Origin of the sequence: Streptomyces sp. NPDC018947 (genome assembly GCF_044390505.1) — a bacterium.
GTDB lineage: Bacteria > Actinomycetota > Actinomycetes > Streptomycetales > Streptomycetaceae > Streptomyces.
Genome location: NZ_JBIRZD010000002.1, coordinates 422,502 through 472,498 on the forward strand (window position 1 = coordinate 422,502; position 49,997 = coordinate 472,498).

Annotated in this window: 49 protein-coding genes and 1 pseudogene; 17 read left to right on the forward strand and 33 right to left on the reverse strand. The window is 73.5% G+C overall.

Going from position 1 to position 49,997, the window contains the following annotated elements:
- Positions 1-135: 135 nt before the first annotated feature.
- The 5 genes and pseudogenes from ACH499_RS06550 to ACH499_RS06570 form a co-directional block, all read right to left on the reverse strand.
- Entirely contained in the window at positions 136-336 is a 201-nt protein-coding gene (locus tag ACH499_RS06550) for a DUF5302 domain-containing protein (RefSeq protein ID WP_356206420.1), read from the reverse strand.
- 80 nt (positions 337-416) lie between these two features.
- The gene (gene abc-f, locus ACH499_RS06555) at positions 417-2,039 is read right to left on the reverse strand and encodes a ribosomal protection-like ABC-F family protein (RefSeq protein ID WP_399014115.1); all 1,623 of its coding nucleotides are present in this window, start codon (positions 2,037-2,039) and stop codon (positions 417-419) included.
- A gap of 231 nt (positions 2,040-2,270) precedes the next feature.
- Positions 2,271-2,696: a nuclear transport factor 2 family protein gene (locus tag ACH499_RS06560; protein ID WP_356206416.1), complete on the reverse strand. Its 426-nt coding sequence runs from the start codon at positions 2,694-2,696 to the stop codon at positions 2,271-2,273.
- 119 nt (positions 2,697-2,815) lie between these two features.
- Positions 2,816-3,556 (reverse strand): Type 1 glutamine amidotransferase-like domain-containing protein, encoded by a 741-nt coding sequence (locus tag ACH499_RS06565; RefSeq protein ID WP_399014116.1) that lies wholly within the window; start codon positions 3,554-3,556, stop codon positions 2,816-2,818.
- 127 nt (positions 3,557-3,683) lie between these two features.
- Positions 3,684-4,076: pseudogene (locus tag ACH499_RS06570) on the reverse strand (hypothetical protein); the annotation flags it as partial.
- A 92-nt stretch (positions 4,077-4,168) separates the two neighbouring features.
- Here ACH499_RS06570 and ACH499_RS06575 point away from each other — a divergent pair.
- Positions 4,169-5,260: an ABC transporter substrate-binding protein gene (locus ACH499_RS06575; protein ID WP_399014117.1), complete on the forward strand. Its 1,092-nt coding sequence runs from the start codon at positions 4,169-4,171 to the stop codon at positions 5,258-5,260.
- A gap of 100 nt (positions 5,261-5,360) precedes the next feature.
- Here ACH499_RS06575 and ACH499_RS06580 read toward each other — a convergent pair whose 3' ends face one another.
- The 6 genes from ACH499_RS06580 to hsaA all read right to left on the reverse strand — a co-directional run bounded on the left by ACH499_RS06580 (position 5,361) and on the right by hsaA (position 11,732).
- The gene (locus ACH499_RS06580; protein WP_356206409.1) at positions 5,361-6,071 is read right to left on the reverse strand and encodes a VIT family protein; all 711 of its coding nucleotides are present in this window, start codon (positions 6,069-6,071) and stop codon (positions 5,361-5,363) included.
- 150 nt (positions 6,072-6,221) lie between these two features.
- Positions 6,222-6,674 (reverse strand): hypothetical protein, encoded by a 453-nt coding sequence (locus ACH499_RS06585; RefSeq protein WP_399014118.1) that lies wholly within the window; start codon positions 6,672-6,674, stop codon positions 6,222-6,224.
- A 201-nt stretch (positions 6,675-6,875) separates the two neighbouring features.
- On the reverse strand, positions 6,876-8,576 hold the full coding sequence (locus ACH499_RS06590; RefSeq protein WP_399014119.1) for an FAD-dependent oxidoreductase: 1,701 nt from the start codon (positions 8,574-8,576) through the stop codon (positions 6,876-6,878).
- Positions 8,566-9,501 carry a MaoC/PaaZ C-terminal domain-containing protein gene (locus ACH499_RS06595; protein ID WP_399014120.1) on the reverse strand — a complete coding sequence of 312 codons (936 nt, stop codon included), beginning with the start codon at positions 9,499-9,501 and terminating at the stop codon, positions 8,566-8,568. The genes ACH499_RS06590 and ACH499_RS06595 overlap by 11 nt, the downstream gene beginning before the upstream one ends.
- A gap of 96 nt (positions 9,502-9,597) precedes the next feature.
- A complete protein-coding gene (locus ACH499_RS06600; RefSeq protein WP_399014121.1) occupies positions 9,598-10,491 on the reverse strand; it encodes a VOC family protein in 894 nt (297 codons plus the stop codon).
- Between the two features lie 74 nt (positions 10,492-10,565).
- Entirely contained in the window at positions 10,566-11,732 is a 1,167-nt protein-coding gene (gene hsaA / locus ACH499_RS06605) for a 3-hydroxy-9,10-secoandrosta-1,3,5(10)-triene-9,17-dione monooxygenase oxygenase subunit (protein ID WP_399014122.1), read from the reverse strand.
- A gap of 282 nt (positions 11,733-12,014) precedes the next feature.
- On the opposite strand from hsaA, the gene ACH499_RS06610 reads away from it, so the two are divergent.
- Positions 12,015-13,469 carry an FAD-dependent oxidoreductase gene (locus tag ACH499_RS06610; RefSeq protein ID WP_356206395.1) on the forward strand — a complete coding sequence of 485 codons (1,455 nt, stop codon included), beginning with the start codon at positions 12,015-12,017 and terminating at the stop codon, positions 13,467-13,469.
- A 74-nt stretch (positions 13,470-13,543) separates the two neighbouring features.
- Here ACH499_RS06610 and ACH499_RS06615 read toward each other — a convergent pair whose 3' ends face one another.
- From ACH499_RS06615 to ACH499_RS06665, 11 genes are all read right to left on the reverse strand, one after another.
- Positions 13,544-15,106, reverse strand: a complete 1,563-nt coding sequence (locus tag ACH499_RS06615; RefSeq protein ID WP_399014123.1) for an FAD-binding protein — start codon at positions 15,104-15,106, stop codon at positions 13,544-13,546.
- A 48-nt stretch (positions 15,107-15,154) separates the two neighbouring features.
- A complete protein-coding gene (locus tag ACH499_RS06620; protein ID WP_399014124.1) occupies positions 15,155-15,604 on the reverse strand; it encodes an SRPBCC family protein in 450 nt (149 codons plus the stop codon).
- Between the two features lie 20 nt (positions 15,605-15,624).
- A complete protein-coding gene (locus ACH499_RS06625; protein ID WP_399014125.1) occupies positions 15,625-16,401 on the reverse strand; it encodes an SDR family oxidoreductase in 777 nt (258 codons plus the stop codon).
- A gap of 348 nt (positions 16,402-16,749) precedes the next feature.
- Entirely contained in the window at positions 16,750-17,817 is a 1,068-nt protein-coding gene (locus ACH499_RS06630; RefSeq protein ID WP_399014126.1) for a 2Fe-2S iron-sulfur cluster-binding protein, read from the reverse strand.
- Positions 17,810-18,037 carry a hypothetical protein gene (locus tag ACH499_RS06635; RefSeq protein WP_399014127.1) on the reverse strand — a complete coding sequence of 76 codons (228 nt, stop codon included), beginning with the start codon at positions 18,035-18,037 and terminating at the stop codon, positions 17,810-17,812. The genes ACH499_RS06630 and ACH499_RS06635 overlap by 8 nt, the downstream gene beginning before the upstream one ends.
- Position 18,038: 1 nt before the next feature.
- Entirely contained in the window at positions 18,039-19,199 is a 1,161-nt protein-coding gene (locus ACH499_RS06640; RefSeq protein ID WP_356206382.1) for a Rieske 2Fe-2S domain-containing protein, read from the reverse strand.
- 64 nt (positions 19,200-19,263) lie between these two features.
- On the reverse strand, positions 19,264-20,289 hold the full coding sequence (gene dmpG, locus ACH499_RS06645; protein ID WP_399014128.1) for a 4-hydroxy-2-oxovalerate aldolase: 1,026 nt from the start codon (positions 20,287-20,289) through the stop codon (positions 19,264-19,266).
- On the reverse strand, positions 20,286-21,191 hold the full coding sequence (locus ACH499_RS06650) for an acetaldehyde dehydrogenase (acetylating) (protein WP_399014129.1): 906 nt from the start codon (positions 21,189-21,191) through the stop codon (positions 20,286-20,288). Before ACH499_RS06650 ends, dmpG begins: the two co-directional genes overlap by 4 nt.
- Before the next feature lie 14 nt (positions 21,192-21,205).
- Positions 21,206-21,988: a 2-keto-4-pentenoate hydratase gene (locus tag ACH499_RS06655; RefSeq protein ID WP_399014130.1), complete on the reverse strand. Its 783-nt coding sequence runs from the start codon at positions 21,986-21,988 to the stop codon at positions 21,206-21,208.
- Between the two features lie 177 nt (positions 21,989-22,165).
- Positions 22,166-23,080 carry an SDR family oxidoreductase gene (locus tag ACH499_RS06660; RefSeq protein WP_399014131.1) on the reverse strand — a complete coding sequence of 305 codons (915 nt, stop codon included), beginning with the start codon at positions 23,078-23,080 and terminating at the stop codon, positions 22,166-22,168.
- An 85-nt stretch (positions 23,081-23,165) separates the two neighbouring features.
- The gene (locus tag ACH499_RS06665; protein WP_399014132.1) at positions 23,166-23,939 is read right to left on the reverse strand and encodes an SDR family oxidoreductase; all 774 of its coding nucleotides are present in this window, start codon (positions 23,937-23,939) and stop codon (positions 23,166-23,168) included.
- A gap of 77 nt (positions 23,940-24,016) precedes the next feature.
- Between ACH499_RS06665 and ACH499_RS06670 the strand changes: the two genes are divergently transcribed.
- From ACH499_RS06670 to ACH499_RS06690, 5 genes are read left to right on the forward strand one after another with little or no spacing between them, the layout of a single operon-like run.
- On the forward strand, positions 24,017-24,784 hold the full coding sequence (locus ACH499_RS06670; RefSeq protein WP_399014133.1) for an enoyl-CoA hydratase family protein: 768 nt from the start codon (positions 24,017-24,019) through the stop codon (positions 24,782-24,784).
- Entirely contained in the window at positions 24,781-25,644 is an 864-nt protein-coding gene (locus tag ACH499_RS06675; RefSeq protein ID WP_356206366.1) for a CoA-transferase, read from the forward strand. The genes ACH499_RS06670 and ACH499_RS06675 overlap by 4 nt, the downstream gene beginning before the upstream one ends.
- Positions 25,641-26,411: a CoA-transferase subunit beta gene (locus ACH499_RS06680; RefSeq protein WP_399014134.1), complete on the forward strand. Its 771-nt coding sequence runs from the start codon at positions 25,641-25,643 to the stop codon at positions 26,409-26,411. The genes ACH499_RS06675 and ACH499_RS06680 overlap by 4 nt, the downstream gene beginning before the upstream one ends.
- Positions 26,408-27,472 carry an NAD(P)H-dependent flavin oxidoreductase gene (locus ACH499_RS06685; RefSeq protein ID WP_399014135.1) on the forward strand — a complete coding sequence of 355 codons (1,065 nt, stop codon included), beginning with the start codon at positions 26,408-26,410 and terminating at the stop codon, positions 27,470-27,472. Before ACH499_RS06680 ends, ACH499_RS06685 begins: the two co-directional genes overlap by 4 nt.
- Before the next feature lie 33 nt (positions 27,473-27,505).
- Positions 27,506-28,441: a tyrosine-protein phosphatase gene (locus tag ACH499_RS06690; protein WP_399014136.1), complete on the forward strand. Its 936-nt coding sequence runs from the start codon at positions 27,506-27,508 to the stop codon at positions 28,439-28,441.
- A 129-nt stretch (positions 28,442-28,570) separates the two neighbouring features.
- On the opposite strand, the gene ACH499_RS06695 is transcribed toward ACH499_RS06690, so the two are convergent.
- The 4 genes from ACH499_RS06695 to ACH499_RS06710 are packed head-to-tail and all read right to left on the reverse strand — an operon-like array spanning position 28,571 to position 32,337.
- Positions 28,571-29,728: an acetyl-CoA C-acetyltransferase gene (locus ACH499_RS06695; protein WP_356206577.1), complete on the reverse strand. Its 1,158-nt coding sequence runs from the start codon at positions 29,726-29,728 to the stop codon at positions 28,571-28,573.
- Positions 29,729-29,755: 27 nt separating this feature from the next.
- Positions 29,756-30,343 carry a TetR/AcrR family transcriptional regulator gene (locus ACH499_RS06700; RefSeq protein ID WP_356206575.1) on the reverse strand — a complete coding sequence of 196 codons (588 nt, stop codon included), beginning with the start codon at positions 30,341-30,343 and terminating at the stop codon, positions 29,756-29,758.
- Positions 30,344-30,388: 45 nt separating this feature from the next.
- The gene (locus tag ACH499_RS06705) at positions 30,389-31,174 is read right to left on the reverse strand and encodes an SDR family oxidoreductase (protein ID WP_356206572.1); all 786 of its coding nucleotides are present in this window, start codon (positions 31,172-31,174) and stop codon (positions 30,389-30,391) included.
- The gene (locus tag ACH499_RS06710; protein ID WP_356206570.1) at positions 31,171-32,337 is read right to left on the reverse strand and encodes an acyl-CoA dehydrogenase family protein; all 1,167 of its coding nucleotides are present in this window, start codon (positions 32,335-32,337) and stop codon (positions 31,171-31,173) included. The genes ACH499_RS06705 and ACH499_RS06710 overlap by 4 nt, the downstream gene beginning before the upstream one ends.
- Before the next feature lie 101 nt (positions 32,338-32,438).
- Here ACH499_RS06710 and ACH499_RS06715 point away from each other — a divergent pair, with 101 nt between their 5' ends.
- The 5 genes from ACH499_RS06715 to ACH499_RS06735 are packed head-to-tail and all read left to right on the forward strand — an operon-like array spanning position 32,439 to position 37,964.
- Positions 32,439-33,296, forward strand: coding sequence for an enoyl-CoA hydratase (locus ACH499_RS06715; RefSeq protein ID WP_356206568.1), 858 nt, complete (start codon positions 32,439-32,441; stop codon positions 33,294-33,296).
- Positions 33,296-34,468: an acyl-CoA dehydrogenase family protein gene (locus tag ACH499_RS06720; protein WP_399014137.1), complete on the forward strand. Its 1,173-nt coding sequence runs from the start codon at positions 33,296-33,298 to the stop codon at positions 34,466-34,468. Before ACH499_RS06715 ends, ACH499_RS06720 begins: the two co-directional genes overlap by 1 nt.
- On the forward strand, positions 34,468-35,457 hold the full coding sequence (locus ACH499_RS06725; RefSeq protein WP_356206563.1) for an acyl-CoA dehydrogenase family protein: 990 nt from the start codon (positions 34,468-34,470) through the stop codon (positions 35,455-35,457). The genes ACH499_RS06720 and ACH499_RS06725 overlap by 1 nt, the downstream gene beginning before the upstream one ends.
- A gap of 30 nt (positions 35,458-35,487) precedes the next feature.
- On the forward strand, positions 35,488-36,894 hold the full coding sequence (locus ACH499_RS06730) for an MFS transporter (protein WP_399014138.1): 1,407 nt from the start codon (positions 35,488-35,490) through the stop codon (positions 36,892-36,894).
- Entirely contained in the window at positions 36,891-37,964 is a 1,074-nt protein-coding gene (locus ACH499_RS06735) for an acyl-CoA dehydrogenase family protein (RefSeq protein WP_399014139.1), read from the forward strand. The genes ACH499_RS06730 and ACH499_RS06735 overlap by 4 nt, the downstream gene beginning before the upstream one ends.
- A 72-nt stretch (positions 37,965-38,036) precedes the next feature.
- Here ACH499_RS06735 and ACH499_RS06740 read toward each other — a convergent pair whose 3' ends face one another.
- The 3 genes from ACH499_RS06740 to hsaD form a co-directional block, all read right to left on the reverse strand.
- Complete coding sequence (locus ACH499_RS06740; protein WP_392830086.1) at positions 38,037-38,645, reverse strand: PadR family transcriptional regulator; 609 nt, start codon at positions 38,643-38,645, stop codon at positions 38,037-38,039.
- 118 nt (positions 38,646-38,763) lie between these two features.
- A complete protein-coding gene (locus tag ACH499_RS06745) occupies positions 38,764-39,297 on the reverse strand; it encodes a flavin reductase family protein (protein ID WP_399014141.1) in 534 nt (177 codons plus the stop codon).
- Between the two features lie 12 nt (positions 39,298-39,309).
- A complete protein-coding gene (hsaD, locus tag ACH499_RS06750) occupies positions 39,310-40,182 on the reverse strand; it encodes a 4,5:9,10-diseco-3-hydroxy-5,9,17-trioxoandrosta-1(10),2-diene-4-oate hydrolase (protein ID WP_399014142.1) in 873 nt (290 codons plus the stop codon).
- Positions 40,183-40,581: 399 nt separating this feature from the next.
- Here hsaD and ACH499_RS06755 point away from each other — a divergent pair, with 399 nt between their 5' ends.
- The 3 genes from ACH499_RS06755 to ACH499_RS06765 all read left to right on the forward strand — a co-directional run bounded on the left by ACH499_RS06755 (position 40,582) and on the right by ACH499_RS06765 (position 45,001).
- A complete protein-coding gene (locus tag ACH499_RS06755) occupies positions 40,582-41,517 on the forward strand; it encodes an IclR family transcriptional regulator (RefSeq protein ID WP_399014143.1) in 936 nt (311 codons plus the stop codon).
- Between the two features lie 235 nt (positions 41,518-41,752).
- Entirely contained in the window at positions 41,753-43,297 is a 1,545-nt protein-coding gene (locus ACH499_RS06760) for a FadD3 family acyl-CoA ligase (RefSeq protein WP_399014144.1), read from the forward strand.
- 84 nt (positions 43,298-43,381) lie between these two features.
- Positions 43,382-45,001, forward strand: coding sequence for a flavin-containing monooxygenase (locus tag ACH499_RS06765; RefSeq protein WP_399014145.1), 1,620 nt, complete (start codon positions 43,382-43,384; stop codon positions 44,999-45,001).
- 60 nt (positions 45,002-45,061) lie between these two features.
- Here ACH499_RS06765 and ACH499_RS06770 read toward each other — a convergent pair whose 3' ends face one another.
- The gene (locus ACH499_RS06770; protein ID WP_399014146.1) at positions 45,062-45,976 is read right to left on the reverse strand and encodes an alpha/beta hydrolase; all 915 of its coding nucleotides are present in this window, start codon (positions 45,974-45,976) and stop codon (positions 45,062-45,064) included.
- Positions 45,973-46,737 carry a glucose 1-dehydrogenase gene (locus tag ACH499_RS06775; RefSeq protein ID WP_399014147.1) on the reverse strand — a complete coding sequence of 255 codons (765 nt, stop codon included), beginning with the start codon at positions 46,735-46,737 and terminating at the stop codon, positions 45,973-45,975. Before ACH499_RS06775 ends, ACH499_RS06770 begins: the two co-directional genes overlap by 4 nt.
- 199 nt (positions 46,738-46,936) lie before the next feature.
- Between ACH499_RS06775 and ACH499_RS06780 the strand changes: the two genes are divergently transcribed.
- On the forward strand, positions 46,937-47,674 hold the full coding sequence (locus ACH499_RS06780; RefSeq protein ID WP_399014148.1) for a glucose 1-dehydrogenase: 738 nt from the start codon (positions 46,937-46,939) through the stop codon (positions 47,672-47,674).
- Between the two features lie 76 nt (positions 47,675-47,750).
- On the opposite strand, the gene ACH499_RS06785 is transcribed toward ACH499_RS06780, so the two are convergent.
- Positions 47,751-48,326, reverse strand: coding sequence for a hypothetical protein (locus ACH499_RS06785; protein ID WP_399014149.1), 576 nt, complete (start codon positions 48,324-48,326; stop codon positions 47,751-47,753).
- 64 nt (positions 48,327-48,390) lie between these two features.
- The gene (locus ACH499_RS06790; protein ID WP_399014150.1) at positions 48,391-48,690 is read right to left on the reverse strand and encodes a hypothetical protein; all 300 of its coding nucleotides are present in this window, start codon (positions 48,688-48,690) and stop codon (positions 48,391-48,393) included.
- Between the two features lie 349 nt (positions 48,691-49,039).
- Between ACH499_RS06790 and modA the strand changes: the two genes are divergently transcribed.
- Complete coding sequence (gene modA / locus ACH499_RS06795; protein WP_399014151.1) at positions 49,040-49,876, forward strand: molybdate ABC transporter substrate-binding protein; 837 nt, start codon at positions 49,040-49,042, stop codon at positions 49,874-49,876.
- Positions 49,877-49,997: the final 121 nt, after the last annotated feature.

A 49,997-nucleotide genomic window follows, 5' to 3' on the forward strand; every position in this document is an offset into this window, starting at 1 on the left:
GCCCCCCGCCGCGCCGGCCCGCGGCGGGGGGGGGGCCCCCGGCCCCGCCCCGGGGGGGGGGGCCCCCGGGGGGGGGCCGGGGGGGGGCGGGGGGGGGGGGGGGCGCCCCCCGCGGCCGGGTGTGGAGCGGGGCGGTCAGCCGGACTTGCGGCGGAAATTGCGGCTCTGGCCCTTGGGTCCGTTGAGCCCCTTGATCTTCGATCGCCCGTCCTGGTGGGCCTGCTGGGCCCGGCCCATGCGGGCCTTGCGCGCCAGCGCTTCCTGGAACTTGCGCTTGGCCTCGGACTCGGGGACCTCGGGGGTCTCGGGAGTGTTGTCCTGCGGGGTGTCGGTCATCGGGTTCCTCCGGTGCGGTCGGGGGCGGACAAGGACAACTGCATCAGCGTGACATCGGGGTGATCACGCCGCGAGTGCTTTCACCGGGCCGGGGGCCGGTTCGCGCCACGGCCCGTCAGGACGAGGCGGTCGCCCTCCCAGCGTCGGCGGAGGCGGCGGTCGTGGGAGACGAGGAGCAGGGTCCCGGAGTAGGCGGCCAGGGCCTCTTCCAGGTCTTCGATCACGGCCGGCGAGAGGTGGTTGGTCGGTTCGTCGAGGAGCAGGACGTCGCACGGGCGACTGAGCAGCCGGGCCAGGGACAGACGCTGCCGCTGGCCGGTGGAGAGTTCCGTGACGCGGGCCGTGAGGCGGTCCTCGGTGAACAGGCCGAGGGACAGCAGCCGCGCGATGTGGTCCTCGACGGTACCGGGGAAGCCGCGGGCGTAGGCCTGGAGGAGGGTTTCACCGGGGCGGCCGGGGCCGGGCTCCTGGGGAAGGTGGCCGATACGGCCGCGTCGGGTGACCTGCCCGCCGTCGGGGGCGAGGCGGCCGGCCAGGACGCGCAGCAGGGTGCTCTTCCCGGTGCCGTTGTCCCCGGTGATCAGGAGGCGGTCGCCGGCCTTGACGGTGAGGTCGGTGGGGGCCAGGCGGCCGGTGACACGGACGCCGGCGGCGTCCAGGACCGTGCCGCCGAGACGGCCGGAGCGCAGGACCGGCGTGAAACGCAGCGGTTCGGGCGGGACGGGGACGGGAGCGGCGAGGAGACGGCGCAGCCGCTCCTCGGCGTTGCGTACCCGGCCGGCCAGGGACTGCTGGACCCGGCCGGCGGCCCGGCCGTAGGCCATCTTGTTGCGGTCGGTCATGGCACGGCCGGGTGCCACGCGGCGCGCGGTGGTGGCGACCGCCTCGCGCTGCGCGGCCACCTCGGCCTCCCAGCGGGCGTGTTCCTGCACCCAGCGCTGCCGGGCCGCGGCCTTCTCGGCGAGGTAGCCGGAGTAGCCGTTGCCGTAGCGGGTCACGGTGTGGCGGTCGGCGTCGACCTCCAGGAGGGTGGTGGTGACGCGTTCGAGGAAGGTGCGGTCGTGGGAGACCGCGACGGTGGTGCCGCGCCGGGTGCGCAGGTGGTCCTCGAGCCAGGTCAGGGCGCTCGTGTCGAGGTGGTTGGTGGGCTCGTCGAGGAGCAGGACCTCGGGGGACGCGGCGAGGAGGCCGGCGAGGCGCAGCCGTACCTGTTCGCCGCCGGACAGGTCGCCGACGGGGCGGTCGCGCGGGAGGTGGTCCAGGCCGAGGCCGTGCAGGGCGCGTTCCACGCGGGCGTCGGCCTCGTAGCCGCCGCGCAGTTCGAAGGCGGTCGTCAGTTCGCCGTACTCGGTGAGTCCGGTGTGGTCGCCGTCGGACATGGCGCTTTCGAGTGCGCGCATACGGCGCTCGATGGCGCGCAGGTCGCTCAGCGCGTGGTCGACGGCCTGCTGGACGGTGTGGTGCGGCGGGAGCCGGCCGTCCTGCGGGAGGTGGCCGACGCCGCCGTCCGCCTGGACGACGACGTCACCGCTGTCGGGCCGCTCGACCTGGGCGAGCAGACGCAGGAGGGTGGTCTTGCCGGATCCGTTCTCCCCGATGATGCCGGTGCGTTCACCCGTGGTGAGGGTGCAGGTGACGGAGTCGAGGACGAGTCGGCCGTTGTACGACTTGGTGACGGCGCGGGCGCTGATCTGCGTGGGCAAGGAGGCTCTCCGGGGCGTTCGGGATCGGGGCGGCCGTGAGTGACCGCTGGGTCGGGTGAGCGTCCCGGATGAGCATGATCAGGTCCTCGGTGCGACGACTGTTCCGCCGCAGAGGCTTGCACGGCGGTGACGGCGGGGGCAAGCGAATTTGGAGGCCCGTACCGGGGTCGGCCCCGGAGCGGCGGGCCGGGACCGCGGGCGGGGGTGTGGCTCCCGCGGTCCCGGGGGGGGTCAGAGGTTGTCGCCCCAACCGCTCTGGATCATCGTCTGGAAGGCCCAGGTGCCGTCCCTGCGGACGAGGATGTCGGCGTAGTCCGTGTCGTACGTCCGGTCCCCGGCGGTGACGGTCGAGCGGGTGAACACCACGGCCATGGACGCGGACAGGAAGACCGGCGTGCGGGTGTTGTCGTACGTGACCTTCTGGCCGCCGTCCCCCATGACGCGGGTCATGGTGTCGACGAACTGCTCGCGGTTCCACTGCGCCGTCCTGCCGTTGCCGGCGGAGTCGTCGCTGATCAGGTTGAGCGGGAAGACGGCCATGGCGGCCATCCGGTCGATCTCGTTGTCGACGCAGAGCGCGTCGTACTCCTCGAACCAGGCGTCGAGACTCGCGCGGTCCTCGGCGGTCGGGGTGTAGCCGGTCTGGGGCAGGGTCACGCTGGCTCCTGTCGATCGACGAGACTCATCAAATTTGACTACCTGTTCTTGAGTATAAACAGATCCCGACGAGGTGCGGGCTCAGGGACGCACCGCGGCCCGGCCGACGGCCGGCGCGGTCACCGTCCGGGCGAGGTGAGCCTGCGCGGCTCGATGCGCTCCTCCACGGCCCCGTCCCCTTCCCTGACGACCATGTAGGCGCCCTTGCCCGGTACTTCCGTCACCGCCTCCGCCAGCTCCGTTCCGCGGTAGACCAGGCCGACCCCGTCGTCCGTGCAGTGAGCGGCGGGAAGGGTGCCGTCCGCCACGAGCCGGTGGATCAGCGGACGCCGGCCCTCGTCCGAGTCGTAGTGCACGCCGTTGCCGTACGGCAGGAAGCCGAGCCCGTTCGTGACCGGGCGCAGTTGGGGGCCGAACGAGTCGGTCGCGCCGCCCCGGAACCAGCACAGGGAGCCCGCGCTGACCCCGCTGAGCACGACGCCGGCCTGCCAGGCGCGGTGCATGACGCGGTCGAGGCCGTGCGCCCTCCACACCGCCAGCAGGTTGACCACGGAGCCGCCCATGACCCAGACCACGTCGTGGTCGAGGACGGCACCCTCGACGTCCTCGACGTTGGGCATGGGGAACAGGTGCAGCGGCGTCAGGTCGAATCCCGCCACCCGCGCGGCCTCGGTCATACGGGTCGTGAAGTGCTCGGCGTCCCCGATGGCGGTGCCGACGTACATGACGCGGGGACGCCGCCCGTGCACTCCGGAGAGGTCGACGGCGTGGTGCACCAGGGCGTCGAACATCACCCGGGTCCGCGCCCCGACCCGATGCCCGCCGGAGGTCGCGAGGATGGTGGGTTCCGATGCCGTCATGGGCATGATCGTACCGGTGGTGCGCGGGACGGCTCCGGCCGCCTCAGCGCCTCCGGGGCGTCCGTCGACTCGCCGCCTCCGGAGGGACCATGGGCTCCTCCACCGGCTGGTCCCGGCTCTCCCGGGCGGGGTCCGGAAGCGGGCCGAGGTGCTGGGTGACGCGCTCGCGCAGAAGGAGGTACTCCTCCTGGCGCCGCGGTGCCGGGCCGGGCGGCCGCTCGACGACACGCACGGCGGTGACGGTCTGCCCGCGCTGGAACTGCTCGCGCGTCAGGTCGAGTTCCACGCCGCTGGGCAGGCGGTTCCACCAGTGGAAGCCATGCTGCGCCCCGTCGAGGTGCACCTCCCCCAGGACGAGGTCGCCGCCGAAGAGGTCGTTGACGATCAGGGCCGTGATGTCGCAGTGGCCCCAGGCCGGATTGCCGGCCTGCCACTCGGCCCGGTCGTCGGGCGAGCAGGTGTCGGCGGCCCAGCTCGCGCGCAGGGCCCCGTCGAGGTCGAGCAGGTTCCATGTGGTCATCGCGCCAGCGTCGCAGCCGCCACTGACACCGGGTCCACCGCCGGGGCATATTCGGTTGCCCGCCGGCATCGGCCGTGTATGCAATGTCGCGCATGACCCCTCGGACACACCCCGCACCGTCCGCCCGCATCGGCGTCCTCGCTCCGCTGTCGCCGCCCGGATGGGCCGAGGCGGGGCGGCATCTGGTCGCCGGGCTCGAACTGGGCGTCCGGGAGGTCAATGACGGCGGCGGCATCGACGGCGCGCCGCTCGAACTGGCGGTCCGGGACACGGCCGCCGACCCGGAGCGGGCCGTGGCGGCCGTGGACGAACTGGCCGGTCTGGGCGTGGCGGCGCTGGCCGGCGAGTACCACAGCGTCGTCGCCCGGGCCGCGGCCGGCCGGGCCGACGCCCTCGGTCTGCCGTTCCTCTGCTCGTCGGCGGTGCTCGACGCGCTCACCGAGCGGCCGACGGAATGGGTGGCGCGCCTTCCTCCGCCGCAGTCCCGAGGCTGGCGGATCTACGCCGAGTACCTTTTCGGGGCGGGGCACAGCCGGATCGCCGTCGCGGCCCAGCCGAGTGCCTACTGGGCGGCCGGGACCCGCATCCTGAGGGACTTCCTGGCCGCACGCGGCGGCAGCCTGGTCGAGCTCGACTTGGGCGCGCCGACCCCCGCGGGCGTCTGCGACGCGCTCGCCGGGCAGGGCGCGACGGCGCTGCTGCTCCTGGCCGGCCACCCCGAGCCGGTGGTGCCCGTCGTCAGGGCCGTCCGCCGCGACGAGCGGCTCGCCGGTGTCCTGATCGGAGCTCCGGCCGGGCAGCCCGAACTCCCCTCCTGGGCGGACCTGCTGGGCGAGGAGGGCGCCGCCGTCCCGTTCCTGCGCTATCTGCCCGAGCGCCTGGGCCCCCTCGGCGCGCGGGTCGAGGCGGCCCTGCGGGAACGGCTCGGCGAAGCACCGTCCTTCGTCGCCTTCGAGGGCTACGACACCATCACCGTCCTCGCCGAGGTGCTGCGCTCGCACGGCACCCGACGCGAGCGCATCGCCGCCGCCTGGCCGGACGTGGCGGTCGAGGGCACTCGCGGGCCGATCCGGTTCTCCCGCACGCCGGGCATCGGCGTGTGGCAGTGGGCGTGGCCGCCGGTCCAGGTCGTCGACCGGGATCCGGCGCGGCCCGGCCGGTTCCGGGTGCTGCACAGCGGCTGACGGTGTGCAAGGAGGCGGTCGGGCTCAGGAGAGGGTGGCAGGCGTCGGGGATCGAGGCCGCGGGTCTTCCCGGAGCGCAGGCCCTCGCAGGCGGCGAGAACTACACCCCCGCGGCGTTCAGGAGGGCACCGGTGGCGTAGGTGACCGCCATGGCCAGCGCTCCGCCGGTGACGTTGCGGACGACCGCACGGCCGGGCGGAGCCGCTCCCAGCCGGGCACTCCCCCAGCCGGTCAGGACGAGTGCGGCCAGCACGCTGCCGACCGTGACCGCCAGTCTGGCGTCCGCGGGCGGCAGCACCATCGCCAGCAGGGGCAGGAGCGCGCCGACGGTGAAGGCCAGGAAACTCGCGCCGGCCGCGTGCCAGGGGTTGGTCAACTGGTCGGGGTCCATGCCCAGCTCCAGCCGCGCATGGGCGCGCAACGCGTCCCGCCGGGTGAGCTGTTCGGCCGCCGCCATGGCGACCTCCTCGCTCAGTCCGCGCTGCACGAGCAGGCCCGCCAGCTCCCGCAGTTCCGCTTCGGGGGCCTCGAGCAGCTCCTGCCGCTCGACAGTCAGCGCCGCCTTCTCCGAGTCCCGCTGGGTGGACACGGACACGTACTCCCCGGCGGCCATCGACATGGACCCGGCGAGCAGTCCGGCCAGCCCCGCGAGCAGGAGGGACGAGCGGTCACCGGTCGCGCCCGCCACCCCGACGATCAGACCCGCGGTGGAGACGATGCCGTCGTTGGCGCCGAGGACCGCCGCCCGCAGCCAGTTGAGCCTGGTGCCCAGCGAACCGCCGTGGGACTCGCCGGATGTCGCATCTGCCATGGCGGCGAGGATGCCACTCGAGCCGCCGCGCGGGGCCGGCAACATTCCAGAGCCGCCGGGACTTCCCCCGGCTGACCGCCGTCCGGCTGCGGGAGACGGGCCGGCCCCGCGGCCTTCACGGGCCGCGGGGCCGGCCGGCGGCGAGCCGGGTCAGACCTCGTACAGGTGGACGGTGACCGACCCGTCCTCACCGGTGATGGTGTAGTCGCCCCTGCCCTCGAACGGCACGCAGCCGGCGGCGAGTTCGTCGTCGGCGTTGATACCGGTGTCGTCCTCGCCCACGTAGGCGCACACCGCCGTCACGGGATGGTCGACGAACCGCGTCTCGTAGGGACGGAAGTCCGGGTAGCGCGGCAGCGTCGGGGTGTTGACGTCGACGTCCGGGTGCTCCCACAGCGCGGTCTGCTGGCCCCAGGGCGCCTGGAGGAAGACCTTTCCGTAGGGCTCGGGCAGGTCGTTGTCGTCGCGCTCCTGGGGGTTGGAGAAGTCGATCGAGTACAGGACGGGTCCGGGTACCGCCTGGGCGGAACCGGCCGCCGCTCCGAGCAGCAGCAGCGATGCCGAAGCGACGGCCACCAGCCGGCCCACGATGTGGGAACGCATCCCTCTCCCCTTTCACTTTGCGTAGCCGTTCGACTACGGAGAAGAAGATAGGGCGCTCGAAGACCTCCTCCGCCTGCGGCGATGGCCAAACCACTCGGCGGGCTGAGGCGGACGCGCACGTCGTGTCCGCTGTACCACCACTGCGTGCGCTGCCCTTCCGGACGGCTCACCCGGGCGCTCGGGGCGACGCGGGCGCCGGCTTCACACCCGTCCCGCGCCCCGGGCGATGTGGTCGGCCGCGAGCCAGCCGAAGGTCATGGCGGGGCCGATGGTCGCGCCGGGGCCCGGATAGGTCGCGCCCATGACGGCGGACGAGACGTTGCCGGACGCGTACAGTCCCTCGATCACCGTCCCGTCCTCCCTCAGCACCCGGCCCGTGGCGTCGGTGACCAGGCCGCCCTTGGTGCCGATGTCGCCCGGGTGGACCGGCACGGCGTAGAAGGGGCCCCGTTCCAGCGGCGCCAGGTTGGGGTTGGGCAGGGTCGGGTCGCCGTAGTAGCGGTCGTAGACGCTGTCCCCGCGGTGGAAGTCCTCGTCGCGTCCGGCGCGGGCGAAGCCGTTGAAGCGGTGCACGGTGGCGCGCAGCCGCTCGGGGTCGGCGCCGATCCGCACGGCCAGTTCCCCGACGGTCCCGGCCTTCTTGACGAAGCCGCTCTCCAGCCATGGCCGGGGGAACGGCTGGCCCGGGAACAGCCCCATGAAGAGGTAGCGGGACTTGGCGGTCGCGTCGAGGACGAGCCACGACGGGACGGTGCGCGCACCGGGCCGGTCGGCCGCGTACATGGCGTCGACGAACCGGTGGTAAGGGGCCGCCTCGTTGGCGTAGCGTTCGCCCGCCGAATCGACGATCACCATGCCGGGGATGCCGCGCTCGGCGACGAGGAAGAACGGTCGGCCCCGGCCCTCTTCCGCGCCGGACGCCGGGGGGACCACCACGGAGGGCGCGCCCCACACCCGGTCCATCAGGTCGACCGCGGCGCCGACGGCCATGCCCGCCCGCAGCCCGTCGCCGGTCTGGCCCTCGGGCGCGGAGCTCCAGTCGGCGGAGGTCGGCGCGGGCAGGTACTTCTCGCGCAGCTCCTGGTCGTGGGAGAAGCCTCCGGTGGCGAGGACGACGCCGCCGGTCGCCCGGACGGTCACCTCCCGGGCCCCGGGGAGGGCGACGCGGACGCCGGTGACGCGGCCGTTCTCCTCCACCAGCCCGGTCAGCGGCGCGGACAGCCACAGTTCGCCGCCCAGGGCGTCCAGCGAGTGCCGCATCCGGGCGATCAGGGCCTCGCCCAGGGAGAGCAGCTTGCGTCCGGAGAGCAGCGCCCCGACGGCGCGGGCGCCGACCCTCGCGGAGGTCAGCTTGCCGGCCCAGGTGCGCCGGACCATGTTGAGGTGGCGGAAGTCCTTGGAGGTGATGGTGAGTCCGCGCGTGGGGAGCCCGGACCGCCGCATGGTGGCGCGCCCGCCGGGCGAGAGCTTGTTGAAGTCGAAGACCCGCGGTTCGACGGAGCGGCCCTGCGGGAAGCCGCCGAGTTCCTCGGGGAAGTAGTCGGGGTAGCCGGGGGTGTACATGAACCGCACGGCCGTCCGGTCGTGGAGTTCCCGCACCATCCGCGGCCCGTGCTCGAGGTAGGCGTCCTTGCGGGCGGCGGGGACCCGGTCGCCGACGGTGGCGTCCAGGTAGGCGCGGGCCTTCTCGCGGGTGTCGCCGAGGCCGGCGGCGTCCAGGTGGAAGTTGCCGGGCACCCAGATGGCGCCGCCGGACAGGGCCGTGGTCCCGCCGTACAGCCCGGTCTTCTCCACCACGAGGACGCTCAGTCCGCGCAGCCGTGCGGTGAGGGCGGCGGCCATGCCGGCGGCGCCGGACCCGACCACGACGACGTCGTAGGAGTGGTCCCATTCAGTGCTCATGCGAAGGTGCGGTCCTCTCTGGTGCTGCGGTCCTCTCCGGTGCCGCTGCCCTCGCCGGTGCCGCGGTGATCCGGGCGTCGGTGAGGACGGGGGCGTCGTCGCGCTCCGCGGCCGTGGCTGTCAGGCGATACCCGTCACCGGTCTCCCACACGCGCAGCCGCAGCGTCTCGCCGGGGAAGAACACCCCGGCGAAGCGGGTGCGGCACCCGGTGACGCGTGCGGCGTCCCCGCCGAGCAGGCGGTCGGTGACGGTCTTGACCGCCATCCCGAAGGAGCACAGTCCGTGCAGGATGGGCCGGTCGTAGCCCGCGCGGCGGGCGGTGGCGGGGTCCGCGTGCAGCGGGTTCCAGTCCCCCGCCAGCCGGTAGAGCAGCGCCTGTTGGCGCAGGCTCGGGACCTCGGCCGTCAGGTCGGGCTCCCGGTCCGGCACGGGGAGGCGTGCAAAGGGGCCGCGGTCGCCGCCGAAGCCGCCCTCGCCGCGTACGAAGATGTGGTTGCGCTGCGTGATCAGCGGCTCGCCGTCCTCGTCGAAGAGGGTGGACTCCTGCACGACGACGGCGGCGGTGCCCTTGTCGTGGACGGCCGGCACGTGGGTGACCGTGGTTCCCCGGGCCGCGGCGGGCAGCGGACGGTGCACGGTGATCTCCTGCCCGCCGTGCAGTACCGAGGCCAGGTCGATGTCCATACCGGGCAGGTCGAAGACCTGGAAGCCCACTCCCCCGCCGCCGCCGGCGACGACGCCGAAGGTGGGCAGTACCTGAAGGCCCCGCTCGTGCCGTTCGTAGACGTACCGCAGTTCGGCGGGGTCGGTCTCCGGGACGCCCGCGCCGAGGGCCAGGTGGTAGAGCCGCACCTCGCGGTCGTCCCACACCGCGGGGGCGTGCACGGGCGGGGCGGAGGTCACCTTCTCGACGTCGATCGGCATGGGGAGCGGGTTCCTTCGGGTTCGGTGTGGGCGGTGCGCGCGGGGGCGGCGGTGGTCATGGCGCGTCCGGACCGGCCGGACGCGCCCGGCCGCCGGTCAGCCGTTCCAATGGTGTCCCCAGATGCTGTCCGCGGTGATCTCCTTGGCGACCCAGGTGGCGGGGTCGACGATCAGGCCGTCCCAGCCGTACTCGACCTGGAATCCGCCGGGGGCCTGGGCGTAGAAGGAGACCATCCGGTCGTTGGTGTGGCGGCCGAGGCTGGAGGCGATGGGGATGCCGGCGGCGTTCATCCGGTCGAGGCCGCGGCCCACGTCGTCGAGGGTCTCCAGTTCGACCATGAAGTGGACGATGCCCGGCGGCAGCGGGGCGGGGTACAGACCGAGGCTGTGGTGCCGCCGGTTGGGGCTGAGGAAGTGCATCAGGTGGAAGTCCCGCTCCTCGGTGGCCGTCGGCACGGCCTGCGGCGGGAGCTTCATCGAGTCGCGGAGCTGGAAGCCGAGCAGGTTCTCGTAGAAGTCCAGCGCGGCCTCGACGTCGGGCACGGGCAGCACCACGTGGCCGAGTCCCAGGTCCCCGGCCACGAAGCGGTTGCCGTACGGGGTGCCGAGCGCGGAGTGGTCCTGGGCCTGGCCCCAGTAGATCTCCAGCGGGTTGCCGCAGGGGTCGGTCACGTGGATGAGGTCCTGGACCCGGCGCTCGGCGAGTTCGGCGGCGTCGGCGCTCTTGACGGCGAATCCGGCGGCCTCCAGTTCGCGGGCGGCCGTCGCGAGCGCGGCGGCGTTCGCCACCTCCCAGCCGGCCGCGAGCAGCCGGTCGCTCGTGCCCGCCCGGACGGCAATCCGGTAGGAGCGGTCGTCGATGCGGAGGTAGAGGGTGTCCTCGGTGCTGCCGGAGGCTTCCACCATGCCGAGGACGTCGAGGGTGTAGGTGCGCCACTCCTCCAGCTTGGTGGTCTCCAGGCGGAGGTAGCCGAGCGCGCGGATGTCCATCGTGACGGGCCTTTCTGTTGAGGGGCGTTGGCTGCGGGAGCGGTGGAGCGGGGCGGCCGGTATCCGCGCGGGCGTCAGAACATCGTGTCCTCGATGACGAGGCCGAGGGATGCCTGGCCGAACAGGAGCAGGGCGCGCTCGGGGTCGTTGGCGGCGTGGCCGCGGCCGGTGTGCGCGTCGCGCCAGGCCCGCTGGACGGGGCTCGGACCGGTGCGCATGGCGCTGCCGCCGGCGTTCTCCATCAGCAGGTCGAGTGCCGCGACCGCGCGTTCGGTGGCGAGCACCTGGTCGCGGCGGGTGCGGGTGCGCAGCGTCGTGGGGAGTTCCTCCCCGCGCCGGGCCAGGTCGTACATCTCGCCGATGTTGCGGGTCAGTTGGAGCCAGCTCGCGTCGATGTCGCCGGCGGCGCGGGCGATGCGCACCTGGGCGAAGGGGTCCTCGGCGACCTTCTGTCCGTAGGAGACGCGGAAGCGGCGCTTCGTCGCCTCCACGTAGGACTCGAAGGCGCCCTCGGCGATACCGACGATGGGGGTGGAGATGGTGGTGGTGAACACCCCGGCGTACGGCAGCCGGTACAGCGGCTCGGCGTTCAGCTCGTGGCCGGGGACCTTCAGGGCGGTGACCGGGCCGAAGCTGAGGGCGCGGTGCTCGGGGACGAAGACGTCCTCCACCACCACGTCGTTGCTGCCGGTGCCGCGCAGGCCGACGGTGTCCCACACGTCGTCGATGCGGTACTCGGTGCGGGGGATCAGGAACGTCCGCATGTCGACCGGGTTGCCGTCGGCGTCCGGGACGAGGCAGCCGAGCAGGGCCCACTGGGCGTGGTCGCAGCCGGAGGAGAAGTGCCAGCGCCCGGAGAGCCTGAAGCCGCCGTCGACCGGGGTGGCCTCGCCGGTGGGGGCGTAGGAGGAGGCGATGCGGGTCCTGGGGTCCTCGCCCCACACCTCCTGCTGGGCCCTCGGGTCGTACAGGGCCACGTGCCAGGGGTGGACGCCGACCACCGAGGCGACCCAGCCGGTGGATCCGCAGGCCTTGGCGATCTCCTTGACGGCCGAGTAGAAGACCAGCGGGTCGGCGGCCCGGCCGCCGAAGGCCTTGGGCTGCAGGAGCTGGAAGAAGCCGGTGTCCTCCAGTTCCTTGATGGAGGTGTCGGGCACGCGGCGCAGCTTCTCGGCCTCGGCCGCGCGTTCGCGCAGCGTCGGGGCCAGGGCGCGGATCGCTTCCAGCACGTCTTCGGCCATGGAGGGACCCCTCTCGGATCACGGTGGCGGGCGTGGCAGGACCGTACGCCGTGCTCGCGCGGCGACGACATGCGCTGATCCCACTGAGCGGGAAGCCACGGAGGTTCCGCCCGGCGCCGAGGGGGCCTTGGGGGTCGGTCGCGCCGGCCGAGCCCGACCCCGGGGCGTCCTGGCCGTGCGCGGCGACGGTGTTTTCCCGGTCATCGGGAGCTTCGTCCTGTGCCGCGCGGTGCCGCCGCCTACGCTCCTGCACTCTTTCCACGAGGCGAGGGGAAGGTCGGCATGAGACCGTACGCAGCAACCGAGATCGGCAACTGGGACCTCACCGCGGACGTGGTGATCGCCGGATACGGCGTGGCCGGTGCCTCGGCCGCGGTGGAGGCCGCGCGGACCGGGGCGGAGGTGCTGGTGCTCGAACGGGCCGGCGGCTGGGGCGGGGCCGCCGCCCTGGCGGGCGGCTTCGTCTACCTGGGCGGGGGCACCGGCCTCCAGCGGGCCTGCGGATTCGACGACACACCGCAGGCCATGGCCGCGTTCCTGATGGCCGCGATGGGGCCGGGGGCCGACCCGGCGAAGATCACCGCGTACAGCGAGGGCAGCGTCGCCCACTTCGACTGGCTGGTCGGATGCGGGGTCCCGTTCAAGCCCGTCTTCTACGGCGAGCCCGCCTGGGAGCCCGCCGCCGACGAGGGCCTGATGTACTCGGGCGGCGAGAACGCCCATCCGTTCGACGAGATCGCCGCGCCCGCGCCCCGGGGTCATCTGCCGCGGATGGAGAACAAGCGCACCGGGGAGCGCGGTGGCGGCTACATGCTGATGAAGCCCCTGGTGGAGACCGCCGGCCGGCTCGGGGTGGAGGCCCGCTACGGGGTGCGGCTGGACGGGCTGGTGACCGAGCGGGACGGCACGGTGTGCGGGGTGGTCGCGCGCAGCTTCGGCGAGCGCGTCACGGTACGGGCCCGGCGCGGTGTCGTCCTGGCCACGGGCTCCTTCACCTACAACGAGGTCATGCTGGCCGCGCACGCCCCGCTGCTGGTGGGCCGGCCGGGTTCGGCGGTCGAGGAGCACGACGGCGTCGGTGTGCGCCTGGCGCAGGCGCTGGGCGCGGGGGTCGCGCACATGGACGCCTGCGAGGTGGCCCTCCACATGGACCCGCAGTATCTGATCCGCGGCATCGTCGTCAACGGCCGGGGGCAGCGGTTCGTCAACGAGGACACGTACCCCGGGCGGATCGGCCAGGCAGCCCTCTTCCAGCAGGCGAACCAGACGTTCCTGGTGCTGGACGAGGAGGGGTTCGAGGAGGCCCGCCGGGTGTCCGCCGCGCCGGAGGTGCTCCAGTTGCGGCCGGCCTGGGTGTGCGGGACCGCGACGGAGCTGGCCGCGGAGGCGGGGCTGCCGCCCGGTGCCCTGGAGGCGACGCTCGACGTGTACAACCGCCATGCCGAGCAGGGCCGGGACCCGCTGCTGCGCAAGGCCGCGCGCTGGCTGCGGCCGTTGCGGGGGCCGCTGGGTGCCGTGGACCTGCGGGGCATGACGTCGGGGTTCGCCCTGGGCGGGCTGACGACCGGCCTGGAGGGGGAGGTGCTGCACGTGGACGGGGAGCCGATCCCGGGGCTGTACGCGGCGGGGCGGGCCACGGCGGGCATCGCGGCCTGGGGGTACGCGAGCGGCGCCTCGCTCGGTGACGGCAGCTTCTTCGGCCGCAGGGCGGGGCGCGCGGCGGCGCTACGGCGGTAGGAACGGGTACGACGGCGGCCGGCTCCCGTCCGTTCCGTGACGGGGGCCGGCCGGCGGCTGTGGGCGTGGTGGGCCTACGCGTCGTCGCGCGCCGCCATGTCGGCGGCGGCCAGGTGGCCGAAGACCATGGCGGAGCCGATGGGGACGCCGGGGCCGGGGTAGCTGGGGCCGGACACCGAGGCGGCGGTGTTGCCGGCCGCGTACAGGCCGGGGATCACGGTGGCGTCCTCGCGCAGCACCCGGGCCCGGGTGTCGATGCGCACACCGCCCTTGGTGCCCAGGTCGCCGAGCACGATCTGCACGGCGTGGAAGGGACCCTCCCCGATCGGCACCAGGCAGGGGTTGGGGCCCTCGCCCCGGGCGAAGAAGCGGTCGTAGGGGTCCTCGCCCCGGTGGAAGTCCGCGTCGACCCCGTCGGCGGCGTAGGTGTTGAACGTCCGCACCGTGGTGCTCAGTGTGCCGGTGTCCACGCCGATGGCGCCGGCGAGGCCGTCGAGGGTGTCGGCGGTGCGCCACAGCCCGGCCTCGGTGAAGGCCTTCCGGTCGGCGGGGACGACGGTGATGCCGGGCAGTTCGTCGCCGAAGCGGCCGTCGAAGACCCACCACACGGGGTTGTCGGGGGTGGTGCCGGCCTTGGCCGCGAGCATCCGGCGGCCCATCCGGTCGTAGGGCAGCGACTCGTTGGCGAAGCGGCGGCCGGTGCCGTCCACGAAGATGCCGCCGTGCAGGCCCAGGGTGAACGCGGCCGTGCCGTCCGGGAAGCGCAGCGAGGGGCACCACCAGGACTCGTCCAGCAGGCCGGTGGCGGCTCCGGCGTCGACCGCCGCGAGCAGGGCCTCGCCGGTGTTGGCCCCCTGAGGACCCATGGTCCAGTCGGCCCCGTGCAGGCCCTGCCAGTCGCGGCGCAGGGCGGCGTTGCCCTCGAAACCGCCGGCGGCGAGCAGGACACCGCGGCGGGCCCGGATCCTCGTGACGCGGCCGTCGCGCAGGGCCTCGGCGCCGACGACGCGACCGTCCTCGGTGATCAGCCGGCGCAGTTCGGTGCGCAGCAGGGTGCGGCCGTTGCCGGTGGACTCCAGGGCGAGGAGCAGCCGGCCGATCAGGGCCCGTCCGTCGGTGAGCGGCCCGTCGCCCGGGGGCAGGCCGAGCCGTTCCGCCCATGCCGGGGGGCGTACCGCGTCCAGGAGGGCGTGGGGCGCCTCGGGTGCGGGCAGGTCCACGGGGAAGACGGCACGGCCCGCGTCGAAGCGGCCGGGAGCCGCGAAGTAGTCGGGGAACGGGCGGTACTCGAAGCGGACATGGGGGTTGTCCTCGAGGAACGCGACCGTGCCGGCGGCGTGGTCGAGGTAGGCGTCCTGGAGCTCGTGGGGCGTGCTCTCGCCGACCACGGCGCGGAAGTAGGCACGCCCGAGATCGGCGGAGTCCTCCAGTCCGCCCCGTGTCTGCGCCTGGTTGCCCGGCAGCCACAGGCCGGCGCCGGCGTAGGCGGTGGTCCCGCCGAAGTGCTCCGTCTTCTCGACGACCAGCGTGTCCAGTCCGCGGGCCGCCGCGCCGTACGCACCGGTGAGCGCGCCGCCGCCGGATCCGGCCACGAGTACGTCGCACTCCTGGTCCCAGGTGTCGTCTGTGTTCGCCATCTCGTCCCTCGGTGGTGGTGGGTTGCGTGTGGGGCCGTAGCGCGGTGGTCAGTCCCGGGCCCGGGCGAAGCGGGTGCGCAGGGCTTGGAGTCCGGTGGCGTAGGTGCCGTCGCCGATGAGCGACTCGACCCGGGGCACCAGCTCGTCGGGGCCGTGGTAGACCGCGGACCAGTGGACCTCGGCGCCGTCGGCGTGGGGGCGTACGGCGAGGGTCGCCACGTAGTCGCCGAAGGGGAGGACCAGCGGGTCGAGGAGGGTGTAGCGGTACCAGCGGGCGTCGGCGTCGCGGTCCAGCAGGCGTTCGCGGGCGACGATCTCGCCGTCGACCGTGAAGACACGTACGGCGCCGGGGAGTTCGGGGTCGGCGCCGTCCTCGACGGTGGACGGGGGCAGGTGCGGGTGCCAGTCGGCGAGGCCTCCGAAGTCGCCGACGGCCGCCCACACCTCGTCCGGGGCGGCCGGGAGCACGGTGGAACGCTCGATGCTGTGCGGGGTCATGGACGTCTCCTCGGGGGTGGTCACCAGGTGCCGTCGCCGCGCAGGACCGCGTCGGCACCGCCGTCGGCGAAGACGACCTGTCCGGTCACGTGGGTGTTGTCGGGTGAGGTGAGCCAGGCGATCAGGGGGGTGATCCGTTCGGGGCGGGCGTGGCCGTGCAGGGGCATCGGCACGCTCTGCTCGACGAGCTTCAGCATGTCGGGGTCGTCCAGCAGGGGCCGGGTCATCGGGGTGAGGACGACGCCGGGGGCGACGACGTTGAGCGGGATGCCGGCGCCGGCCCACCGCGGGGTCACGGCATGGCGGCGCACCCAGCGGGAGACGGCGGCCTTGGAGGAGGAGTAGACGAGTTGGCCCTCCCCCCGGTCCACGGCCGCCCGGGAGGCCGCCACCGCCCTCTCCTCGTCGTCGGCGAGCGCGGCGTCCACGATCGCGGGGTCGGTCGGGTGGACGGAGTCGATGGAGCCGATGACGAGGGCCCGGGGGTCCGTGCCGGCGGCCAGCAGGGGGCGCAGGCCGTCGAGGGTGGCGACGGCGCCGAAGTGGTTGACCTTGACGGTGAGCGGGTCGGGCTGTGCGACGCCGGCGCAGGCGACGACGCCGTCGAGGCGGCCGCCGGTCAGTTCTCGGGCGCGGGCGGCGAGTTCGTCCCGGCCCTCGGCGGTGGACAGGTCGGCGCGGATGTCGCCGGAGGCGAGGTCGGCGCCGATGACGGTGTGCCCCCGCGCACGCAGGAGGGCCGCGGTGGCCTCTCCTATGCCGGAGGCGGCGCCGGTGACGAGGTAGGTGCGGGGCATGGCGGGCTCCTTCGGGGACGCTGGTGGTGGCGTGGGGGTGGGTACGGCTGTGCCCGGCACGGTGCGCCGGCATCGCGGTGGCCTCGCCGCGCGGCCCGCGTCTTCGCGGTGGGACGACCCGGCGGGGCTGCGGGTTCGCCCGCCGCGGCAGGGTTCGCTGTGGCTGTCTCCGCGCGGCCCACGTCTTCGCGGTGGCAGGCGGACCCGGGCGGGAGCCGTGGGTTGCCCGCGCGCCGGAAAGGGTCCGCGGTGCCTGTCGCGGCGGAGGCCCGGTGGGGTTCCACGACCGCCACGGTGGGAGCCGGCGGCGCCGCTCCCGTCACGGCGGGATCGCGTCCGCTCCCGCGCTCAGGTGTACGTGATCCCGACCCGGTCGGTGAGCGGCACGGACTGGCAGGCCAGGACGTAGCCCTCGGCGAGGTCCTGGTCGTCGAGGATCTCGTTGCGGAGCATCTTGACCTCGCCCGTCACGACCCGGCAGGTGCAGGCGCTGCACGCGCCCTCGCGGCACGAGTACGGGGCGTCCACCCCGGCGGCGAGGAGCACGTCGAGCAGGACGGTGCCCTGCGGCCAGGCGACGGTGTGCGTCTCGCCGTCGAGTTCGACGTCCGCCGTGGTGCCCGGCCCGGCGGACGCGGACTCCTCCCCGGCCGCGGACGCCGGTACGTCGAACACGTCGCCGCTCAGCGAGAAGAACCGCTCGCGGTGGATCCGCTCGCCGGGCACACCGAGGGTGCGCAGGGCCTGTTCGGCGGCGTCCATCATCGGTCCCGGACCGCACACGAACGTCTCACGGCCGGCGTACGGCGCGAGCGCGCCCGCCAGCCGGTCCGCGACGGGCAGGCCCTGGAGCGACTCCAGCCAGTGGATCACCAGCAGCCGGTCCGGGTGGGCCTCGGTCAGCCGCCGCAGCTCGTCGCGGAAGATGACCGAGCCCTCGTCCCGGTTGGCGTACAGGAGCGTCACCCCGCCCCGCCCCGCCGCGAGCGCCGACTTGGCGATGGACAGGACCGGGGTGATGCCGCTGCCCCCGGCGACGAGCAGCAGGTCCGCGTCGAGGTCGGACGGGGTGAAGGTGCCGGCCGGCGGCAGCACCTCCAGTTCGTGTCCGGCGGCCACCCGGTCGCACACCCAGTTGGAGCCGTATCCGCCGGCCACCCGCTTGACGGTGACCTTCAGCGGTTCGCCGGTGTGCGGTGAGCTGGCGAGGGAGTAGCAGCGGGCCGCGGACCGGCCGTCCGCGCCGGGCAGCTTCAGGGTCAGGAACTGGCCGGGGCGGTAGGCGAACCGGTCGGCGCCGTCCTCGGGTGCCTGGAGCACCAGGGTGTGCGCGTCGGCCGTCTCGGCGACCACGTCGACGACGCGCAGCCGGTGCGTGCGCGCCCCGGGCGCCGGCCCGGGCACGGAGTCAGACATCGAGGACCTCCAGGGTGCCGTCCTCGACCGCGCGGTCGATGCTGTCGCGCAGCGGCCGGCAGGTCCGGATCCGGGCGGTGGTCCCGCCGCCGGTCACCTGCCCCCGGAACTCCGCGCAGGCCACGGCCGCGTCGGTGGTCCACTGCACCGAGGTGTGGGCCAGGCTGAACTTCTCGCACAGGACCTGGTTGCCGCAGGTCGCGCACTCCACCGGCTGCATGTCAGTCTCCGGTTCCCGTCGTGTGCTCCGCCGCGCGGCGGGCGAGGTTCTCGGCGACCTCGGCCCGCCAGGACTTGTTGGCCCGCTCGGTGTCGACCTCGAACTCGAAGCGGCGTGTCATCTCGTCCTTGACGTCGGCGACGTCGACGTAGAACTGGTCGTACCAGCGGCGCAGTTGGTAGACCGGGCCGTCCTCCTCGGTCAGCAGCGGGTTGTCGATGCGGGTCTTGTTCTGCCAGATCACGATGTCCTGCTCGAAGACGTCGTCGAAGCCGCCGGCGGTCATGCGCGCAGCCTCGACCGCCTGCTCGTCGGTCATCCCGGGGAGCCGTTTGACCATCGCCCCGTACTGGAGCACGAAGCTGTTCTCCGTGACCGGGTAGTGGCAGTTGATCAGGACGATCTCCATCTCGGTGCCGCCGCCGACGTCGCTGTAGAGGTAGTCGATCATGTAGGAGGGGCCGTAGTAGGAGGCGTCGGAGCGCAGGCGCCCTGCCGCCGCTGGGCCCGTCTCGATGTCGCCGCGTGGGCTGCTCTCCATGTACTGGGTGGCGATGTGCCCGTCGAAGACGTTCTTGAAGTACTCGGGGAAGGCGTAGTGGACGTAGAAGAAGTGCGCCATGTCCACGACGTTGTCGATGATCTCGCGGCAGTTGGAGTTCTCGACGAGCAGGGTGTGCCAGGTCCAGTCGCTCCACTGGTCCGCCTCGGGGCCGTGGACGCCGGCGATCTCGGGGATGGTGACCTCGGGCGGCGGGGGGTTGCCCTCCGGGTCGTTCCAGACGAAGAGCTGCTTGTTGCGCTCCAGGGTGAGCCAGGCGCGGGTCTTGGCGCGGGGCGGGACCCGGCGGGCGTAGGGGATGCCGACGCACCGGCCGTTGCCCGCCCAGCGCCAGTCGTGGAAGGGGCAGGCGACGGCGTCGCCCTTGACGCTGCCCTGGGCGAGGTTGCCGCCCATGTGCGGGCAGTAGGCGTTCAGGACGTGCAACTGCCCGTCCTCCTCGCCCTGGAAGACCACCAGCTTGGTGCCGAACGCGTCGATCTCGTGCGGCTTTCCGTCCTTGAAGCTGTCGGCGAGGCCCAGGCAGTGCCAGCCCCGGGCGAAGCGGGTCGGCGGCGTGCCCGCCTCGATGACCCGGACCTCTTCATTGAGCGCAGTCATCTCGTCCCTCCGATGTCTTGGGGGTGCTACGGCTGTGTCGGTCGGTCGTGCCGGTCGGTCCGCGTCACTTCTTCGCGGCGAGTTCCACGGCGATGTCGATGAGCTGGTCCTCCTGGCCGCCGACGAGGCGCCGCTCGCCCGCGCGCAGGAGGATCTCGGCGCCCGAGACGCCGTAGCGTTCGGCCTGCCGGTAGGCGTGCTTGAGGAAGCTGGAGTAGACGCCGGCGTGGCCCATGAGCAGGGCGAGCCGGTCGAGCCGGCACTCTTCGTCCATGACCGGGCGGACCACGTCCTCGGCCGCGTCGATGATCTTCAGTACGTCGATGCCGGTGCGGATGCCCATCTTGGCGCAGACGGCGACGAGCGCTTCGACGGCGGTGTTGCCCGCGCCGGCGCCGAGCCTGCGGGTGGAGCCGTCGATCTGCAGGGCGCCTGCCTTGACGGCGGCGACGGAGTTGCCGGTGCCGAGGGCGAGGTTCTCGTGTCCGTGGAAACCGACCTGGGCGTCGTCGCCGAGTTCGGCGACGAGGGCCTCGACGCGGGCGGTGACGTCGTCCATGACCATGGCGCCGGCCGAGTCGACGACGTAGACGCACTGGCACCCGGCGTCGGCCATGACGCGGCCCTGCTTCGCCAGGTTCTCCGGGGTGGTCGCGTGGGCCATCATCAGGAAGCCGACGGTCTCCAGGCCCCTGTCCCGGGCGAGTCCGAAGTGCTGGACGGCGATGTCGGCCTCGGTGCAGTGGGTGGCGACGCGGCAGATGCTCGCGCCGTTGTCGCGGGCGGCGAGGATGTCGTCCTTGACGCCGAGTCCCGGGAGCATCAGGAAGGCGATCCTCGCCTGCCGGGCGGTGTCCACGGCGATGCGGATGAGGTCCTGCTCGGGGGTCTTCGAGAAGCCGTAGTTGAAGGACGAGCCGCCGAGTCCGTCGCCGTGGGTCACCTCGATCACCGGGACGCCGGCGTCGTCGAGGGCCGCGACGACGGACCGTACGTCCTCGCCGGTGAACTGGTGCCGTTTGGCGTGCGAGCCGTCGCGCAGCGAGGAGTCGGTGACGCGGATGTCGAGGGTGTCGGAGTAGGTCCTCACGCGATGATTCCCTTCGCGAACTCCTCGCCGACCTTGGTGGCGGCGGCGGTCATGATGTCCAGGTTCCCGGCGTACGGCGGCAGGTAGTCGCCGGCGCCCTCGACCTCCAGGAAGACCGCGACGCGCGCCATGCCGCCGTTCTCGGGGCGCGGATCGTCGAACTGGGGCTCGGCGCGCAGCCGGTAGCCGGGTACGTACGTGGCGACCTGTTCGGCCACCTCCTTGACGGACTGGGTGACGGCGTCGCGGTCGGCGTCCTCGGGGATGGCGCAGAAGACGGTGTCGCGCATGATGACCGGGGGGTCGGCGGGGTTGAGGATGATGATCGCCTTGCCGCGTTCGGCGCCGCCGATGGTCTCGATGCCGCGTGAGGTGGTGCGGGTGAACTCGTCGATGTTGGCGCGGGTTCCGGGCCCGGCGGAGACGGAGGCCACGGACGCGACGATCTCGGCGTAGGACACGGGCACGACGCGGGAGACGGCGTGGACCATGGGGATGGTGGCCTGCCCGCCGCAGGTGATCATGTTGACGTTGGGTTTGTCGAGGTGCTCGCGCAGGTTGGCGGGCGGGACGACGGCGGGGCCGACCGCGGCCGGGGTGAGGTCGATCGCCCTGATGCCGAGTTCGGCGTAGCGGGGGGCGTTGGCGCGGTGGACGTAGGCGGAGGTCGCCTCGAAGACGAGGTCGGGGAGTTCGTCCTGCGCCAGCAGCCGGTCGACGCCCTCGTGACTGGTCTCCAGGCCGGCCCGGCGGGCGCGGGCCAGGCCCTCGCTGCCGGGGTCGACGCCGATCATCCAGCGGGGTTCGACGAGTTCGGAGCGGAGCAGCTTGTACAGCAGGTCGGTGCCGATGTTGCCGGATCCGACGATCGCTGCGGTCGCCTTGGTCTTGGTGGGCGGCATGTCTGTGCATCACCTCAGGTGAACGAGAGGGACACCGGGCCCAGCCCGGTGAAGTCGGCGGTGAAGGTCGCTCCCGCCGCCACGTCGACGGCCCGGGTGCAGGAGCCGGGCAGTACCAGGTGCCCCTTCTTCAGGGACACGCCGAAGCGGGCGACGGTGCGGGCGAGCCAGGCGACGGAGACGGCCGGGTCGCCGAGCACGGCGTCGCCGCGCCCCTCGGCCAGCAGCTCACCGCCGCTGGTCAGCCGCGCTTCGATCGCCTTCAGGTCCAGCTCGCGAGGGTCCTTTCCCTCCCCGATGACGAATCCGGCGGAGGAGGCGTTGTCCGCGATGGTGTCGGCGATCGAGATCCGCCAGTCGCGGATCCGGCTGTCGATCAGCTCCAGGGCGGGGACGACGCGTTCCGTGGCGGCGAGCACGTCCGCCGTCGTGCACCCCTCGCCGGGCAGGTCGGCGCCGAGGACGAAGCCGACCTCCACCTCGACGCGCGGGGAGCAGTAGCGGGAGACGGGGACGGGACGGTCCTGGCTCAGCTCCATGTCGTCGAGCAGGTGGCCGTAGTCGGGTTCGTCCACGCCCATCATGCGCTGCATGACGGGGGACGACAGCCCGACCTTGTGGCCGCGGACCTCGGCCCCGGCGGCGACCCGGTGCCGGATGTTGACGAGCTGGATCTCGTAGGCGTCGTCGGTGCCGATCTCCGGGAAGGTCCCGGTGAGCGGGTCGACCGGCGAGCGGCGGAGCTCCGCGTCACGCAGGATCTGCGCCGCGTGCTGCCTCTGGGGGTCCGTGAGCATGGGGGTCCTTCGCGGTGCGGTGGGCTGTTCGGGGAGGCTAAGCGGGGCGCTCCCCCGGCGGGGAGCGCGAGTTCCCGCTGACCGGGAAAGGCGGGACCGGGCGGCCGGGCGGCGTCGACGCACGCCCTGCCGGGGTGGGGTCGCCGTGTCCGGTGTGCGGGCCGTGGTCCGCCGCTGTCACCGCGCGCCGTACACCGGCTGCGGGGGCTCGGCCTCGGCCAGCAGTGCGAGGGCGGTCCGGCCCGCCTCGGCCGGGGTCCAGCGGGCGCCCTTGTCCGCGGTGGGGCCGGGCCGCCAGCCCTCCATGACGGTGATCCGGCCGGCCTCGGCCTCGAAGACCCGGCCGGTGACTCCGGCGCAGGCGTCCGAGCCCAGCCAGACGACGATCGGGGAGACGTTCTCCGGGGCCATGGCGTCGAACCCGCCGTCCTCGGGGGCGGCCATGGCCTTGGCGAAGGCGGTTTCGGTCATCCGGGTGCGGGCGGCCGGGGCGATGGCGTTGACCTGGACGCCGTAGCGGGCCGTCTCGGCGGCGGCGACCAGCGTCAGCGCCACGATGCCGGCCTTCGCCGCGGCGTAGTTGCCCTGGCCGACGCTGCCCAGCAGGCCGGCGCCGGAGGCGGTGTTGACGACGCGGGCTCGCGGGATGCGGCCCGCCTTCGCCTCGGCCCGCCAGTGCGCGAGGGCGTGCCGCATCGGCAGGAAGTGGCCCTTGAGGTGGACGCTCATGACGGCGTCCCAGTCGTCCTCGTCGAGGTTGACGAGCATGCGGTCGCGCAGGAACCCGGCGTTGTTGACCAGGGTGTCGAGGCGGCCGAAGGAGTCCAGCGCGGTGGTGACGAGCGAGGCGGCGCCGTCGGTGGTGGTGATGTCGCCGTGGTGGGCGACGGCCTGCCCGCCGAGCGCGCGGATCTCGTCGGCGACCCGCTGGGCGGGGTCCTCGGTCCCTCCGGTGCCGTCGAGGCCGACGCCGAGGTCGTTGACGACGACGCTCGCGCCCTCGGCGGCGTAGGCGAGGGCGTGGGCGCGGCCGAGTCCGCGGCCGGCTCCGGTGACGACGACGACGCGCCCGGCGCAGATTCCGCTGGTCATGATGGTCCTGCCTTTCACGAGGTGGGGTGTTCCGCCGCCGTCCGCGCGGGAGTGGCGAACGCGGACGGCGGCGGGACGGGGACGGTCAGTTGACGGTGGCGGCGTCGAGGAAGGCGGGGCGTTCCCCTCCGCCGTGGACGTGCAGGGCCGCGCCGCTGATGTACGCGGCGCGGGGGGAGGCGAGGAAGACGCACGCGTCGCCGACGTCGGCGGGCTCGGCGAGCCGGCCCAGCGGCACGGTGCGGGCGACGGCGGCGATGCCGTCCTCGTCCCCGTAGTGCAGGTGGGACAGTTCGGTGCGGACCATGCCGAGCACGAGGGTGTTGACCCGGATGCGGGGCGCCCACTCGACGGCCATGGAACGGGCGAGGTGCTCCAGGCCCGCCTTGGCGGCTCCGTACGCCGCGGTCCCCGGTGAGGGACGGGACCCGCTGACGCTGCCGATCATCACCATGGACCCTCCCCCGCTCCGTCGGCGCATCACCTCGTACGCGGCGAGCGACGCGTTGAGCGGTGCGAGCAGGTTCAACTCGACGACCCGGGCGTGCTGGTGGGCCGCTCCGTCGCCGAGCATCCGGAACGGGGCGCCGCCGGCGTTGTTGACCAGGGTGTCGAGCCGCCCGTAGTCGCTCTCCACCCGGGCGAAGAACCGGCCGGTCGCCTCCGGGTCGCGGAGGTCGACGGGGAGGAAGCGGGCCGTGCGGCCCGCTGCCTCGACGGGCCGGTCCGGGGCCCTGCGGGCGCAGGTCACGACCTGCGCGCCGGCTTCCAGCAGGGCGCGGGCGACACCCGCGCCGACACCCCGGGTTCCGCCGGTGACGACGGCGACGGAGCCGGACAGATCGGTGATCGCTGCCACGTGACACCTCCCGCAGCGGCGGATCCGCTGCTACCTTTCCCTAACAAACGTTTGGTGGAAAGGTAGCTGATCTGCTCATGGGTGTCTCCACCTCAGCCCCCGGCGAGGGCATCGCCGTCGTCACCGTGGACGTCCCTCCGGTCAACGCGCTGCCCGTACAGGGCTGGTACGACCTGGCCGCCGCGGTGCGCGCGGCCGGGGCCGACCCGGCGGTGAACTGCGTGGTGCTCACGGCCGCGGGCCGCGGGTTCAACGCCGGCGTCGACATCAAGGAAATGCAGCGCACGGCGGGGTACGACGCCCTGATCGGGGCCAACCGCGGCTGCTACGAGGCGTTCGCCGCGGTCTACGAGTGCGAGGTCCCGGTGGTCGCCGCCGTGCAGGGTTTCTGTCTCGGCGGCGGCATCGGCCTGGTCGGCAACGCCGACGCGATCGTCGCCTCCGACGACGCCACGTTCGGGCTGCCCGAGCTGGACCGGGGCGCGCTCGGCGCGGCGACCCACCTCGCCCGGCTGGTCCCGCAGCACCTGATGCGGACCCTGTACTACACCTCGCGCACCGTCACCGCCGCGGAACTGCACCGGCACGGCTCGGTGTGGCGGGTGGTCCCGCGCGAACTGCTGCACGAGGCCGCGCTGGAACTGGCCCGGGAGATCGCCGCCAAGGACGGCCGTCTGATCCGGCTCGCCAAGGCCGCGATCAACGGGATCGACCCGGTGGACGTCCGCCGCAGTTACCGCTTCGAGCAGGGCTTCACCTTCGAGGCCAATCTCGCCGGCGTCGCCGACAAGCACCGCGACGCCTTCGTTTCGTCCAACGTTTCGTCCAAGGAGGAGCGGCAGTGAGCGACAAGACGATGACCGCCGAGGAGGTCGTCGGCCGTCTCGAGAGCGGCATGACGATCGGCATCGGCGGCTGGGGCTCCCGGCGCAAGCCGATGGCGCTGGTGCGCGCGCTGCTCCGCTCGGACGTCACCGACCTGACCGTCGTCTCCTTCGGCGGCCCGGACGTCGGGCTGCTCGCCGCGGCAGGGCGGATACGCAAGCTCGTGGCCGCGTTCGCCACCCTCGACTCCGTCCCCCTCGAACCGCACTTCACGGCCGCCCGGCAGCGCGCCGCCTTCGAGATGGTGGAGCTGGACGAGGCGATGGTCATGTGGGGGCTGACGGCCGCCGCTCAGCGACTGCCGTTCCTGCCGGTCCGGGCCGGTCTCGCCTCGGACGTGATGCGGGTCAACCCGTCGCTGCGCACGGTCGTCTCCCCCTACGAGGACGGTGAGGAGCTGGTCGCCGTCCCGGCGCTGCGGCTGGACGCCGCGCTCGTCCATCTCAACCGGGCCGACGCCCGGGGCAACGCCCAGTGCCTGGGCCCCGACCCGTACTTCGACGACCTGTTCTGCGAGGCCGCCGACGCGGCGTACGTCTCCTGCGAACGCGTCGTGGACACCGCGGACCTGCTCAAGGAGGCCGGTCCGCAGTCCCTGCTGGTCAAGCGGGCGTTCGTCAACGGTGTCGTCGAGGCGCCGAACGGCGCCCACTTCACCTCCTGCGTCCCCGACCACGACCGCGACGAGGCCTTCCAGCGGGCCTACGTCGAGGCGGCGCGGGATCCCGAGGCCTGGGCGGCCTTCGGCGAGCGGTTCCTGTCCGGTGACGAGGACGCGTACCAGGCCGCGGTGGCGGCGTTCCACGAGGAGGAAGCATGAGCGGCGGCACGACGACGGCGACGCGGGCCGAGTACTGCGTGGTGGCGTGTTCCGAGGTCTGGCGGGGCGCGGGTGAGGTGCTGGCCAGCCCGATGGGCACCATCCCGGCGATCGGTGCCGGGCTGGCGAGGCTCACCTTCTCCCCCGACCTGCTGATGACGGACGGGGAGGCGCTGCTCGCCGGCGACGTCGGGGCGGTGGGTGAGAAGGCGCGGGTGGTCGAGGGCTGGCTGCCCTACCGGCAGCACCTCGCGATGGTCGCCACCGGCCGGCGCCACGTGATGATGGGCGCGAGCCAGCTCGACCGGCACGGCAACCAGAACATCTCCTGCATCGGCGACTGGGACCGGCCCGCGCGGCAGCTGCTGGGCGTGCGCGGCGCTCCCGTCAACACCCTCAACAACCCCACGAGTTACTGGATCCCCCGGCACTCGCGGCGGGTCTTCGTGGAGCGCGTCGACATGGTCTGCGGAGTCGGCTACGACCGTGCCGCCGCGGCCGGCCCGTCCGCCACGCGCTTCCACCGCATCCCGGACGTCGTCACCGACCTCGGCGTGTTCGACTTCGAGACGCCGGACCGGACGATGCGCGTACGCTCGCTGCATCCCGGCGTCACGGTGGACGAGGTGGTCGAGGCCACGGGCTTCGCGCTGGCCGTGCCCGACGAGGTCGCCCGTACGCGCGAGCCCACCGCCGAGGAGCTGCGGCTGATCCGGGAGGTCGTCGACCCCGCCGGACTGCGCGAGCGCGAGGTGCCGTCCGCATGAGCGACGCGACGTTCCGGACCCCGCTCACCGAACTGGCCGGGGTCCGGCACCCCCTCGTGCAGACGGGCATGGGCTGGGTCGCCGGCCCGCGCCTGGTGTCGGCCGCCGCCAACGCGGGGGCGCTGGGCATCCTGGCCTCCGCCACCATGCCCGTCGACCGGCTGCGCGCGGCGGTGCGGGAGGTCAAGTCCCGTACGGACGCGCCCTTCGGGGTCAATCTGCGGGCGGACGCGGGGGACGCGGCCGAGCGGGTCCGCGTCATCATCGACGAGGGCGTCAAGGTCGCCTCCTTCGCGCTCGCCCCCTCCCGCGAGCTGATCGCGCGGCTCAAGGACGCCGGTGTCGTCGTCGTGCCGTCCATCGGCGCCCGGCGGCACGCGGAGAAGGTCGCCGCGTGGGGCGCCGACGCGGTGGTGGTGCAGGGCGGGGAGGGCGGCGGGCACACCGGGTCCGTCGCCACCACCGTGCTGCTCCCCCAGGTCGTCGACGCCGTCGACATCCCCGTGATCGCGGCCGGCGGTTTCCGGGACGGGCGCGGGCTCGTGGCGGCGCTGGCCTTCGGCGCCGCCGGGATCGCCATGGGCACCCGGTTCCTGCTGACCTCCGACAGCACCGTCCCCGACGCGGTCAAGGCCAGGTACCTGGCGGCGACCGTGCAGGACGTCACCGTCACCACCAAGGTGGACGGGCTGCCCCACCGGATGCTGCGCACCGACCTGGTCGACGCGCTGGAACGCTCGGGCCGCGCCGCCTCGCTGCTGCGGGCGCTGCGCCACGCCGCGGCGTTCCGGCGCGAGAGCGGCATGAGCTGGGCGCAGATGCTGCGCGACGGCCGGGCGATGAAGCACGGCAAGGAACTGTCCTGGAGCCAGGTGCTGCTGGCCGCCAACACGCCGATGCTGCTGAAGGCGTCGATGGTCGAGGGGCGCACCGACCTCGGGGTGATGGCGGCCGGGCAGGTCGCGGGGCTGATCGACGACCTGCCGTCCTGCGCCGAGCTCGTGGAGTCCGTGATGGCCGAGGCCCGGGCCGTCCTGCACGACCTGCCCCACCCCGAATGAGACACCGCCCGCTCTCTGCCTGGAGATGATCCCATGCGAGTTGCTCACGTCCGCCGGGTGACCGGAGCCGTCGTCACCGCCGTCGCCCTCGGCTGCCTGCCCGCCTGGTCCGGGGCCGGCGCCACGGCGGCACCGCCCGCCGCCGCGGCCCCGCCGGACGCCGGCGCCGGCGCCACCACCGTCCGCCGCGTCGTCCTTCAGGGCGCCGTCAACGTCCGCGACCTCGGCGGCCACCGCACCGCGAAGGGGCGCGAGGTGCGCCCCGGGCAGGTCTTCCGCGCCGACGCCCTCGGGAAGCTGACCGACGCGGACGTCTCGGCACTGGCGGCGCTGCACCTGCGTACGGTGGTGGATTTCCGTGTCCCGCTGGAGGTCCGGGGGGACGGCGCCGACCGCCTCCCGGCCGGCCTCACCGCGGTCTCCCGGCCGGTGAACGACCGGGGCCTGTACGGGACGGTCATGGCGGTGATCGGCTCCGCGGACCCGGCCGAGCAGGAGAGGGTGCTCGCGGGCGGGAAGGCGGAGCGGTTGATGCGGGAGATCTACCGCAGCTTCGTCACCGACCCGGACACCCGCCGTCAGTTGGCGGCGACCCTGCGGGACCTCGCGGAGCGCGGGCAGTCGCCGCTGCTGTTCCACTGCACGTCGGGCAAGGACCGCACCGGCTGGATGAGCTACGTGCTGCTGCGCGCCCTCGGGGTCCCGGCCGGGGCGGCCGAACGGGACTACCTGCTGTCCAACGCCTACCGCGCCGAGGCGGACCGCGCGACCCGCGAGGGGCTGAGGAGGGCCGGGCTGATGGAGGACCCGGAACTGCTCGTCCCGCTCCAGGAGGTCCGCGGGGAGTACCTGGACGCCGCTCTGGACCAGGCCGCGCGCGACTACGGCGGCTTCGAGGGCTATCTCACCGAGGGCCTCGGCCTGGACACACCGGTCCTGGCCAGGCTGCGCGCCCGGCTGCTGAGGTGAGCGAGGGACCACGACGAAGGCCCGTCCGCCCCGAGGGCGGACGGGCCTTCGTCGTACGGCCGCGGGACCGGCGACGGCGGGCTCTCCTCCCGCGGCCGGGGTGCCGGCGCGGGAGGGGACCCCCTCGGGTCAGAGCCGCTCGATGATGGTGACGTTGGCCTGGCCGCCGCCCTCGCACATCGTCTGGAGGCCGTAGCGGCCGCCGGTGCGCTCCAGTTCGTGCAGCAGGGTCGTCATCAGCTTGGTGCCGGTGGCGCCGAGCGGGTGGCCCAGGGCGATGGCGCCGCCGTTGACGTTGACCTTCTCCGGGTCGGCCCCGGTCTCCTTCAGCCAGGCCAGCACCACGGACGCGAAGGCCTCGTTGATCTCGACCAGGTCGATGTCGTCGAGCGTCATCCCGGCCTTCTTCAGGGCGTACGCCGTGGCGGGGATCGGCGCGGACAGCATGCGGATCGGGTCCTCGCCGCGCACCGACAGGTGGTGGACGCGGGCGCGCGGGGTCAGTCCGTGCTCCCGGACGGCGCGCTCGCCGGCGAGCAGCATCGCGGAGGCGCCGTCGGACACCTGCGAGGAGACGGCGGCGGTCAGCCGGCCGCCCTCGACCAGCGGCTTGAGGCCGGCCATCTTCTCCAGGGTGGTGTCGGGGCGCGGGCCCTCGTCCCGGGCGACGTCCCCGTACGGGACGATCTCGCGGTCGAAGCGCCCTTCCTCGGTGGCCCGGACCGCCCGCAGGTGGGAGCGCAGCGCGAACTCCTCCATGTCGCGGCGGGAGATGTCCCAGTCCCGGGCGATGAGTTCGGCGCCGTGGAACTGGTTGACCGGCCGGTCGCCGTAGCGGGCGCGCCAGCCGTGGGAGCCGGCATAGGGGCCCTCGGTCAGTCCGAGCGGCTCGGCGGCCCGGCGGCTGGCGAAGGCGATCGGCACCTGCGACATGTTCTGGGTACCGCCCGCGACCACCAGGTCGCTGGTGCCGGACATGACCGCCTGGGCGGCGAAGTGCACGGCCTGCTGGGAGGAGCCGCACTGGCGGTCGACGGTCACGCCGGGCACCTCCTCCGGCAGCCCCGCGGCCAGCCAGCAGGTGCGGGCGATGTCGCCGGCCTGCGGGCCCACGGTGTCCAGACAGCCGAAGACCACGTCCTCGACGGCGGCCGGGTCGACACCCGAGCGTTCCATCAGCGCCGTGAGCACATGGGCGCCGAGGTCGGCCGGATGGGCGGCGGACAGGCCACCGTTCCGCTTGCCGACGGGGGTGCGGACCGCTTCGACGATGTATGCCTCGGCCATGGCCGTTCCTCTTCTCTGTGTACGGGATCAGGTGCGCAGGGCGATCCCCTCCAGCACCATGGACAGGTACTGGCGGGCGATCTCCTCGGGGCTGTGCTGTCCGTCCGGCCGGTACCAGGAGGCGGCGACCCACACGGTGTCGCGCACGAACCGGTAGGTGAGCCGGACGTCGAGGTCGGCGCGGAAGACCTCGGCCTTCACTCCTCGTTCGAGGGTGCCGAGCCACGCCTTCTCGAACCTCTGCTGCGAGTCGGCGAGGTAGCCGAAACGGGGCTGGGTCTGGAGATGCCTGGCTTCCTTCTGGTAGATGGCCACCGCGGCGCGGTGCCGGTCGATCTCCCGGAAGGACTCGGTGACGAGGGCCTCGATCGTCTCTCTCGGGCCGAGGTCGGAGGCGAGCACGGCGTCGTACCGGCCCCACAGGTCCTCGAGGAACGTGGAGAGAATCTCGTCGAGCATCGACTCCTTGGAGTCGAAGTGGTAGTAGAGGCTGCCCGCGAGCATGCCCGCGGCGTCCGCGATCTTGCGGACGGTGGTGGCGTTGTATCCCTGGGCGGCGAACACCTCGGCCGCGGTGGCGAGGATCTCCTCACGCCGCTCGGGTGACGGACTCATCGTGGCTTTTCTGCTGCTGCTTTTCGGCACGCGGCCATTGTCGCCTCATGGGTGCTGGCTGCTGACGGAGAGGACCTCACCGGTCATGTACGAGGCGTAGTCGCTGGCCAGGAAGACGATCACGTTGGCCACCTCCCACGGCTCCGCGTAGCGCCCGAAGGCCTCGCGGGAGGTCAGCTCCTCCAGCAGCTCGGGGGTGGTGACCTTCACCAGGTGGGGGTGCATGGCGAGGCTGGGCGACACGGCGTTGACGCGCACGCCGTACTCGGCGGCCTCCAGTGCGGCGCAGCGGGTGAGGGCCATCACGCCGGCCTTGGCGGCGGCGTAGTGCGACTGCCCCTTCTGCGCCCGCCAGCCGATCACCGAGGCGTTGTTGACGACGACGCCCCCGGCGCCCGCCGCCTTCATGCGGCGCAGGGCGGCGCGGGTGCAGCGGAAGGTGCCGTTGAGGGTGACGTCGAGGACTTTGTCCCACTGTTCGTCGGGCATGTCGACCAGGTCGCAGGTGCCGCCGAGCCCGGCGTTGTTGACCACGACGTCGAGCCGTCCGTGCCGTTCCTCGGCGAGGTCGAAGAGCGCCGCGACCTGGTCCTCGTCGGTGACGTCGCAGGGCAGTGAGGTCACGCGGCCGGCTCCGAAGGCGGCGGACAGTTCCGCCTCCGTCTCCTTGAGGCGGCGTGCGTGGGCGTCGGAGACGACGACGTCGGCGCCCTCTTCCAGGAGACGTCTGGCCGTCGCGCCGCCGATCCCCGCGCCCGCCGCGGCGGTGACGACGGCGGTACGGCCGGCGAGCAGCCGGTGGCCGGGCACGTACGGGGGCGCCGGGGTCATGGGCGAGCCTCCTTGGGCAGGCCGAGCACGCGCTCGGCGATGATGTTGCGCTGGATCTCGTTGGATCCGGCGTAGATGGTGTCGGCGCGGGAGAACAGGAACAGGCGCTGGAAGTCGTCGAGGTCGTATGGCTCGCCGGCGGCCAGCATGCCGTCGGCGCCGCAGACGTCCATGGCGAGTTCGCCCAGTTCCCGGTGCCAGGTGGCCCAGAAGATCTTGCCGATGGACGCCTCGGGTCCGGGCGCTCCGGCGGCGACGCCGTCGAGCATCCGCAGGGCGTTGCACCGGATGATCTCCAGGCCGGTCCAGGCCCGGGCGATCCGGTCGCGGATCAGCGGGTCCCGCGCGGCGCCGTTGCTCCTGGCCCGTGCGATGACGGCCTCCAGCTCGCGGCGGAAGCCGACCTGCTGCCCCAGGGTGGACACACCGCGCTCGAAACCGAGCGTGGCCATGGCGGTCCGCCAGCCGTCGCCCGGCGCTCCGACGATGTTCGCCGCCGGAGTGCGGGCCTCGTCGAAGAACACCTCGTTGAACTCGCAGGTGCCGGTGAGCTGGGTGATGGGCCGCACGTCCACGCCGGGCTGGTCCAGCGGCACCAGGAGGTAGGACAGGCCCTGGTGCCGGGTGGAGCCGGGTTCGGTGCGGGCGACGACGAAGCACCACTGGGACTCGTGCGCGAGTGACGTCCAGGTCTTCTGTCCGGTGACCACCCACGCGTCTCCGTCGAGCCGGGCCCGGGTGCGGACGTTGGCCAGGTCCGACCCGGCGTCCGGCTCGCTGTAGCCCTGGCACCACAGTTCCTCGACCGCGACGATCGGGGGAAGGAAGCGGGCGCGCTGCTCGGGTGTCCCGAAGGCGATCAGGGTGGGGCCGAGCAGTTGCTCCCCGATGTGGCCGACCCGCGCGGGGGCGTCGGCGAGGGCGTACTCCTCGTGGAAGGCGACCTGCTGTTCGAGGCCGGCGCCGCGGCCTCCGTACTCCTCGGGCCAGCCGACGCAGGTCCAGCCCGCGGCGGCCATGTGCCGCTCCCACGCGAGGCGTTCGTCGAAGGCCTCGTGCTCACGGCCCGGCCCGCCGCGACCGCGCAGGCGGCCGAACTCCCCTGTGAGGTTGGCCCGCAGCCAGGTGCGGACCTCGGTACGGAACTCCTCGACGCTGGTCATGGGCGGCTCCGGGTGACTCTTGGCGAAGGACGGTTCGGCTTCTCGACGGCCGGTGGCCCGTACGTTAACCTACCAAACACTTGTTAGGGAAGGAGGGGCGGATGTCCCCTGCCCGCACTGAATCCACCGAACCCGTCCGCTACGAGCGCCGGGGCGCCGTCGCCGTGGTCACCCTGGACCGGCCCCGGTACCGCAACGCCCAGAACTCCGCGATGACCTACGCCCTGGACCGGGCCCTGTACCGCGCGGCCGACGACGACGAGGTCAAGGTCGTCGTCCTGGCCGGGGCGGGCGAGCACTTCTCGGCCGGCCACGACATCGGCACCCCCGAGCGGGACGCCCACCTGCCGTTCGACCGCAAGGCCGGCCTGTGGTGGGACCACTCGGACAAGGAGGGCGCGGAGAGCCGTTACGCCCGCGAGTCCGAGGTGTACCTCGGCATGTGCCGCCGCTGGCGCGAACTGCCCAAGCCGCTGATCGCCTCCGTGCAGGGCGCGTGCGTCGCCGGCGGGCTGATGCTCGCCTGGGTGTGCGACCTGATCGTGGCCTCCGAGGACGCGTTCTTCGCCGACCCGGTGGTGCGCATGGGCATACCGGGCGTGGAGTACTTCGCCCACCCGTGGGTGATGCCGCCGCGCATCGCCAAGGAGTTCCTCTACACCGGCGACCGGATGAGCGCCCGCCGCGCCTACGAGGTCGGCATGGTCAACCAGGTCGTGCCCCGCGACGAACTCACCGGCCACACCCTGCGGTTGGCGGACCGGATCGCGGCGATGCCCCGGCTCGGGCTGGCGCTGACCAAACGGGCCGTCAACCAGGCCGAGGACCTCCAGGGCCTGCACGCGGGCATGGACTCGGTCTTCGGGCTGCACCACCTGGCACACGCGCACAACGCCGAGACCGCGCGGGACTCGCTCGGCGGCATGGACGTCCGCGCGATGAAGGAGGCGTCGTCCTGATGGACCTCGACCACACCCCGCGGGAAGAGGCGTTCCGCGCGAAGGCCCGCGCCTGGCTGGCCGACCATGTCCCGGCGGTGCCCCTGCCGTCGCTGGAGACCGCCGAGGGTTTCGCCGCCCACCGCGCCTGGGAGCGCACGCTGTTCGCCGACCGTTGGTCGGTGGTCTCCTGGCCCGAACAGTACGGGGGACGGGGAGCCTCCCTCGTCGAGTGGCTGCTCTTCGAGGAGGAGTACTACGCCTGTGGTGCGCCCGCGCGGGTCGCGCAGAACGGCATCAGCCTCCTCGCACCGACCCTGATGGAGCACGGCACGGCCGAGCAACTGGCCCGGATCCTGCCGCCGATGGCGAGCGGCGAGGTCGTCTGGGCGCAGGCGTGGTCGGAGCCGGAGTCCGGGTCCGACCTGGCGAGCCTGCGCTCCACGGCCGAACGCACGGACGGCGGATGGCTGGTGAGCGGGCAGAAGACCTGGTCGTCCCGGGCCGCCTTCGCGGACCGCGCGTTCGGCCTCTTCCGCAGCGACCCCGGCGCCGACCGGCCGCACCGCGGACTGACCTACCTCATGTTCCCGCTGGACGCCGAGGGGGTGACGGTGCGCCCGATCGCCCGCATCGACGGCAAGCCGGCCTTCGCGGAACTCTTCCTCGACCGCGTCTTCGTCCCGGACCACGACGTAATCGGCGAGCCCGGGCAGGGCTGGCGGGTGGCGATGAGCACCGCGGGCAACGAGCGCGGGCTGTCCCTGCGCAGCCCCGGACGGTTCACCGCGGCGGCCGACCGTCTGGTGGCGCTGTGGCGTGCGTCGGCGGACCCCGGCGACACCGCCCTGCGCGACCGGGTCGCCGACGCGGTCATCGGCGCCCGCGCCTACCGGCTGTCCGGCTGGGCCGCGGCCTCGCGGACGGCGGCGGAGGGCGGCGGGTCCGGCGCCGCCTCCAGCCTCAACAAGGTGTTCTGGTCCGAGCTGGACATCGCCCTCCACGAGACCGCCCTGGACCTGCTCGGGCCCTACGGCGAGCTGTCGGACACGGCCGGGGACGCGCCCGCGCACGGGAGCTGGGCCGAGGGCTACACCTTCTCCCTGGCCGGGCCCGTCTACGCCGGCACCAACGAGATCCAGCGCGACATCATCGCCGAGCGGCTGCTCGGCCTGCCGAAGGGACGGCGCTGATGCGTTTCCTCCTCGACGACGAGCAACGGGCGTTCGCCCGCTCCCTGGACGACATGCTCTCCGCGGCCGGAACCGCCGCCGTCGTACGGGCCTGGGCAGCCGGGGACACCGCGCCCGGCCGCGCCCTGTGGACGCGACTGGCGGAGGCCGGCGTCTTCGCGCTCGCGGTGCCGCAGCGGCACGACGGTCTCGGGCCGCTGCCCGTCGAACTCGCCGTCGCCTTCACGGAACTGGGCCGCCACGCGGTGCCGGGTCCGCTGACGGAGACGGTGGCCGCCGCGGTCTTCCTCGACCGCCTCGGCGACGACGCGGCGGCCTCCGCCTGGCTGCCGGGCATCGCGTCCGGCAGGACCGTCGCCTCCCTCTGCGTGCTCAGCGAGGACAGTCCGTACGCCCTGGACGCCGACATGGCCGACGCGGTCCTCGTCGTGGACGACGACACCGTGCACCTGGCCGACGGCGCCGGCCCCGTCCAGCCGTCCGCCGATCCGGCGCGCCGGCTGGCCCGGCCGCTCGGCGGGACCGTGCTGGCGCGCGGCCCGGAGGTCGCTGCCGCGGCCGCGTACGCCGCCGACGCCGCGGCGCTGATGACGGCCGCGCAGGCCCTCGGAGTGGGCCGCACCCTCCTCGCGGAGACCGTCTCCTACGCCCGGCAGCGCACGCAGTTCGGGGTGGCGATCGGGTCGTTCCAGGCGGTCAAGCACCGGCTGGCCGACACCCTGATCGCCCTCGAGTTCGCCCAGCCCCTGATCCACGCCGCGGCCCTGGCCGTGGCCCGCGACGACCCGGCCTGCGGGCGCGAGATCGCGGCGGCCAAGGTCGCCGCGTGCGAGGCGGCCCACACCGCCGCGCGCAGCGCCCTCCAGATCCACGGCGCCCTCGGCTACACCGAGGAGCTCGACCTCTCCCTGTGGATCCGCAAGGCCCGCGCGCTGCGCTCCGCGTGGGGCACCCCGGCCGCCTGCCGCGCGCGCGTCCTCGCCGTCTGATCGCGTCCCCGCACCCCTCTGGAGTCAGTCATGTCCGCTGCACCGCCACCGCCGAGAGCCGAGGGCCCTGTCCCCGACCCCGCTCTGCTGCGCAAGGTGGCTCTGTCCAGCCTGCTCGGCACGGTCATCGAGTACTACGACTTCCTGCTCTACGGCACGATGGCCGCGCTGGCGTTCGGCCGGCTGTTCTTCCCCGAGTCCCACGAGACCGCCGGCATGATCGCCTCGTTCGGCACGCTGGCCGCCGGCTATGTCGCGCGGCCCGTCGGCGGCGCCCTCTTCGGGCACTTCGGCGACCGGCTCGGCCGCAAGTCCATGCTCGTCCTCACGATGGTCCTGATGGGCGGGGCGAGCTTCCTGATCGGCGTGCTCCCCACCTACGGGACGATCGGCATCGCGGCGCCCGTCCTCCTCGTCCTGTGCCGCGTCGTCCAGGGCATCGCCATCGGCGGCGAGTGGGCCGGCGCCACCCTGATGGTCGTCGAGCACGCCGACGCCCGGCGGCGCGGACTGTGGAGCGGTGTGATGCAGATGGGGTCGCCGCTCGGCTTCCTGCTGTCCACGCTCGCCATCACCGCGACCACCTGGCTCCCGCAGGACCAGTTCCTCTCCTGGGGCTGGCGCCTGCCGTTCCTGTTGAGCGCGCTGCTGCTCGCCGTCGGCCTGTACGTGCGCATCAGCGTCACGGAGAGCCCGCTGTTCCGGCAGGCGGCGCAGGAACGGAACGCGGAGGCGGCGCCCCGCATGCCGCTGGTGCGGGTGCTGCGCGATCCCCGGACGCTGGTCCGCGCCTGCGCCGTCGGCATCGGTCCGTTCGCCCTGACCGCGCTGATCAGCACCTTCATGCTCACCTACGCCACGTCCATCGGGTACGCGACCTCCGACGTGATGACCGGGCTCCTGTTCACCTCCGTCGCGGGGCTGGTCGGGATCCCGTTCTTCTCCGCGCTCTCCGACCGCCTCGGGCGCCGGGCGGTCGTGCTCGGCGGTGCCGTGGGCGTCGTCGTCCTCGCGTTCCCCGTCTACGCGCTGGTCGACACGGGATCCACGTCCCTGCTGATCCTCGGCATGGTCGTCGGACAGGTGGTGCAGTCCGCGATGTACGCGCCGCTGGGGCCGCTGCTGTCCGAGCTGTTCGGCACCCGGGTCCGCTACACGGGCGCCTCCCTCGGGTACCAGCTCGCCGCCCTGGTGGGCGGCGGGTTCACCCCCATGATCGCGGGCAGCCTGGTCTCCGCGGGGAGCGACGTCTCCAGCACGCCCCTCGTGGTGCTGGCGGTCTCGTGCGGGCTGGTGACGGCGCTCGCCATCTGGCGGACGGCCGAGACCCGCGGCCGGGATCTCACGGACGACCCGGGGCCCGGCGCGGCGCCCGGATCCCGGCGCGTGCGTCACGGCGCGCCGGACGAAGCGGTACGGAAGGGAGCGGACAGGTGAGGTTCACGGAGGAACACGGGGAACTGAGGTCCGCCGTACGGGCGTTGCTCGCCAAGCACGAGGGTGCGGCGGCCTGGGGGCCGTTGACCGAGCAGATCGGCGTGGCCTCGCTCGCCGTCCCCGAGGAGTACGGCGGCGCGGGCTGCGGGGCCCGTGAGGTCCACGTCGTCATGGAGGAGCTGGGCCGGGCGCTGAGTCCCGTGCCCTACCTGGGTTCCGCGGTGCTGTCCGTGCAGGCCCTGCTGGTCTCCGGCGACAGCGGGGCGTGCGCGCGCCTGCTGCCGCGGCTCGCCGCGGGGGAAACGGTGGGGGCCCTGGCGTGGGCGGAGCGGGGGTCCTGGGACGCGGCGGCGATCCGTGCCGAGGCCGTCCCCGGACCGGACGGCGGCTGGCGGCTGACCGGGACCAAGGAGTTCGTGCTGGACGGCGCCGGGGCCGGGCTGCTGCTCGTGGCGGCCCGGACCGGGGCCGGGCTCTGCCTGTTCGAGGTGCCCGTCGACGGCGCGGGCGTGCGCCGCGAGCCGTCGGTGACGATGGACGGGACCCGGGCACAGGCGCGCATCGTGCTCGACCGGGCCGAGGGGCGGCTCATCGGCGCCGAGGCAGACGGCGACCGGGTCCTCGGGCACGTCCTGGACCTGGCCTGCGCGGCGCTCGCGGCCGAGCAGACCGGCGCCGCCGAACGCTGCCTGGAGCTCACGGTCGCCCATGCCGGGGAGCGGGTGCAGTTCGGCCGGCCGGTCGGATCGTTCCAGGCGGTCAAGCACCGGCTCGCGGACGCGTACGTGCTCGTGGAGACGGCACGGTCGGCCGCGTACGGCGCGGCGTGCGGGGCCGACGACGGGTCACCGGATCTGAGCCGCCGCGCGGCCGTCGCCAAGTCGGCGTGCTCGGAGGCTTTTTCGACGGTGGCGGGCGAGACGATCCAACTGCACGGCGGCATCGGCATCACGTGGGAGCACGACGCGCACCGCTACTTCAAACGCGCGCACGGCTCGGCCCAGCTCTTCGGGTCACCCGCGTGGCACCGGGGACGGCTCGCCGAGGAACTGGGGCTGACGGCGGCCTGACCTCGCCCGGGCGCCCGGCCCCTTCGGGAGTGCGTGGGACGGGCTCCCACGGGCTCCCGGAGGGGCCGGGCGCTAGGACCGTCTGCGCTCCAGCTCCTCCACGTCGGACAGCATCGCGTCGGCCAGGTCCCGTTCCGCGGCGTAGTAGCGTTCCGCCCACTTCAGGGCGAGCTGCGGATACGCCCATGCCTCTTCCGTGCCGGCGCCCTCGGCGTCGGCCTCGGCCTGCCGGCGCATCGTCTCCGCGTACTCACGGTGCCGTCCGAGCACCTCGCGCATCTGCTCGGGGCGCGTCAGGTGGCCGAGCCAGAGCCGCAGCACGACGCCGTGCTTGAGCACCGGCGGCTCCACGGGGGACTGCCGCGCCCAGGTGCGGACGGCGTCCATGCCCTCGTCGGTGATCCGGTAGACGCGCTTGCCGCGCCGGCCCGTCTCCTGGGCGACCGTACGCGAGGTCACGTAACCCTCTTTGTCGAGCCGCTTCAGTTCGCCGTAGATCTGGCTGAAGGAGGGGCTCCAGTAGAAGAAGCGCAGCGACCAGTCGGCCCACTTCTTCAGGTCGTACCCGGACAGCTCCTCGCCGAAGGAGAGCAGTCCGAGCACCGCCCAGCTCGTCGCGGGCAGTGGCGGCCGGGCCGCGTCCTTCGCCGGTGCGCCGCCGCTCGCGCTGTTCTGCGTCACGCCCGCAGTGTACGGTCAGCGACCGCGCGGTGGGCTTGCGCGCCCCGAGCGCGCGACGCGTCCGGGCCCCGGGGAGTCCCCGGGGCCCGGACGCGTCGCGGTCCGGCCGTGGCCGTCGTCAGCGGAAGACGCCCCTGGCGAAGTCGCTGCGGAAGTACAGGAGCGGGTTGCCGTCCTCGCGGGCCGCAAGTTCCAGGACGCGGGCGATGACGACGTAGTGGTCGCCGGCCTCCACGACCTCGCGGACGGCGCAGTCGATGTGGGCGAGCGCCCCGTCGATGCGCACGGCGCCGTTGCGGGACAGCGACCAGCTCACTCCGGCGAACTTGTCGCCTCCTCTGCGGCCGAGCGCCGCGCAGACGGCCTGCTGGTCCTCGGCGAGGACCGAGATGCCGAAGCGGCCCGCCGCCTCCACCTTGGGCCAGCTCGACGACGTCCGCCCGACGCAGACCAGGACCAGGGGCGGGTCGAGGGAGAGGGACGCGAAGGACTGGCAGGCGAGGCCCGCCGGTGTGCCGTCCTCGTCGGCGGCGGCGACGACCGTGACACCGGAGGCGAACCGGCCCAGGACATCGCGGAAGTGGTCCATGTCGATGTGTTCGCGCTCTTCCGGGCAGCGTTCCCCGGACTCGCGCAGCATCAGCCGTTCCATGCGCGTGGCCCTTCAGTGGGTGAAGAAGTCGATGGCGAGCCGGTTGAACTCGTCGAACTTCTCGGTCTGGGCCCAGTGGCCGCAGTGCGGGAAGACGTGCAGCCGGGCGTTCGGGATCGTCTTGAGGGCGACGAACGCGCCGTCGACCGGGTTCACCCGGTCCTCGCGCCCCCAGGTGAGGAGCACGGGCTGGGTGAGGCGGTGGGCCTCGCGCCACAGCATGGTGCGTTCCGCCCAGGCGGGGTTGGCGAACGCGGCGCCCATGCGGGCCGCGCCGAGCCGCGCCTCGGGGTCGGTGGCCTGGGCGTAGCGCTCCTGGAGGAAGTCGTCGGTGACGACGGAGGAGTCGTACGCCAGGGTGGTGAGGAAGGTCCGCATCTGCTCGCGGGTGGGCTGTGGGGCGGAGTTGAACGCGAAGAGGTGCTTGATGCCCTCGGTGGGGTCGGGCGCGAAGATGTTGACGGAGATCCCGCCGGGGCCCATCAGCAGCAGCCTGCCGGCCTTGGCCGGGTGGTCGAGTGCCAGCCTGGTGGCGGTGCCGCCGCCGAGGGAGTTGCCGACGAACCCGGCCTGCGCGATGCCGAGTTCGTCCATGAGGGCGGCGACGGCGTTCGCGCTGTAGGTGAAGTAGTCCGTGTCCGGCTCGGGTTTGTCGCTCTTGCCGAAGCAGGGCTGGTCGACGAGGAGGGTGCGCAGACCGGCCCGCGCGAAGGGGGCGAGGTTGCGTCCGAAGTTGGACCAGGCGGAGGCGCCGGGCCCGCCGCCGTGCAGCATGATCACCACGGGGGCCTCCGCGGAAGCGCCCTCGGGTCCCGCCTCGTGGTAGTGGAGTGTGAGACCGCCCGCCTTGACCGTGCGGGAGGTGGAGTCGTAGTCGTACGTCACAGCATCGTGTCCTCTGTCTCGAGGCCGAGGGCGATCCGGCCGGCCCTGTCCAGCCCGCTCCGGGTCGTCGGCGGCGTGTCCGCGGCCGGTGTGCGTGTCGCGCCGGACCGGGCCGCCCCCCGGCACGGGCGCGGCTCGCCGTGAGGTCCGGTCGGCGGGATGACAGGACCGTAGGACGCCGACGGTGCGGCGCAGAAGGAGGGGTTCCCGCTGAGCGGGAAGCGGCCCGGGGGGCAGGCGGTGCCTCGTGACCGGATCGCGCACGCCGGGCTCGGTATTTCTAACCGAAATACATACCTCCGACTCCTTCCCGCCCCCGCGGGTGGCGTGGCATGGTCGGTCCAGCGCCTGACGACATGCGCGCGTTCACCGATCATCCCGTTGATCAGGGGGTTTGCTGTGCTTCATGAGGCAGTGGCGGACGAGCGGACCGGACTTCCCCCGAGAGACGACCAGGGCCGGACGGCACCCGGGAGGTCGGCCGATTCCACGCCGGACGCGGCGCCCCTGTCCCTGCTGAAGAAGGCCGAGAAGGTACTGGCTGCCTTCGACGGGACGCAGCCGCGGCTCTCCCTCACGGAGGTCATCCGCCGCTCGGGTCTCAGCCGCTCCTCCGCCCACCGCATCCTCGACCAGCTCGTGCAGCTCCGCTGGCTGGAACGGGAGGGCCGGGACTACCGCATGGGGATGCGCATCCTGGAGCACGGCGGACTCGCCGCCCACCACAACCGGCTGCTGCGGGCGGCCCTGCCCAAGCTGGACGATCTGCACGAGGCGACCGGCAAGCTCGTCCAGCTCTACGTCCTGGACGGCACCGAGGTCGTCTGCCTGGAGCGCATCGGCTGCCTCGACGCCCAGGTGGTCCCGACCCGCGTCGGCGCCCGCCTCCCCGCGCACTGCACCGCCGCCGGCAAGGCCATCCTCGGCTTCGGCGACCCGGCGTGCGTGGAGCGGGTGGTGGCGGCCGGCCTCCATCCCCGCACCCACCGCACGGTGACGCACTCGGCGCCCTTCCGCACGGAACTGCTCTCCGTGCGGGACCGGGGCGTCGCCTTCGACTTCGAGGGGACCTACCCGGGGCTGGTGTGCGTGGCGGCTCCGCTGCGGGGCGCGGGACGGGCGATCGCCGCGGTCTCCGTGTCGTCGATGGGCGGGCACCGCTCGCTGGAGCGGCTGATCCCGCTGCTCCAGTCGTGCACCCGGTCGATCTGGGCCGAGCTGCACGGTCCGGGCCGGGCCGCCCGGTTCGCGCCGCCGGTGGAGGCGCCCCCGACGGAGGCACCCGTCCCGATGGGCGACATCATGCGGTGGGCGCGCTCGCACAGTTGGATGTGACGCCGTACGGCCGCGAGGGCGGGCTCCCCGGCACCCGGGGGCCCGCCCTCTGCCGTACCCGCCGAGGGCGTCCCCCGCGGCGGCCCGCCCCGTGCCGAGCGGGCCGGCGGACGGAATCCCGCTGACCGGGAACTCGCCCCTGCGCCGCGCCGTCCCCGGCTGCCACTCTCCTCCCGGCTGTAGTTCCAGGCCCGCGCCCCCGGGGGCGCGGGCGGCAGGGAGGACGTGACGGATCATGAGCGGCGCGCAGACGATCGCCCGGCTCGCGGACTGGGCCGCGCAGAAGTACGGCGACGAGGAGGCCCTGGTCTTCGGCGGGGACCGCTGGACGTTCACGGAACTGCGCGAGCGGATCGCCGAGGTGGCGCGGGCGGTGATCGCGCAGGGGATACGTCCCGGCGACTCGGTCGCCGTGTGGGCGCCCAACAGTGCCCGCTGGGTGGTGGCCGCGCTGGGAGCGGTGACGGCGGGCGCGGTGCTGATCCCCCTCAACACCCGCTACCGGGCGGCCGAGGCGGCGGACATGCTGCGCCGTTCCGGAGCCCGGCTCCTCTTCACCGAGCACGACTTCCTGGGCACGGACTACCGCGCGCTGCTCGCCGGTTCGGGCGAGGAACTGCCGCTGCTGCGGACCACGGTGGCCCTGCACGCACCGGAGTGGGACGAGTTCCTGTCGGGCGCGGACGGGGTGGGCGAGGAGGAACGCCTCGCCCGCTCCGCCGCCGTCCGCCCCTGCGACACCGCCGACATCCTCTTCACCTCCGGCACCACCGGCCGGCCCAAGGGGGTTCCCACCACCCACGGGCAGAACCTGCGCGTCTACGACGCCTGGGCCCGGTCGGTCACCCTCCGGCACGGCGACCGCTACCTCCTGGTGAACCCCTTCTTCCACACCTTCGGCTACAAGGCCGGCGTCATCGCCTGCCTGCTGCACGGGGCCACGATCGTCCCCGAGCCCGTCTTCGACGCGCGCACCGTCCTCGCCCGGATGCAGGACGAGCGCATCTCCGTCCTGACCGGCGCGCCCACGGTCTTCACCTCCCTCATCCACCACCCCGAGCGCGGGGCCTACGACCTCTCCTCGATGCGGATGGCGGTCACCGGAGCCGCGAACATCCCCACCGAACTCATCGACCGGATCCGCGAGTGCATCGGCGCCCGGAACATCAGCACGGCGTACGGGCTGACCGAGGCGAGCGGCGTGGTCACGATCTGCCGGCCGCACGAGTCCCCCGAGACCCTGGCCCGCACCTCCGGAACGGCCCTGGAGGGCACCGAGTTGCGCATCGACGCCCCGCCCGGGCAGCCCGGCGAGATCCTGACCCGCGGCTACCACGTGATGCGGGGCTACCTGGACGACCCGGAGGCCACCGCCGACGCGGTCGACGCGGACGGCTGGCTGCACACCGGGGACGTCGGTGTGCTGGACGAGCGCGGATGCCTGCGGATCACGGACCGGCTCAAGGACATGTTCGTCGTGGGCGGCTTCAACGTGTACCCGGCGGAGGTGGAGCAGGTGCTGCGCGGCCACCCGGCCGTGATGGACGCGGCGGTCGTCGGCACGCCGGACGAGCGGCTCGGCGAGGTCGGCGTCGCGTACTGCGTGCCGGCGGCCGGGGCCCGTATCGACGCGGCGGAGCTGACCGCGTACACCCGTGAGCACCTCGCCAACTTCAAGGCGCCGCGCGCCTTCCACCGCCTGACCGAGCTGCCGCACAACGCCGCGGGAAAGGTCGACAAGGCCGCGCTGCGGCGGCTGGCGCGGGACACGCCCGCGTGAGCACGGGCCGCGCGGCCACCCCGCTCCCTTCCCCTGAGCACCCACATCACTTCTCACCCCGGACCACCAGTCAGGAGTCGGAACATGAACGACACCGGCAAGTCCCCCGAGCAGGTCGACGTCGTGGTCGTCGGCGCGGGCGTCACCGGCCTCTACACCGTGCACAGGCTGCGCGGCCTCGGCTACACCGTGCGGGGCTTCGAACGCGGGGACGACGTGGGCGGCGTCTGGTACTGGAACCGCTACCCGGGGGCCCGCTGCGACGTGGAGTCCGTGGACTACTCGTACTCCTTCGACGAGGACCTCCAGCAGGAGTGGGACTGGAGCGAGAAGTACGCCACCCAGCCGGAGATCATGCGCTATCTGCGCCATGTCGCCGACCGCTTCGACCTGCGCCGCAGCTACACCTTCTCCACCTCGGTGACCTCCGCCGAACTGGACGGGGAGGCGCTGCGCTGGACGGTGCGCACCGACCGCGGCGAGGTGCTGTCGGCGCGGTTCTGCGTGTTCGCGGTGGGCTGCCTCTCCAGCGCCCACCGGCCCCGGATACCCGGCGCGGACACGTTCGCCGGGGGGGCGTACCACACCGGTGAATGGCCGCACGGGGGCGTGGACTTCACCGGGCTGCGGGTCGGCGTGATCGGCACCGGGTCCTCCGGCATCCAGTCCGTCCCGCTGATCGCGCGGCAGGCCGAGCGGCTGACCGTGTTCCAGCGCAGCGCCAACTTCAGCATCCCGGCCGGCAACCGGCCGCTGGACGAGCGCACCCGCCGGGAGCAGAAGGCCGGCTACGCCGAGCGGCGCCGCCTGTCACGGCTGAGCGGCGGCGGCTCACCGCACGTCCCCCACCACGCCAACACGCTGGAGGTGAGCGAGGAGGAGCGGCGGGCCGCGTTCCAGAGGCGCTGGGAGCTGGGGGGTGTGCTGTACTCCAAGACGTTCCCCGACCAGCTCACCGACCGGGCCGCCAACGACGCGGCGCGCGCGTTCTGGGAGGAGAAGATCCGCGCGCTGATCGACGACCCGGCCGTCGCCGCCCCGCTCATCCCCACCGACCATCCCATCGGCACCAAGCGCATCGTCACCGACTCCGGGTACTACGAGACGTACAACCGGGACAACGTGCGCCTGGTCGATCTGCGCGCCAACGCGATCGAGCGGATCGACGCGCGGGGGATCGTCCTCGCGGACGGCGAGCACGTGGAGCTGGACGCGATCGTCTACGCCACCGGGTTCGACGCGATGACCGGTGCCGTCGACCGGATCGAGGTGCGCGGCCGGGGCGGGAAGCTGCTGAAGGACGCCTGGCGGGCCGGTCCGCGCACCTACCTGGGCCTCGGCGTCGACGGCTTCCCGAACTTCTTCAACCTCACCGGCCCCGGCAGTCCTTCCGTCATGGCCAACGTGGTCCTCGCGGCGGAGCAGCACGGCGACTGGCTCGCCGACTGCCTGCGGTACCTCGACGAGCACGGGTACGCGGCCGTGGAGGCGACCGAGGAGGCGGTGGAGGAGTGGGTCACCGAGTGCCGCGAGCGCGCGGAGGCCACCTTGATGATGGCGGCGGACTCCTGGTACCTCGGCGCCAACATCCCCGGCAAGCCCAGGGTGTTCATGCCGTACGTCGGCGGGTTCGGGGTGTACGGGCAGATCATCGCGGAGGTGGCGGCGTCCGGGTACAAGGGCTTCGACCTGATCCCCCGCTGACTCCCGGGACGGCACGCGGACGGGCCCCGTCCCCCTTCGGGGGCGGGGCCCGCTCCGGTGTCACGCGGCGCCGAGGGCCGTGCGCAGAGTGGCGAACGCGGTCCCGCGGGCCCCGGCGGCCTCGGGCAGGGCGGCGGCCATGGACAGGAAGCCGTGGAACATCCCGGCGTAGTGGTGCGCCTGGACGGGGACCCGGGCCGCGGTGAGTGCTTCCGCGTACGCCAGGCCGTCGTCGCGCAGGGGGTCGAGTCCGGCGGTGACGACGTGGGCCGGCGGAAGCCCGGTCAGGTCGGCGTGGGCCAGCGGGGCGGCGCGGGGCTCGGTCCGCCGCGCCGGGTCGGGCAGGTAGCTGTCCCAGTACCAGCGCAGATGGTCGGCGGTGAGGAAGTAGCCCCGCGCGTTCTCGCGGTGGGAGGGCCGGGAGCGGGCGGGGTCGAGCATCGGGTAGTAGAGCGCCTGGAAGGCGAGTTCGGGGCCGCCGCGGTCGCGGGCGAGCAGGGTGAGGACGGTGGCGAGGTTGGCGCCCGCGCTGTCCCCGGCGACGGCGGTCCGGCGGCCCGGGAAGGTCTTCGCGGTCCACAGCAGGGCCGTGTACGCGTCCTCGGGCCCGGCGGGGAACGGGTGCTCGGGCGCGCGCCGGTAGTCGACGGAGACGACGACCGCGCCGGTGGCGTCGGCCATGCGGCGGCAGAAGTCGTCGTGGCTGTCGAGGTCGCACAGGACGAACCCGCCGCCGTGGCAGAACAGGACCACCGGCGCGTCCTCGTGGCGGCAGGGGTCGTAGACCCGTACGGGCACTCCCTGGGCGTCGTCGTCGCGGACGTGTGCGACGGGCAGCGGGGGCAGGGCGGGCGCGGGGCGGGAGGCGAAGAAGGCGCGCACCTCGGCGATGTCCGTCATCTCCGTGCCCAGCGGCGGGAAGGCGGCGGCGGCCCGGTCGATGAACGCCCGTACCTCGGGGCTCGGGCGCGTCACGCGTCCGCTCCCCGGCTCGGGAGGACGGGCAGCCTGCCCGCCGACGCGCCTCCGTCGACGGCGAGTTCGGCCCCGGACATGTAGGACGCGTCGTCGGAGGCGAGGAACGCGACGAGACGGGCGACCTCCTCCGGCTCCCCGATCCGTCCCAGCGGGGCGCTCGGGTGCTCCTTGCCTGCCAGGTGCCCGGTCATCGCCGTGGCGATGGCGCCCGGGTGCACGGAGTTGACGCGGATGCCGTCCGCGCCGAGTTCCAGGGCCGCCGTCCTGGTGAGGCCGCGCAGCCCCCACTTCGCGGCGCCGTACGCGCCGTGCCCCCACAGTCCCTGGAGACCGGCCTGCGAGGAGATGTTGACGATGGAGCCGCCGCCGGCGGCCTTCATCACCCCGGCGACGGCACGGATGCCGAGGAACGGGCCGACCAGATCGACCCTCAGGATCGTCTCCAGGCGCGCCGGGTCCTCCTCGACGATGGGCGAGGTGCTGTAGACGGCGGCGTTGTTGACGAGCACGTCGAGCCGGCCGAAGCCGTCCACGGCGGCGGCCACCGCGTCGGTCCAGTCCTTCTCGTCGGTGACGTCGTGCCGTACGAACCGGGCGGCGGCGCCGAGGGAGGCGGCCGTCGCCTCGCCCTCGGCCTCCAGCACGTCGGTGAGGACGACCTTCGCGCCGAGTTCGGTGAGCAGGCGGGCCTCGGCCGCGCCCATGCCTCGTGCCGCGCCGGTGACGAGCGCGACCTTTCCTGTCAGATCGACGGACATCAGCGGTTCTCCTGGTTGCGGATGCTCGGGGGGAGCCTCGTGCCGCGCCGACACGGGGTGCCCGTCGAGCCTGCCCGCACCGGGCCGCGCCGCGGCAGTGCCCTTTCCCGGTGAGCGGGAAGAGCCGGGTGCCGTCGCGGGCGGTCCGCTGCGAGCATCGCCGCTGCCCGCGCAACGGCGGCCCACGGGAGGTAGCGGCATGAGCGGACGGGTGGACGGCAAGGTGGTCCTCGTGACGGGCGGGGCGCGCGGTCTGGGCGCCGCCACCGCGCGGACGCTGGTCGCGGAGGGCGCGAAGGTCGTGATCGGGGACGTGCTCGCGCCGGAGGGCAGGGCACTCGCGGCGGAACTCGGCGCCGCCGACGCGCTGTTCGTGGAGCTGGACGTCACCGGCGAGGCGGCGTGGCGGGCGGCGGTCGCGCGCACGGAGGAGGCGTACGGCCCGGTCACCGGCCTGGTGAACAACGCCGGGATGGTCCACCGCTGTCCTGTGGAGGACCTGACGGAGGCCGACTACCGGCGCGTGGTGGACGTCAACCAGGTGGGCGTGTTCCTCGGCATGAAGACGGTGCTGCCGTCGATGCGGGCGGCCGGCGGCGGCTCGATCGTCAACGTCTCCTCGGTGGGCGGGATGATCGCCTTCCCGTACATCCTCGGCTACACGGCGTCCAAGTGGGCCGTGCGCGGCATGACGAAGGCGGCGGCGCAGGAGTTCGCCCCGCACGGTGTCCGCGTCAACTCGGTGCATCCGGGGGTGGTGGCCACCGGGATGACGGCGGACTCGGACCGCTCGCACGCGCTGGTGGAGCACCAGCCGATCCGGCGGGCGGCGCGGCCCGCCGAGATCGCCGGGATGGTGCTCTACCTGCTGTCGGACGAGGCGAGCTACGCCACGGGGTCGGAGTTCGTGGTGGACGGCGGGTACTCCAGCCAGTGAGCGCGCCCGGCGCGACGCGACGGAGCCCGCCTGCGGCCCCGCGCGGCCCGGCCGGTGCCCGAACCGGGGGCCCGGGTCAGGTGCGCAGACGTTCGAGTTCGTCCGCGCGGCGCCGGTCCTTGGGACGGCCGAGGGCCCGCCGCATGCGGATGAGGTCGTCGAGCGCGGCGTAGCGGATGGTGAAGCCCTCGGGGTCGTAGGTGGTCTCGGCCCTGGTCAGGCAGGGCGCGACATCCATGGCGCCCCAGGGCAGGGCGGGGGTGCACAGGTCTCCGCCGGCCCCGGCGACCCGGTACCCCGTCTGCTCGCGGTCCAGGTCGGGCGGATCGGCGCAGCCGCACAGGGTGAGGGCGTCGCGCAGGGCGCGTGCCTCGTCGGGGGTGCCGTCCCAGAGCAGGTCGAGGTCCCCGGTCGGTTCGGCGGAGCCGTGCAGGATGCCGGCGACCTGGCCGATGACCACGGCGCGGGAGCCTGCGTCGTGCAGCGCCCGCAGGAAGGGGAAGGGGTCGAAGCCCAGGGCCCCGTCGGTGGCGAAGGTGCCGAGCACGTCGTCGGCCTGCTCCGGGGGGCGCCCGCTGGGCGGGCGCCCCCTCGTGGCGTCCCGGGTCCGGGTGATGGCCTGCCGCAGGCGAAGGGCGGGTGTCCGACTCATACGCCCATCCAACACGGCCCGGGAGCCGTCCGCCGCTCCGATCGAGCTGCTGGGCAGCGTGGGGTCAGCTCTTCTGCCCGGCGAGCCAGGCCAGTTGGTCCTTGACCCAGGGGTCGTAGACCGCGAGCCGGTGGGCGGCGGCCGGGTCGAACACGCGCAGCTGGTCCATGACCCAGGGGTCGATGTGGCGGTGGGGGGCGGGGCGCGGAGAGGGGTGGTGGGCGGCCGCGGCGGCGGCCCGGCCGCCGGTGCGGTGAACGTGCTGTCCGGCCGCCGCGGCGGGGCCGGTGCCGGCCAGGAGTGCGCTCGTGGCGGTCACGGCGGCCACGCCGGTGGCCGCGAGGTTCCGCGTCATGTTCTTCACGCTCTTTCCTCCAGCTTCACGCAGTCATGGATCACAAGCGGAATCAAGCGATCCGGTTGGTGCGCCTACCCGGGCCCGAACCCGGTACACCCCAGGTCGCGGCCGCCGGCGTGGGCGGAACCCACGCAGACCACCGTCGGCCGCTCCACGGCCCGGGCGGGCACCCCGTGCAAACGCACATGCCAGGCGAAGGAATGGATTGGGCGGCTCATGCGAAGTGACAGGAGACTTTCCCCTGGCATCTGCGCAACTATGATCGGCGTAGGCACACCGTCGCCCCGCCACGACCGCCGGCCGGCGGTCGTCGAGCGGCTCGATCCGTTCAGGACCTTGAGGGAGTGGACCCGTGATGATCAGTTCCGCGCGTCGGACCCGCCGCACCGTGCAGGTGATCGGGGCGAGCGCCGCCGCGCTGCTGGCCCTGAGCGCGTGCTCGTCGTCCGACCCGGAGTCGGACTCCCCGGGGAAGTCCGGCTCCTCCGCCTCGGCCGGCGGTCCGGACAAGGTGTCCGGGACCGTGAACGTCTTCGCCGCGGCCTCGCTGACGGAGAGCTTCACCGAGATCGGCGAGCGGTTCGAGAAGCAGCACCCCGGCACGAAGGTCGTCTTCAACTTCGGCGGCAGCGACTCGCTCGCCGCGGGCATCACCAGCGGGGCTCCGGCCGATGTGTTCGCCTCCGCCAGCCCCCGGACGATGAAGACCGTCACGGACGCCGGGGGTGCCGCCGGGGCGCCGGCCACCTTCGTCCGCAACCGGCTCGAGATCGCCACCCTGCCCGGCAACCCGGACGGGATCTCCTCCCTGAAGGACCTGACCGGGCCCGGACTGAAGGTCGTCCTGTGCGACAGGACGGTGCCGTGCGGCGCCGCGACGGACAAGGCGTTGACCGCCGCGGGTCTGAAGCTGACGCCGGTCTCCTACGAGGAGGACGTCAAGTCCGCCCTGAACAAGGTGGTCCTGAAGGAGGCGGACGCCGCCGTGGTCTACAAGACCGATGTGACGGCGGCCGGCGACAAGGTGCGGGGAGTGCCCTTCCCCGAGTCGGCGAAGGCCGTCAACGACTACCCGATCGCCCTGCTCGAGGACGCGCCGAACGCCGAGGCGGCCAAGGCGTTCATCGCGCTCGTGCGGTCCCCGGAGGGGCAGAAGGTGCTGACCGGGGCCGGGTTCACCGCCGCGTCCTGACCCCGCCCCACGAGACCGGCGCCGGGGCCGGCCCCCCCCCCGGGCCGCCGCCGCCCCCCCCCACCCCCCCCCCCCCCCCCGCCGCCCCGGCCTGGTAAAACCAAACAGCGCGCGCCCCCCA

What these genes read in the sequence shown, in the direction of transcription:
- ACH499_RS06550 (WP_356206420.1), bottom strand. Translation starts at nt 336, where the DNA reads ATGACCGACACCCCGCAGGACAACACTCCCGAGACCCCCGAGGTCCCC.
- ACH499_RS06565 (WP_399014116.1), bottom strand. Translation starts at nt 3,556, where the DNA reads ATGACGGCATCGGAACCCACCATCCTCGCGACCTCCGGCGGGCATCGG.
- ACH499_RS06575 (WP_399014117.1), top strand. Translation starts at nt 4,169, where the DNA reads ATGACCCCTCGGACACACCCCGCACCGTCCGCCCGCATCGGCGTCCTC.
- ACH499_RS06580 (WP_356206409.1), bottom strand. Translation starts at nt 6,071, where the DNA reads ATGGCAGATGCGACATCCGGCGAGTCCCACGGCGGTTCGCTGGGCACC.
- ACH499_RS06585 (WP_399014118.1), bottom strand. Translation starts at nt 6,674, where the DNA reads ATGCGTTCCCACATCGTGGGCCGGCTGGTGGCCGTCGCTTCGGCATCG.
- ACH499_RS06590 (WP_399014119.1), bottom strand. Translation starts at nt 8,576, where the DNA reads ATGAGCACTGAATGGGACCACTCCTACGACGTCGTCGTGGTCGGGTCC.
- ACH499_RS06595 (WP_399014120.1), bottom strand. Translation starts at nt 9,501, where the DNA reads ATGCCGATCGACGTCGAGAAGGTGACCTCCGCCCCGCCCGTGCACGCC.
- ACH499_RS06600 (WP_399014121.1), bottom strand. Translation starts at nt 10,491, where the DNA reads ATGGACATCCGCGCGCTCGGCTACCTCCGCCTGGAGACCACCAAGCTG.
- hsaA (WP_399014122.1), bottom strand. Translation starts at nt 11,732, where the DNA reads ATGGCCGAAGACGTGCTGGAAGCGATCCGCGCCCTGGCCCCGACGCTG.
- ACH499_RS06610 (WP_356206395.1), top strand. Translation starts at nt 12,015, where the DNA reads ATGAGACCGTACGCAGCAACCGAGATCGGCAACTGGGACCTCACCGCG.
- ACH499_RS06615 (WP_399014123.1), bottom strand. Translation starts at nt 15,106, where the DNA reads ATGGCGAACACAGACGACACCTGGGACCAGGAGTGCGACGTACTCGTG.
- ACH499_RS06620 (WP_399014124.1), bottom strand. Translation starts at nt 15,604, where the DNA reads ATGACCCCGCACAGCATCGAGCGTTCCACCGTGCTCCCGGCCGCCCCG.
- ACH499_RS06625 (WP_399014125.1), bottom strand. Translation starts at nt 16,401, where the DNA reads ATGCCCCGCACCTACCTCGTCACCGGCGCCGCCTCCGGCATAGGAGAG.
- ACH499_RS06630 (WP_399014126.1), bottom strand. Translation starts at nt 17,817, where the DNA reads ATGTCTGACTCCGTGCCCGGGCCGGCGCCCGGGGCGCGCACGCACCGG.
- ACH499_RS06635 (WP_399014127.1), bottom strand. Translation starts at nt 18,037, where the DNA reads ATGCAGCCGGTGGAGTGCGCGACCTGCGGCAACCAGGTCCTGTGCGAG.
- ACH499_RS06640 (WP_356206382.1), bottom strand. Translation starts at nt 19,199, where the DNA reads ATGACTGCGCTCAATGAAGAGGTCCGGGTCATCGAGGCGGGCACGCCG.
- ACH499_RS06650 (WP_399014129.1), bottom strand. Translation starts at nt 21,191, where the DNA reads ATGCCGCCCACCAAGACCAAGGCGACCGCAGCGATCGTCGGATCCGGC.
- ACH499_RS06655 (WP_399014130.1), bottom strand. Translation starts at nt 21,988, where the DNA reads ATGCTCACGGACCCCCAGAGGCAGCACGCGGCGCAGATCCTGCGTGAC.
- ACH499_RS06660 (WP_399014131.1), bottom strand. Translation starts at nt 23,080, where the DNA reads ATGACCAGCGGAATCTGCGCCGGGCGCGTCGTCGTCGTCACCGGAGCC.
- ACH499_RS06670 (WP_399014133.1), top strand. Translation starts at nt 24,017, where the DNA reads ATGGGTGTCTCCACCTCAGCCCCCGGCGAGGGCATCGCCGTCGTCACC.
- ACH499_RS06680 (WP_399014134.1), top strand. Translation starts at nt 25,641, where the DNA reads ATGAGCGGCGGCACGACGACGGCGACGCGGGCCGAGTACTGCGTGGTG.
- ACH499_RS06685 (WP_399014135.1), top strand. Translation starts at nt 26,408, where the DNA reads ATGAGCGACGCGACGTTCCGGACCCCGCTCACCGAACTGGCCGGGGTC.
- ACH499_RS06690 (WP_399014136.1), top strand. Translation starts at nt 27,506, where the DNA reads ATGCGAGTTGCTCACGTCCGCCGGGTGACCGGAGCCGTCGTCACCGCC.
- ACH499_RS06695 (WP_356206577.1), bottom strand. Translation starts at nt 29,728, where the DNA reads ATGGCCGAGGCATACATCGTCGAAGCGGTCCGCACCCCCGTCGGCAAG.
- ACH499_RS06700 (WP_356206575.1), bottom strand. Translation starts at nt 30,343, where the DNA reads ATGAGTCCGTCACCCGAGCGGCGTGAGGAGATCCTCGCCACCGCGGCC.
- ACH499_RS06705 (WP_356206572.1), bottom strand. Translation starts at nt 31,174, where the DNA reads ATGACCCCGGCGCCCCCGTACGTGCCCGGCCACCGGCTGCTCGCCGGC.
- ACH499_RS06710 (WP_356206570.1), bottom strand. Translation starts at nt 32,337, where the DNA reads ATGACCAGCGTCGAGGAGTTCCGTACCGAGGTCCGCACCTGGCTGCGG.
- ACH499_RS06715 (WP_356206568.1), top strand. Translation starts at nt 32,439, where the DNA reads ATGTCCCCTGCCCGCACTGAATCCACCGAACCCGTCCGCTACGAGCGC.
- ACH499_RS06720 (WP_399014137.1), top strand. Translation starts at nt 33,296, where the DNA reads ATGGACCTCGACCACACCCCGCGGGAAGAGGCGTTCCGCGCGAAGGCC.
- ACH499_RS06725 (WP_356206563.1), top strand. Translation starts at nt 34,468, where the DNA reads ATGCGTTTCCTCCTCGACGACGAGCAACGGGCGTTCGCCCGCTCCCTG.
- ACH499_RS06730 (WP_399014138.1), top strand. Translation starts at nt 35,488, where the DNA reads ATGTCCGCTGCACCGCCACCGCCGAGAGCCGAGGGCCCTGTCCCCGAC.
- ACH499_RS06745 (WP_399014141.1), bottom strand. Translation starts at nt 39,297, where the DNA reads ATGGAACGGCTGATGCTGCGCGAGTCCGGGGAACGCTGCCCGGAAGAG.
- ACH499_RS06760 (WP_399014144.1), top strand. Translation starts at nt 41,753, where the DNA reads ATGAGCGGCGCGCAGACGATCGCCCGGCTCGCGGACTGGGCCGCGCAG.
- ACH499_RS06765 (WP_399014145.1), top strand. Translation starts at nt 43,382, where the DNA reads ATGAACGACACCGGCAAGTCCCCCGAGCAGGTCGACGTCGTGGTCGTC.
- ACH499_RS06775 (WP_399014147.1), bottom strand. Translation starts at nt 46,737, where the DNA reads ATGTCCGTCGATCTGACAGGAAAGGTCGCGCTCGTCACCGGCGCGGCA.
- ACH499_RS06780 (WP_399014148.1), top strand. Translation starts at nt 46,937, where the DNA reads ATGAGCGGACGGGTGGACGGCAAGGTGGTCCTCGTGACGGGCGGGGCG.
- ACH499_RS06785 (WP_399014149.1), bottom strand. Translation starts at nt 48,326, where the DNA reads ATGAGTCGGACACCCGCCCTTCGCCTGCGGCAGGCCATCACCCGGACC.
- modA (WP_399014151.1), top strand. Translation starts at nt 49,040, where the DNA reads ATGATCAGTTCCGCGCGTCGGACCCGCCGCACCGTGCAGGTGATCGGG.